This window comes from Acetivibrio cellulolyticus CD2 (assembly GCF_000179595.2).
GTDB classification, from domain to species: Bacteria; Bacillota; Clostridia; order Acetivibrionales; family Acetivibrionaceae; genus Acetivibrio; species Acetivibrio cellulolyticus.
Genome location: NZ_JH556658.1, coordinates 728569 through 786239, shown reverse-complemented (window position 1 = coordinate 786239; position 57671 = coordinate 728569). Strand labels below are relative to the sequence as shown.

At 36.5% G+C, this 57671-nt stretch carries 30 protein-coding genes (1 of these 30 running past the window's edge); 5 read left to right on the top strand and 25 right to left on the bottom strand.

Annotation, left to right across the window (positions count from 1 at the left end):
- The 19 genes from ACECE_RS0218880 to ACECE_RS0218795 form a co-directional block, all read right to left on the bottom strand.
- Positions 1-5253 carry the 5' portion of a non-ribosomal peptide synthetase gene (locus ACECE_RS0218880; protein ID WP_051033578.1) on the bottom strand. 693 nt of this gene lie to the left of the window's left edge, so 5253 of the gene's 5946 nt are visible here — the first part of the coding sequence; the start codon lies at positions 5251-5253; its stop codon lies off the left edge, out of view.
- 197 nt (positions 5254-5450) lie between these two features.
- Complete coding sequence (locus ACECE_RS32670; RefSeq protein WP_010250077.1) at positions 5451-13376, bottom strand: non-ribosomal peptide synthetase; 7926 nt, start codon at positions 13374-13376, stop codon at positions 5451-5453.
- 43 nt (positions 13377-13419) lie between these two features.
- Positions 13420-17097 carry a condensation domain-containing protein gene (locus ACECE_RS0218870; RefSeq protein WP_010250075.1) on the bottom strand — a complete coding sequence of 1226 codons (3678 nt, stop codon included), beginning with the start codon at positions 17095-17097 and terminating at the stop codon, positions 13420-13422.
- A 45-nt stretch (positions 17098-17142) separates the two neighbouring features.
- Positions 17143-17982, bottom strand: coding sequence for a CPBP family intramembrane glutamic endopeptidase (locus ACECE_RS0218865; protein WP_010250073.1), 840 nt, complete (start codon positions 17980-17982; stop codon positions 17143-17145).
- Positions 17983-18033: 51 nt separating this feature from the next.
- Entirely contained in the window at positions 18034-18843 is an 810-nt protein-coding gene (locus ACECE_RS0218860; protein ID WP_026073913.1) for a CPBP family intramembrane glutamic endopeptidase, read from the bottom strand.
- 35 nt (positions 18844-18878) lie between these two features.
- On the bottom strand, positions 18879-21053 hold the full coding sequence (locus ACECE_RS28175; protein ID WP_010250069.1) for a glycoside hydrolase family 3 N-terminal domain-containing protein: 2175 nt from the start codon (positions 21051-21053) through the stop codon (positions 18879-18881).
- Between the two features lie 19 nt (positions 21054-21072).
- A complete protein-coding gene (locus ACECE_RS0218850) occupies positions 21073-22062 on the bottom strand; it encodes a Gfo/Idh/MocA family protein (RefSeq protein ID WP_010250067.1) in 990 nt (329 codons plus the stop codon).
- A 54-nt stretch (positions 22063-22116) separates the two neighbouring features.
- A complete protein-coding gene (locus ACECE_RS0218845; protein WP_010250065.1) occupies positions 22117-32424 on the bottom strand; it encodes a non-ribosomal peptide synthetase in 10308 nt (3435 codons plus the stop codon).
- Between the two features lie 18 nt (positions 32425-32442).
- Positions 32443-39069, bottom strand: coding sequence for a non-ribosomal peptide synthetase (locus tag ACECE_RS0218840; protein WP_010250063.1), 6627 nt, complete (start codon positions 39067-39069; stop codon positions 32443-32445).
- Positions 39070-39087: 18 nt separating this feature from the next.
- The gene (locus ACECE_RS28170; protein ID WP_010250061.1) at positions 39088-40242 is read right to left on the bottom strand and encodes a 2-deoxy-scyllo-inosose synthase; all 1155 of its coding nucleotides are present in this window, start codon (positions 40240-40242) and stop codon (positions 39088-39090) included.
- Positions 40243-40643: 401 nt separating this feature from the next.
- Positions 40644-40922, bottom strand: a complete 279-nt coding sequence (locus tag ACECE_RS0218830) for a hypothetical protein (protein WP_010250059.1) — start codon at positions 40920-40922, stop codon at positions 40644-40646.
- Between the two features lie 15 nt (positions 40923-40937).
- On the bottom strand, positions 40938-41633 hold the full coding sequence (locus tag ACECE_RS29640) for an HAD family hydrolase (RefSeq protein ID WP_010250057.1): 696 nt from the start codon (positions 41631-41633) through the stop codon (positions 40938-40940).
- A gap of 144 nt (positions 41634-41777) precedes the next feature.
- Positions 41778-42794 carry an AAA family ATPase gene (locus tag ACECE_RS0218820; RefSeq protein WP_010250055.1) on the bottom strand — a complete coding sequence of 339 codons (1017 nt, stop codon included), beginning with the start codon at positions 42792-42794 and terminating at the stop codon, positions 41778-41780.
- Entirely contained in the window at positions 42787-43491 is a 705-nt protein-coding gene (gene pnuC / locus ACECE_RS0218815) for a nicotinamide riboside transporter PnuC (protein ID WP_010250053.1), read from the bottom strand. The genes ACECE_RS0218820 and pnuC overlap by 8 nt, the downstream gene beginning before the upstream one ends.
- A 66-nt stretch (positions 43492-43557) precedes the next feature.
- Positions 43558-43845 carry a type I restriction endonuclease gene (locus tag ACECE_RS32395; RefSeq protein WP_205410209.1) on the bottom strand — a complete coding sequence of 96 codons (288 nt, stop codon included), beginning with the start codon at positions 43843-43845 and terminating at the stop codon, positions 43558-43560.
- Between the two features lie 179 nt (positions 43846-44024).
- On the bottom strand, positions 44025-45302 hold the full coding sequence (rhuM, locus tag ACECE_RS0218810; RefSeq protein ID WP_010250051.1) for a RhuM family protein: 1278 nt from the start codon (positions 45300-45302) through the stop codon (positions 44025-44027).
- A 179-nt stretch (positions 45303-45481) separates the two neighbouring features.
- Complete coding sequence (locus ACECE_RS0218805) at positions 45482-45892, bottom strand: hypothetical protein (RefSeq protein WP_010250049.1); 411 nt, start codon at positions 45890-45892, stop codon at positions 45482-45484.
- A gap of 73 nt (positions 45893-45965) precedes the next feature.
- Complete coding sequence (locus tag ACECE_RS0218800) at positions 45966-46466, bottom strand: hypothetical protein (RefSeq protein WP_010250048.1); 501 nt, start codon at positions 46464-46466, stop codon at positions 45966-45968.
- A gap of 72 nt (positions 46467-46538) precedes the next feature.
- Positions 46539-47306 (bottom strand): CPBP family intramembrane glutamic endopeptidase, encoded by a 768-nt coding sequence (locus tag ACECE_RS0218795; RefSeq protein ID WP_010250046.1) that lies wholly within the window; start codon positions 47304-47306, stop codon positions 46539-46541.
- 317 nt (positions 47307-47623) lie between these two features.
- On the opposite strand from ACECE_RS0218795, the gene ACECE_RS0218790 reads away from it, so the two are divergent.
- From ACECE_RS0218790 to ACECE_RS28160, 3 genes are all read left to right on the top strand, one after another.
- Positions 47624-48538, top strand: a complete 915-nt coding sequence (locus tag ACECE_RS0218790) for a DUF4180 domain-containing protein (RefSeq protein WP_010250043.1) — start codon at positions 47624-47626, stop codon at positions 48536-48538.
- Positions 48539-48594: 56 nt separating this feature from the next.
- A complete protein-coding gene (locus ACECE_RS0218785) occupies positions 48595-49812 on the top strand; it encodes a glycosyltransferase (protein WP_010250041.1) in 1218 nt (405 codons plus the stop codon).
- Between the two features lie 83 nt (positions 49813-49895).
- Positions 49896-50210 (top strand): hypothetical protein, encoded by a 315-nt coding sequence (locus ACECE_RS28160; protein ID WP_010250039.1) that lies wholly within the window; start codon positions 49896-49898, stop codon positions 50208-50210.
- Positions 50211-50312: 102 nt separating this feature from the next.
- Here ACECE_RS28160 and ACECE_RS29635 read toward each other — a convergent pair whose 3' ends face one another.
- The 3 genes from ACECE_RS29635 to ACECE_RS0218765 all read right to left on the bottom strand — a co-directional run bounded on the left by ACECE_RS29635 (position 50313) and on the right by ACECE_RS0218765 (position 52448).
- Positions 50313-51131, bottom strand: a complete 819-nt coding sequence (locus ACECE_RS29635) for a hypothetical protein (RefSeq protein ID WP_010250038.1) — start codon at positions 51129-51131, stop codon at positions 50313-50315.
- Positions 51132-51351: 220 nt separating this feature from the next.
- Positions 51352-51543: a hypothetical protein gene (locus ACECE_RS0218770; protein ID WP_010250035.1), complete on the bottom strand. Its 192-nt coding sequence runs from the start codon at positions 51541-51543 to the stop codon at positions 51352-51354.
- 14 nt (positions 51544-51557) lie between these two features.
- Positions 51558-52448: an SPFH domain-containing protein gene (locus ACECE_RS0218765; protein WP_010250033.1), complete on the bottom strand. Its 891-nt coding sequence runs from the start codon at positions 52446-52448 to the stop codon at positions 51558-51560.
- A gap of 546 nt (positions 52449-52994) precedes the next feature.
- Here ACECE_RS0218765 and ACECE_RS0218755 point away from each other — a divergent pair.
- Entirely contained in the window at positions 52995-53693 is a 699-nt protein-coding gene (locus ACECE_RS0218755) for a hypothetical protein (protein ID WP_010250031.1), read from the top strand.
- Positions 53694-53825: 132 nt separating this feature from the next.
- Here ACECE_RS0218755 and ACECE_RS0218750 read toward each other — a convergent pair whose 3' ends face one another.
- The 3 genes from ACECE_RS0218750 to ACECE_RS29625 all read right to left on the bottom strand — a co-directional run bounded on the left by ACECE_RS0218750 (position 53826) and on the right by ACECE_RS29625 (position 56974).
- On the bottom strand, positions 53826-55244 hold the full coding sequence (locus ACECE_RS0218750) for an esterase/lipase family protein (protein WP_010250029.1): 1419 nt from the start codon (positions 55242-55244) through the stop codon (positions 53826-53828).
- 162 nt (positions 55245-55406) lie between these two features.
- A complete protein-coding gene (locus tag ACECE_RS29630) occupies positions 55407-56405 on the bottom strand; it encodes an RDD family protein (protein WP_010250027.1) in 999 nt (332 codons plus the stop codon).
- A gap of 167 nt (positions 56406-56572) precedes the next feature.
- Entirely contained in the window at positions 56573-56974 is a 402-nt protein-coding gene (locus ACECE_RS29625; RefSeq protein WP_010250025.1) for a zinc ribbon domain-containing protein, read from the bottom strand.
- Between the two features lie 160 nt (positions 56975-57134).
- Between ACECE_RS29625 and ACECE_RS28140 the strand changes: the two genes are divergently transcribed.
- On the top strand, positions 57135-57671 hold a 537-nt coding region (locus ACECE_RS28140; RefSeq protein WP_040428735.1), incomplete at its 3' end, for a transposase.

The window sequence follows — 57671 nt, the reverse complement described above, 5'->3', positions numbered from 1 at the left end:
AAGAGAGTGGTGCACATAATGTTTCTTTTTATAGGCCAGTTTTTCAGGAATATAGTATTCATCCACATTAATAATGACATAATACCCTGAGTTTATTTTATCTATCACATAGGCGGTAATGTCTGTTACATCCTTTAGAAGTTCGTAACCTAAATAGACCTCCTGAATTACTTCATTGTAGGGTGCTCTCTCCTCAAGGAAATCCATGATAAGCATACCGTTTGCCTGTTCTTCAGTATATAATTTGGTATAGTGCTCATAGTACCATGGGTGAAGCCTTTCGTCAGCTAATATTACACATATCGCCAGCGAGTGGCAAAGATAAGTAATAATATCGTTGTGAAGTATTACTTTTAATTCCTTTGCATCCGGTTTATTAACCTGATATCGTTTTTGATTCTTCACTTCGCAAATATTCATTATCTTTTCGCTACAATAGGTCACTATATCAACAAGTACCTTTTTATAGTTTTGAACTGTGTTTTGTGCCTTCTCTTCTTCTATATAGTTCTTGTTGTAACTCACAATAAACTGAAGCTTTCCATTCACCACCATGCCGTTAAAATCCACCAGATAATCATGCCTGTTATTCTGGTTTATACTTCCTCCGTAATCCTCATTACAAGGCAACAGTAGACTGTTTTTCCCACTGTCCATGTTATCAAACTGTCCTAAATAGTTGAATGAAATTTCAGGTCTTAATGCTTTAAGCGCTTCATTACCGTTTATATAATTTGCAATACCATAATTTATACCTTTTGATGATATTTCCTTCAGCTTTTGTTTAATTTCAACAAGGGTATTCTCTATGCTATCCTTTTTTTCCAGATAAACAGGATAGATACTTGTAAACCAACCTATAGTCCTCGAAAGGTTTACTCCTTCAATTATTTCTTCCCTGCCATAACTCTCAAGCATAACCAGTAAATTATCAAGCTTAAATGCCTCACCCAAGGACATAGTCAGAGCGGTCAGAAATATATCGGTAATTTCAGTTCCAAAGGTTTTATTGACTTCAGTTAAAAGTATTTTTGTCTGATCCTTATCCAGTTCAAACAATATCTTACTATGATCCTTGAGATAATTATCTTCTACTTTTTGGTTTACGATCGGCTTTATCTTATCACAGTCTATACTTTCCCAATAATCTAAATCTAAAGGCTTTTGGAGTGCAAAATCATTTAACTTCTCACTCCATTCTTTAAACGATGTTGTTTTTGAAGGAAGCATATCTTCCATCCCGGATTTGTAAAGCCTTACTAAATCTTCAATAAGTATTCTCCAGGAAACCCCATCAATTACAAGGTGATGTACAGGAATTAAAAGCCTTCTGCCATTATTACCAAGTTCAAAAACAAAAGCCTTTATAGGAAGGTCTTTTTCAAGATCAAATCCCTCCTGAATCTGCTGACCCATCTCCTTTATCTTTTGCTTTTGAGTTTCATAATCATACTCTGACAAATCTATAACTTCTAAATTAAACTGAACATCAGCCATTCCTCTGTTAAACTGGATAATTTCTTCTCCATTCAGTTTGTATCCCATTCTTAAGGCGTCGTGGTGTTCAATTATTTTTCTGAAACAGTTTTCAAGCAGCACCAAATCAGTTTCCTTATCAATACTGAAAAGGTTTGTCTGGTTCCAATAGTGCTTGTACCCTCTATCCTTCTCAAAAAACCATTTTTGTATAGGAGTCAAAGGCACATTACCACTGACTTCATCCTGCGAAATTGCTTCCTTCTTTTTCTTATAATCAACGTTCTTTAGTATTTCAGATATTGTTTTATGCTTTAAAACGTCAGATACAGCTAAATTTATACCCTGTTGCTCTGCTAAAGATGTAACCTGTATAGCTTTTATAGAATCACCGCCCAGATCGAAAAAGTCATCATTTATTCCGACCTTCTCAACTCCAAGGACATCACTGTAAATTTGGGCCATTATTTTCTCAACATCGTTTTCCGGTGCTATATACTCTACTCCTGTATTAACATTGTTATATGGCTCCGGCAATCCATTCCTGTCCAGCTTTCCGTTAGATGTCATAGGCATTTTGGGCAGCCGTACAAAGAATGAGGGTACCATATAAGCTGGTAATTCTCTTAAGAGATACTCTCTTAGCTCAGATACTGTCAGTTCTCTATCGGAAACTACGTAGGCGCAAATATAATTATTTCCTTCGGTATCTTTTCTCACCATAGCAACAACATCTTTAACCTCTTCATGCTTTAAAAGCTGGCTCTCTATCTCTCCGAGCTCTATCCTGTATCCCCTTATCTTAACCTGGAAATCCTTTCTGCCCATAAATTCCATATTACCATCTTCGAACCATCTTGCAGTATCACCTGTCTTGTACATACGTCCGCCCATTTGCTTATTGAACGGATCTGGAATAAATTTATCCTTAGTAAGCTTTTCATCATTCATATATCCTGCTGCAAGACATTCCCCACCTATATATAAATCTCCGGTAACGCCTATTGGGCTGGGCTTTAGATTGGAATCTAAAATATAATACAAGGCATTCTGTATAGGCTTTCCATATGGAATGCTTGCCCACAGAGGGTCAACCTCTCCGATAGGGTAATAGTTTGACCATACTGTAGCTTCCGTTGCACCCCCTAAGGATATAACTTCTGCTCCCGGGAAAGCTGATCTCACTTTATCCGGTAAAGTTACAGGTATCCAGTCACCGCTCTGGAACACAAGTCTTAAGTCAGACCTTTGCTTCTGTGTAGAACTGTTTAAAAAAGGTACAAGCTGCATAAGTGCCGCAGGTGCAGAATCCCAAAAAGTTATCGGTTCGTTTTTTAATATATTTACAAGTCCCTCCGGGTTTCTCAATTCACTTCTTGTCGCTACACGAATTGAGCCTCCGGAAGCCAATATACCGAAAATATCATATACCGACAAGTCAAAACAAAGTGATGTTACAAACAATATCCTGTCATGAGGCCCGACCTTAAACGAATGATTTACCCATTCAATAAGGTTTATGACCGGTTTGTGCTGGACAGCCACACCCTTTGGTGTCCCCGTAGAACCTGATGTGTATATGACATATGCCAGTTCGTCCGATTTAATATCAAGTCCAAGGTTTTCCCCGGAGTAGCTGTTCAAATGCCAGAGTGTCCAATCATTTTTTTCGTTTACAGTGCAGTTTAGAGATTCATTCTTATCACTGCATACAATTCTTCCCGAAAGATTAGTTTTCTCAATAAACTTTTCAGAAGATATTGTTTCACTGTTTGCCTCAGCGGAATTACTACTTTGATTGCAGCTTCCGTTGTTGCATGTTTTGTTTATGATAACATCATAGCGGTAGCGAAGTTCGTTACTGAATTCATCCTTTCTATAAAGAACACTTACCTTTTCAATTTCATCTTTCTTTTTCTCTATTTCACAGAAGAACTGACCATCAACATAAAGTTCTCCATCAAGATCGGTTTTAGTTTTGATTCCAGTCTGGCAGCCTTCCTTAGCTTTAAAATCCTCGAGAGTTTTTCTGAAATCTTCTTTTCTTCCGGCATCCATAACATCTGCTACTAAGATTGTGCCTCCAGGGTTTAGCGCTTTTAGAGCACTTTCCAATACTCTTTCCAGATAGATGAATCCTGGAAAAAACTGAACTGTACTGGCAATAATTATGAGGTCAAAGGAGTCTTCCTCAATCAATTCAAACTCATGGGCAAATCCATTTAACAGCTTAACATTTGTAATTCCACCTGCTTCAATTTGTTCCATATTACGCTTCTGTGTAGTCTCCGATGGATCAAGACCTGTATACTGTTTAACGTATGGTGCTAACGAGAACATTATTGTTCCCGAGCCACAGCCTATTTCTAGCACCTTTTTTTCTTTTCCAAGATAGGGCTTTGCAAGGGAAACAATATGTTCCTTATATTGATCTACTTCCTCTTTTGAAAACGGCATTCCTGTGTAGCTGTTTACAAAACCTCCAGCTGTCACGTCATCCACTGATCTTTCAGAAACATGATCCCAGAGTGCTTTAACAGCCTTCTGATCCATTTCTTCTATTGGAAGTTCCTTATCTTCTATATCCATGCAAATAACATCTGTAACATTAGGCAGCTCCCACTGCATTTCGCGTACTGTTTTAAGCAGAGAATGCTGGGTAACTATGCATTGGATATTGAGATCTTCAAGTATTTTTTGTATACGCATTTTAGGGAATGTCGGCTCAAAGGGCACATAAATTCCACCGGCCTTCAGAATTCCCATAACTGCTGTTATCATTTCGCTGGATCTTTCCATAAGAACTGCTGTAAAAACTCCCGGTTTTATGCCTCTATCCTTTAAAAGTCCAGCTAGACGGTTGGCCTTGATGTTCAATTCTCTATATGTAGTCTCCCTGCCATCAAATACAACTGCTATATTATCAGGAGTTTTTTCAACTTGTTCCTCAAACAGCCCATGCATTGTCTTGTCACAGTTGTATAATTTTTTTGTATCGTTAAACCCATATAAAATTTTATGTTTTTCATCTTCTGATAAAATATCAATTTCCGATAAAACCAAATTAGGATTTGAAACAACAGAAGCAATAATATTTATGAGATGTTCCAGCACTTGAGCTGCAAAACTCTCTTTATATATTTCCTTTCTATATTCCAAAGCAATTTTTATAGATTTCCTATCCATAGCAAAGTGGAGTATAGTATCAGGATTTGCACCTTCAATACAGCCTTTATCCTGTATATTCTCCAACATAACAATGGTTTTGTACAAAGGAGTTTCTGAACCCGGTTCAAAGTTTAGCAGTTCTGCAATAATCTCCATGGGCAGATTTTTGTTCTCGTCTGCTTCGCTTATAGCATTCTTTACTTTTATCAGCAAATCTTTAAAGGTTTCATTGTTTTCTATTTTTACTATCAACGGGAGTATATTCTGGGTTTGAATATCTTCACCCTCCTGCTTGAATTCGGGCATACCAAGCATTATGTTATTGTTCCCTGTATATCTGTAAACAAGATATTTTACACATGACAGAAGTATCATGTATAGGGCATAGGGTGAGCCGTTGCTCATTGATATGAGTTTATCCGAAATATTTTCAGGAAGTATAGAACTCTTACATTCATTTATAATTTGCACATTTTTAGTTCGGGGAAAACTTAGCGGTATACCGCTAGATAACAAATCTCCCTGAAGCTTATCTGTCCAGTATTTTTTTTCTGCTTCAAATTCTCCGGCAGACATTATAATATTCTTTGAATATTTATCAATTTTCATTATAATCCCCCAATTTCCGGGGCATTTAGCCCCTTCACTTTTGTCTCTTTCATTTTTAAATAAAAACTCCGCCACTTCGAGTCCTTCCCTTTTAGCTTCTTTAACTTCGTTCGAAAGAGGCTAAACAAAAACTCTGGGGGCATATAGCCCCGCTCTATTTCAGGACATTTGCTTATCAAATTCCTTAGATCAGATTTTTAAAAACTAAACTCTACATCTTTTACCAAAACCTTTTCACGCTTTACATATCTATTTCCGAGCTTTATGTCCTTAATTTTAATTTCTGCATCTTTGACGATACATTCCAATATTCTGAGATAATCCTGTGACATTCTTTCGATAGTTTCTTTTTTAAAGAGGCTTGTACAGTACTCCATTATGAACTCTATATCACCCTGCGCTTCTCCGCACCAAAGAGTTAAATCGAATTTTGATACACTGCTTTCAAACTTATAGGGTTCAAATTTCAGACCTTCTACATCTATCACGTCTATGTCAAGGTTCTGTAAGGTAAAGGATACATCAAACAGTGGATTTCTGCTCATATCCCTTTTGACACTCAACTTTTCTACCAGTTCTTCATACTGGTATTCCTGATTTTCATAGGCTTTCAGACAATCCTCCCTGACTTCTTCAAGAAGCTCCGCAAAAGTTTTATCACCTGCCGGAAAACTTCTTATTGAGATCATATTTACAAACATCCCAATGATATTCTCAAGATCTGCATGAGGTCTTCCTGCAATAGGAGAGCCTACTATCAGATCTTCCTGACCGGAATATCTTGATAAAAGAACCTTGTAAGCAGATAAAAGCACCATATAAAGTGTAGTTCCTGTTTCCAAAGCAAGTTGCTTTAACTCCAATGCCAGATCGTTTCCTGCTTTAAAACTTATATTATTGCCGCTAAAGCCCTTAATATCGGGTCTCTTGAAATCAGTTGGCAAATTTATTACCGGAATATCTCCTTTGAACTTTTCCAGCCAGTATTTTTCCTGTAGCTTAATTTCTTCTGATTCAAACAACTCGTTTTGCCATGCTGCAAAATCTTTATATTGCAGCCTTAACGGTTCAAGATGTTTCCCCTGGTATAATGAAAAGAATTCATCTATAAGGATTTTTCTTGATACCCCATCAGATATGATGTGATGCATATCGTACATTAAAATATATCTGTCTTCCTGACTTATGCCTTCATCCAGTACTTTCACGAGTTCCACCCTGAATAACTGCGGTTCTCTCAAGTTGAACGGTCTTATAAAGCCTTTAATTTTTTCATTGACTTGGCTTTCATAAACTTCTGTGTATCCTATATTGAAGTCCACTTTTTCATGAACAATCTGGACAGGTTGTTCATTAACCAATTCAAAGCTCGTACGCAAAGATTCATGTCTTCTGACCAGCTCGTTAAACGCCTTTTCAAAACGTTCCCTGCATAGTTTTCCTCTGACCTCTATTACTCCCGGGAGATTGTATGCCACACCCGACTCTTCAATTCTGCTGAGCACAAACATCCTTCTCTGAGCTGATGAAATGGCATAATAGCTTTCTTGCTTTATCGGAGTTATAGATGAATAAATACTGTTTTTAGAACTTCTGATAAATTTCGCAAGATTCTTTATTGTTCCAAGAGTAAATATATTCTTTAGCTGTATCTCCACATTAAAAGTCTTATGAATTCTGTTAACCATAGTGGCAGCTTTTAAAGAATGTCCTCCCACTTCAAAGAAATTATCATTTACGCCTATCTGTTTTGTATTTAAGATTTCCTGCCATATCCGGACAAGTTTAATCTCTATTTCATCAGAAGGCATTTCACAATTAAAATCTTTGTTCCTTTGCGGCTCAGGAAGTGCTCTTGTGTCTACTTTACCGTTTAAAGTTAGGGGCATCTTTTCAATTCTCACAAAGTACGAAGGTATCATATAGTTTGGAAGATGCATCGCCATGAACTCCCTGATTTCCATATCATTAGGTTCTTCACTGCAAACCATATAAGCCACAATATGTTTATCCAGATTTCCATCTTCATTAATAGTTACAAATGCCTCGTTTACAGACTTATACCTTAATAGACGTTCTTCAATTTCTCCAAGCTCAATCCTGTAACCGCGGATTTTCACCTGGTTATCAGCTCTGGCTATAAACTCTATGCTTCCATCGGCTAAATACTTACCCATATCTCCGGTCCTATACATTGTAGCGAACTTATCATTCTTAGAGTCAGCAGCTTCATCTACAAAAGGATTTTGAACAAATCTCTCTTGAGTAAGATCAGGCCTGTTTAGATACCCTCTTGCCACGCCTGCTCCCGAAATATATATTTCGCCCCTTACTCCTACAGGCACAGGTCTTAAGTTTTTATCAAGAATATACACTCTCATATTGTCAATAGGTTTACCTATGACTGGATGCTGCTTGTAAAGGTCAAATTCTTCAAAATCAATAACCTGGGCTATTGCACCTATAGTTGTCTCAGTTGGACCGTAGTGATTCACAAGGATAGTACCGGGATATAATTTATTAAACATTTCTACATCATTTAAGTTTATTTTTTCGCCACCTAACACAACCAGCCTAAGGTTACTGCAAACTTCCGGAGTCGCAAATGCGCCGGAGTTCACCATTATATTAAACAAAGACGGAGTTGACTTTATGTATGTTATTTTGTTCTCTTTAAGGTATGGAATCAGCATTTGCGGATCTGAGTATACATCCTTGGAAATCAAATGTATTTCACTTCCACACATCAAAGCTGAATAAAAAGCAGTATATGACAGATCGAAACACAATGAGGAAACTATTGCTGTTTTGTCCTCAGTACCTATGCTGAACTTATTTTCAAACCAGTTGACGTAGTTAACCAGATTTTGATCTTCAATCATTACACCTTTAGGTTTTCCTGTAGTTCCGGAGGTATAAATGACATATGCTGTATCTGTATTTTTTCTTATATCCGGAAGGTCCGAACTGTGCTCTTTGTATTCATTTTCACAATCCAAATCAATTACTTCGCCTTTGAAAGAAATCCTTTTCGAGAATTTCTCTTGGCTTATCAGTATCTTTGCTCCACAGTCTTCAAGCATGTATTCGATTCTTTCTTTTGGGAACTCAGAATCTAATGGCAGATATGCTCCTCCAGCTTTCAAGACACCAAGAATGCTTATTACCATTATGTGTGATTGCTCTGTTAAAATGCCTATTATATCACCGGGGTTGATTCCTTTGCTTACAAGCAGCCAGGCCAAACTATTTGCCATATCGTTTAACTGTCTGAAAGTCAGTTTTACATTCCCACAAACCAATGCAATTTTATCTGGTGTCCTTGCTGCCTGATCCTCGAAAATTTGTTTTATATCCCTTGTATCTTCTATATCTGCCGTGCTTTGATTAAAGTTCCAAACTACCTCTTTTTCTTCTTCGTCATCCATTAAGCTTATTTCCGAAATGTAAGCTTCAGGATTATTGACAATGGATCTAAGGATATAAATATAATGCTTAGCCAAATTTTCCATTGTTATTTTTTCAAACAGCTTTGTTTTGTATTCTATACCCATCCGTATTCCATCATCCCATTCCATCGCCTCAAGCTTAAGATCAAACTTGGAGGTCTTATAATCAATGTCAAGGGACGTAAATTTCAGTTCCTTAATGCTTATTTCACTATTACTTATGTTTTGCATAACAAACATTGCATCAAACAATGGGTTTCTGCTCAAATCCCTGTGTACATTTAGCTTTTCAACCAATTGTTCGTACTGGTAATCCTGATTATCGAAAGCTGCGAGAGTGTTATCCTTTACTTCTTTCATAAACTCTATAAACTTTTTGCTTTGCTTCGGATAGTTCCTTAAAGCAAGGGTGTTTATGAAGAAACCAATTATACTTTCAAGATCTGTGTGGTGTCTTCCCGCTGTAGGCGAGCCTACAACTATATCCTCCTGCCCGGTATACTTTGAAAGCAGAACATTAAATCCAGCGAGCATTACCATATACAATGTAGTTCCCGTTTTTGAAGCAAGTTCATTTAGCCCTGCTGTAAGCTCCCTGTCAAGTCTGAAGTTTATTCTGTCCCCTTCAAAGCTTTGTACCGTCGGCCTTGCAAAATCATACGGCATATCAAGAACCGGTATATCACCTTCAAATTTGCTAATCCAGTATTCTTCCTGTTTTTTGATTGTTTCGCCTGTAAACAACTTGTTCTGCCATACTGCATAATCCTTGTATTGTATTCTTAAATCAGGAAGCTCCTGACCGCAATAAAGATATGCAAACTCCTTTACCAGAACATTCATTGACATACCGTCAGAAATAATATGGTGCATATCAAACATTAAGACATATTTATCAATACCTGTCTGAACTACCCCTACCCTAAGAAGGGGAACATTACTCAAATCAAAGGGCCTTATAAATTCCTTGATAATTTTCTTCAAGCTTTCATTTTCAAAAGTTACATTTTCTTCAGTGCAATCATCTATGTTTATGTACTCAATATTTAAGTTTGTGTCACTATGAATTTTCTGATAAATTTCACCCTCAATACATTCAAAGGAAGTCCTCAGAGACTCATGTCTCTCTATAAGCATACTAAAGGTTTTCTCCAGCCGTTCTTTTTCAAGCTTTCCCTCTACTGCAACAGCCGCAGGCATATTGTAGCCTGTACCTATGCCCTCATATTGGTTTACAAAGTAAAGTCTCCTTTGAGCAGATGAAACCGGGTAACATCCTTCTGGATAGCTTTCCAGAACCTCAGCTAGCTCTATAGACGTATGAACACTCTTTTTCGCCTTTTGTAAAAGCACTGCAAGTCCTCTTATAGTAGAGAATTCAAATACTTCCTTAAGCATAATTTCAACATTAAATACTTTGTGTATATTTGTTACCAAAGCTGTAGCTTTCAGAGAATGGCCTCCCAGCTCAAAAAAGTCGTCATCAATACCGATTCTTTCCACGCCTAAAATGTCTCGCCATATTTTAACCAATTCCTCTTCTACATCATTCTGAGGCTCTACATATTGAGTTCCCGTATCCTTTCTGCCTTCTGGATGCGGCAATGCTTTAATGTCTATTTTACTGTTTGAGGTCAGTGGCATAGTGTCTAATTGTATAAAATACGATGGCACCATATAATCCGGCAATCCTTTTGCCAGAAAATCCTTCAGATCCGCTACAGCAATCTTCTCATCAGTAGTAAAATAAGCACAAAGATATTTATCTTCATCTCCTCTGGCAACAACTACACTTTCCTTAATTCCGCCATACTGGAGAAGTTGAAATTCTATTTCCCCTGTCTCAATACGGAATCCCCTTATCTTTACCTGATCATCTTTCCTTCCCAAAAATTCAATATTCCCGTCAGGCAGCCACCTTGCGAGGTCTCCTGATTTATACATCCTTTCTCCTTGTAAAAAAGGACTTTCAATAAACTTTTCTAAGTTAAGTTCTGGTCTTTTCATATATCCTCTGGCAAGGGATACTCCTGCTACGCACAACTCACCTTCTATACCTATAGGCTGGAGGTTGTTGTTCTTATCAACTATATACGCTCTGATATTATTTGCAGGCCTTCCTATTGGAACAGAATTGGCAATCTTGTATTCCTTGTCATACTTCCAAAGAGTAGTACATACAGTTGATTCTGTTGGTCCGTACCCGTTTCTGTATTCCACTCTGTCTTTCCATTTTATAAACATATCCATACCGGAAGCCGAACCAGCTGTTATGAGTTTCTTTAACGAATTTACCTTCTCAGGGTCTAGATTCACAACATAAGTTGGCGGCAAAGTCGCAAAGGTTATACCGTTTTTATTCAGGAAATCTTCAAATTTGGTGTAGCTGCCAATTACATCCTCCGGCATTATATAAAGTGCTGCACCGGTCAACAGACCGGAAAATATATCCCATACTGAAGCATCAAAAGATATGTTTGCAAAATGTACTACCCGATCCTTTTCACTTAAACCGATTACATCTTTCCATATCGATTTAAGATTTGCCACACCTTTGTGCTCTATCATTACACCTTTAGGCTTTCCTGTAGTACCTGAGGTATAAATTATATAGGCAAGATTTTTATTTGTCACAGAAGTTTCAGGACAAGTATCATCAAATCCCTCTAACGCTCTTAAATCATACTGGTAACGGTTCTTCTTGAAACTTACGAATTCTCCGTTCTCCTTATCAATTTGCATGACGGCATCATAACGATACCTTGTAAGCTCATTTTCTATAGTGTGTATCTTGGTAGAAAAATGTACTCCCTTTATTTCTTTCATTTCTACCGGCATATCTTCTAAAAATCTCCTGGAGACAAATAATTCTTCGCTAATATTAGTCTTGGTGTCATATTCTGGGTTTTGCTTCTTAAACTCCAGCAGTGAATCAAGCAAATCGTACTTTTTGTCCTGATCCATTATATCCCCGATAAACAAAATTCCTTTTTGTCCTAAAAGGTTTACGGATTTTTTAATTACCTGCCTTAAGTAGTTATGTCCGCTGAAAGCCTGAATAACACTGTTGATTATAACAATATCAAAATCCTTTTCATCAACCTTATCTATTTCATGAGCAGGAAGACACTTCAGCTTAATATTCCTATGGTTTTCACTATTCGCCCTTTCTCTGTCCTTCTCTATGATAACGCCGGACAGGTCAGTGCCATAATACATGCCTACATGAGGAGCAATTCTGAACATACTTATACCTGATGCACAGCCAATTTCAAGTATTCTTGTGTTCGGGTTCAGATAAGGCTTAAGCTTCTTAAAAACATTATCCGCGTATTCCTCCATCTCTCTTTTTGACAATGCTTCACCAGTGTAGCTGCTTGCCCAGCCGCCTCCGGTGATTTCATCCGTTGAACTCTCACCTATGTATTCCCATAGTTTTCTATCCATCAATCCACTTTCTTCTGCCTCATGCTCAGCATAAATATCTTTAGTATCGATACACAGGAAAGACTCCAAGGTCTTGCACTCCCACTGAAGCTTGTTTAACATCTTTATATTTTTCGCGGTTGATATCATAAGACAGATTTCCGAGTCATTGATTATTGTTTTAATGCGATCCTCAGGCAGACCTGTCGATATGGGAACGTATGCCCCCCCTGCTTTTAAAATACCTAAAATGGCTATAATCTGTTCAATGCTGTTTTCAACAAACAGCCCCACAAGGGTATCAGGTCTGATACAATGCTCTGCAATCAGATAGTTTGCAAGTCTGTTTGCTTCTTTGTTCAGTTCCATATAGGTCAATTTATTGTCTTTAAAAACAACAGCAATATTGTCAGGTGTCTTTGCTGCTTGTTCTTCAAATAACTGATGAATGGTTTTGTCGTGAGGATAGTCTGCTGTAGTGTTATTGAAATCAAATAATATCTTTCTCTTTTCTTCTTCTGTTATTATTGAAAAGTCCTTGAGTTTTCTATTCAAGTCTCCTATAGCTTGTTTTAGAACATTCTCAAATCTTGTACAAAGAACCTTTATTGAATCCTCTTTAAAAAGGCAGGAATTGTATGTTGTCCTGACACTTATTTTGTTTTCTTCCTTAATGACTGAGAAATTGAAGTAATTCAATGAAGAACTCAAAATATCTTCATGTGATTCTTTCTTGTGAATACCTTCCATACTCAAAGCAACTTTAATCATAAGCAAGCTGCCGCTATTATCCTCAATCTGCTCTATCAGCTTTTCAACAGGATAATGCTGATTCTTGTAGCCTTCAGAAACTGTCTGTTTTACATTCATAAGCAAATCTTTAAAGGGCATTTCCTCCTTAAGGGAGTCCCTAAGAACTATATACTTGTTAAGTTTTTCTATCTCCTCTTCATTATAAACCGGAGATGCCACTATTATATCTTCCTGTCCGGTATACTTGTAGAGTAAAACCTTTAATCCTGCCATCATAATTATATATAACAGCAAGCCCTGATTTTTACTAAAAGCCAACAGTTTTCCAGATAATTCTCCATCAAAGTCCATTTTAAAATGTGCTCTTATGCAATCGTTTGTTTTTGGGTAATCTGTCGGGATTTTTAATTCATTGATGTCTCCTTCAAGCTTGGACTCCCAATATTTTCTTGCATTTTCAAACTCTCTGTATGAATTCAGAATATTTGTATTCATGTGTTGTCTCCCCCTTTAAGCGAGTACTTTGTAATCATGCTTTTCATATAACCCCGAAATCCTCATCTAAAAGCTTTTCGAAAATTTCTCCCACATTTTGAATTTTAGAAATCATCTTGTTCTTTTCAACCTTATCTAAAAGCTCAATATCCCCAATCTTGATTTCTCGTTCCGAGGTCACTATTTTTAATATCTTCAAATAGTCTTTTGACATTCGTTCTATAGTCTCTTTCTTAAATAAGACTGTACAGTACTCGAAAACAAGACTTATAACCTCTCCTTCTTCTGTTGCAAGAATTGTCAGATCAGCTTTGGAGATTTTGGATTCGTCCCTGTAGGGTATAAATCTCAATCCACTGACATTCATCTCCGGCATTTTCATATTCTGAAGAACAAACCCTACATCGTATAACGGATTTCTTCCAGGCTTTACATCAATATTCAGCTTCTCTACAAGCATTTCAAACTGATAATCCTGATTTTCATAAGCCTTCAAGGAATTTTCCCTGACACTTGCGATGAACTCTAAAAAGGATTTATCCGATTGAACATGGCTTCTCATTGGCAGTGCATTTACAAACATGCCTATTATATTTTCAAGGTCTGAATGAGATCTTCCAGCTATTGGAGAACCGACAACAATATCATCCTGGTTCGAATATTTTGAAAGAAGAATGTTGTATGCGGCCAAAAGCACCATATAAAGAGTTGATCCAGAGTCTTCGGCGAGTTTGTTAACTTCTTTTGTAAGCTCCTTTTCGATAAAGATATTCAGCCTGTCTCCATCAAAAGTCTTAATTGCCGGCCTTGGATAATCATAAGGCATATCCAGCAGCGGAATTTCTCCCTCATATCTTTTTAGCCAATACTCCTCCTGTTTCTTTAATTCGCCGGAACTTTGCACCTTGTTCTGCCAATCGGAAAAATCCTTATACTGAATCTTAAGTTCAGGTAAAGCTTTTCCATCATATAAATCAATAATCTCTCTGACCAATATAGCCATAGAAGTTCCGTCCGATATTATATGGTGCATATCAAACATCATTACGTGTCTTTCACTATCCAGCTTTACAAGCCCTACCCTAAGAAGCGGAGCTTTTTCCAAATCAAATGGTCTTACAAAGGTTTGCATCAAATTTCTGATAGCCACCTCTTCATCCCCTGATAAATTCTTCATTTCGGAATAATCAAGCCTGAAACCTGTATCCTCATGTACCATTTGAACAATTTCGCCATTTATAGTCTTAAAAGATGTCCTTAAAGTTTCATGCCTTTTTATAAGCTTTTGGAAGGCTTGCTCTAACCGATCTTTGTCCAGATTACCTTCAATCATCATAACCCCAGGCATGTTGTAACAAGCTTCTATTCCTTTTAGCTGTCCTATTACGTAAAGTCTTTTTTGTGCTGAAGAAGCAGGATAGTAATCTGCCTTTTCTACAGGTTGAATATTTATCCAGTTCTTCTTCCCTTGAGCTTGAATGCAGGAAGTTTTATCGATATAATTCGCTAACTCCTCAATTGTTGTATATTCCATTATTAAAGCAGGTTTAATAATGGTCCCCAATTGTTTACTCATTCTGTTTGCTATTGTTCCTGCAATTATGGAATCTCCGCCAAGTTCGTAAAAGTCTTCGTGGATATCTATCTCACTGTATCCCAAAGCTTCACCCCAAACCTGCGCAGCAACTACTTCAGTATTAGTGTAACTGCCATTTTCCTTTCCTTTTAGCACGACACTTTCATAAGTGTTTGCATTTTCACTGCTATTGCCATCAACTTGTATTTTCTCTTCTTCAGAGCACATCAAATCAGCTTGTTTTTCAGTCATTGCTGGAAGCTCAGGTACTTCAAGCCAGCACCTTGTTCTTTCAAATTGGTAAACAGGAATACATGCCTTTTTTCTTCGTTCTTCCCTGTAGAGCTCTTCCCATTCTAATTCTGCACCTTCTATATAAAGCTTTAATATTTCAGCCAATAAAGCTGTATCTTTCTTCCCCTCAATAGCAAACTGTTTAAGTTTCGTATTGGCAATTCTGCTTTTATCACCAGCTTCATGTTCTACAGCCTTTGATACTTTATATTCTCCGTAAAAAAGCCATTCATTACTGATTTTGGTTATATCCGAAGCTGTTATTTTATTAATTTTATCTTTGAAATCTTCTTTGTTTTTGAGCATTAATGCAAGCCTGTACTCATAATGTCCTCTACCTGTATTGGCTGTATAACAGATATCCTCTAATAACTGTCCATCTTCATTTTTAGCCATTTGCGCGTATTTTTCAATTAGCGTTCTCAAGGCCTCAACGCTTCTTGCTGAAAGAGCCAATACCTTTATAGCTTCGTTTTGCGTCCCTGCTGTTTCGATTTCTGCAGGAGCCTCTTCCAATACGATATGGCAGTTTGTACCGCTAAGACCGAAAGCACTAACTCCACATCTTCTTGGATATCCAGCTTCCCAGTTTTTAAGCTCCTTGTTTATATATACCGGAGACTGTTCGAAGTCTATTTTACTGTTTGGTTTATTAAAGTGAAGGATAGGAGGTATCTCTCTTCTTTCAAGTGCCAGAGCTGCCCTTACCATACCTGCTATTCCAGCTGCATTGTCCAGATGCCCGATATTGGTTTTCAAAGCTCCGATAGCACAGAATTGTCTTTTGTCAGTGTATCTCCGGAATGCTCTTCCAATTCCGTCTATCTCTATTGGATCACCAAGCTTTGTTCCTGTACCGTGAGTTTCTATATACGTAATTGTCTCAGGGTCAATACCTGCATCCTTCCAGGCTTTCAGCAGCACCTTCTCCTGTGCCGCAGCATTAGGAGCTGTAAGGCCAATGGACCTTCCATCCTGATTTACTGCACTTCCCTTTATAACAGCATATATTCTGTCCCCATCTCTTAACGCCTTACTTAAGGGCTTTAGTAATACAGCCAGTACCCCTTCACCCATGCCTGTACCATCCGAGCTATCATCAAAAGCTCTTGTTTTGCCATCCCCAGATTCTATTCCTAACTTATCACTGGACTTAAGAGGCAATAGGTTTAGCTTGACACTGCCAGCAAGAGCCATTTCACAATCTCCGTTTCTTAAACCCATACATGCCATGTGAACTGCAACAAGTGCTGAGGAACACGCTGTATCTACCATTACAGCGGGCCCGTTAAGATCCATCATATAGGCTATTCTTCCGGCTATCACCGCTGAAATATTGCCGGGAACTGCTGCCATTGCAGAGGAAGGTTCGACATCAGTTACAAATTTTTTGTATTCAAGTCCTGAGACATAACCTACGTAAACCCCGGTTTCACTACCTTCAAGCTTTTTACTTCCGTATCCCGAATCCTCAACCGCCTCCCAGGCAGTTTGCAAAAACAACCTCTGGTTAGGATCCATAAGGCTTGCCTCTTTAGGAGAGATGTTAAAAAATTTATAGTCAAATTTGTCTATCTCGTCAAGGTAAGCACCATTAATATATTTTATTTCCTTTATTTGAGGATTTTTGTATTTTAAATAGCACTCTGCATCATTTCTTCTGCTTTCAGGATATTCTGTGACACAATCAACACCATTTCTCATGTTATCCCAGAACTGTTCAATGTCTTGTGCTTTGGGAAGTCTTGCTGCCATGCCTATTATAGCTATATCTTTTGATGATAATTCTTCTATCTCCCCAATAGATTGATCCAATGTGCTATCCATTTTAACTAAATTTAAATCCAGCATTTTAACCTCCTTTTTGCCCTTTCTACTTGATGTATTTAATAATTTCTACTTTAATTCAGGCATGATATTTGCAGGAATCTTTACTCCTTCATTATGTTGTTTATTGCAGCTTTTCCAAACGAAGTATGCAGAAATAACTATTCCGGCTATCCCAATTAACGTTAATAATATGAGGCCTGTATCACCGGTACTCAATATAAGCTCCTTGATACCGGACCTTCTTAATATAAACAGACTCATAATGCACGTATCCTGAACAAGTATTGACCCCCACAGAGATCTGCTCCAGATATATGGAAGCACATAAACAATCGAGCCCACTGCAGCATAAGTTCCTAAAACCGGGTTGAATTGAAGTATTCCATATATTGCTGCCTGTATAATAACCGCTGCAACAATCGGGATGTTTGGCCTTAATTCATTAAAAATCATTCCCCTGAATATTATTTCTTCAAACATTGGCAAAACAACCAGCATAATTATCAGTATGAAAACGCTTCCCTTTGACTCAAAAAAGCCTTTCATATAGGTTTCAAACTGTGGAAATGCCCTGTTAACAGCACTTATACCTGTAAAACATGTAGTAAATATGCTCATTGAGAAACCCATCCCGGCTATGCCTAATACAGTTTTGGTACTTATTTTTGAAAAGCTGCACACTTTAAACAAGCTTTTTTTTCTGAGTTTGAAAATCAAATAATAAATTGAAACCGAAATAATTGAAATTGAAAAACTGAACAGCGTTTTATTACTCCAAAGGAAATCACTAAGTGTCTTGTTTTTTGAGCAAATGTTAAAAACAAACCACTGTACTCCGGTTAGAGCTCCATATAAAATTACAATATATAAAGCGATGTATCCTATCATTTTTAAATATCTTTTCATCGAATCTCTCCCCCTGGTATTCATCCTTTATCTTAAACTGCAAGCCTTCTTTTAAACGGAAATTGAATTTAATTCTTTACGTGTCTTCTTTGTCATATAAACGGTCCCTGCTACTATAATAATCATGCTTATAACAATCAAAGGGATAACAGTATTCTTATTTACAAATACATCTCCTGTAATCATCAGAATGTACATACTCCCCTGGCAAGTAGCCTGTGCAATTATCGGTGCCCAAAGTGAATCAACTAATACATACAAAATAGTAAACAATACTGCACCTATAAAACCATATACCATTAATGGCGGACTAAAGCTAAAGAATAAAATGCCATACATAAGACCTTGAAGCAATACCGCTAAAGCAAGCGGAAAAGCGTTTCTGAATTCATTAAAGATCAAACCTCGGAACAATATTTCCTTAAACACTGAACCTACAAGAAGGAAACACGTGAAAACTACAACATTTCCGCCATCTACAAACATAAATTTCATTATAGCTACCAAATCTGGGTATTTCTCTGTAATATAGGGAAGCTTGAACACCGCTGAAGTAAAGAATCCTGCGCTTATTCCAATAATCGAAATAATTGCCAGATTACCTGCACTGATTTTTTTTGTCAGCTTAACATGTTCAAACAGGCTTTTTCCCTTTAACTTCTTAAACATGAAGTAAAAAATGGTGAACTGTATCAAATCACTTGTAACAGTTACAACAAGAGAGTTTTTATTAAGCCAAGGTCCAATACCCGGTTGAGGTAAAACATAATTCCTTCCTACAAAAACCAGAGACTTGATGATCAAAAAATACGTACCTATGTAGAGCAATAAATTACCTAACATAATCAAATACTTTTTCATTTCCTGCTTACCCCCAATTATAATATTTTTTTTAACTAACCTTTTTGACAAGAATTGCATATCTGTATTTTGCCTGTTTTATCAGCTATTTGAAGCTGAATTACTCTTGGTTCGGATACCAATTCCAAACTCTCATTTAATACACAAAGCTGTTGCGGAAGTATATTAAAACTTACTTTCTTTTCTTCCCCTTGCTCTAAGAAAACTTTATCAAATGCCAGTAATTGTTTTGCAGGTCTGGTAACCGATATATATGAATCATGAATATATAATTGCACGCTCACTTCACCGGATACACGCCCTATATTTTTTACATTTACACTAACCTCAAATTCTTGATTTTCTGATACACTGTCCGGAAGTACTAGATCGGAATATTCAAACTCAGTGTAACTAAGACCATATCCAAAAGGATACAAAGGTTCGTACCTGGTGTTTATCCTTGAATTATAGACGCATGGCAACTGAGAATCGTCTTTTGGAAACGAAACCGGCAAGCATCCGGAAGGATTGTACTCTCCGAATATAACATCACCTATTGCACTTCCGCCTTCTGTTCCCGGGAAACATGACCATAGCAGAGAGTTTACATTCTGAGCAGCCCAGGACATTTTTAAAGGTCTTCCGCTTATCAACACTGTTATAATAGGTATATCAGCAGCATGAAGGAATTTTAACGCTTCAAATTGTTCTTCCGGCAGCTGTAAATCCTGAACATCTCCAAACCACTCTGCATAAGGTTGTTCGCTGATAACAAATATACAAACTTCTGATTTTTCAGCAGCCTTTTTAATTTTCCCTTTATCAGAATAATCTTCGATAAATTCCACCTTTGCTTCAGAAGATACTCTGGACTTAACAGCATCTAAAATAGTTTCTCCGCTTATTAATTGTTCCTCTTTAGCTCCCTGCCATACCATTGTCCATCCGCTGCAAAGATGTCTTCGACAGTTCGCAGCTTCACCTACAATTAAAATAGAATCTATGTCCTTTGAAAGTGGAAGAATAGAATCTTCATTTTTCAAAAGTACAATCGACTCCCGAGCAGCTATTAATGCTGCGTTTTTGGCTTCTTCGGATAGTATCGTTTTCCTCGCCTGTACAATATCACTAGGCTCTTTATTGAACATATTGAATTTGAATTTTGCTTTCAAAATCCTTCTAACTGCATCATCTATTCGGCTTAAAGGTATTCTGCCGTTATTAACGTTTTGTTCAATTAAATCAACATAGTTTAAATCTACAGGTGCCATTATCATATCCACACCGTTATTGATAGTCTTAACTAAAGCCTCCCCGATTGTTGGACACACTTTATGATAATCGTATAGTTTAATTACATCGCCCCAGTCTGAAGTAATAATTCCTTCAAATCCAAGCTCACCTCGAAGTATATCGTTAACCAGCCATTTTGAAATCAGAACCGGAGTCCCGTTCACTTCAACACTGCTTATCATTATCATCTCTAAACCAGCATCTATTGCAGCTTTAAAAGGTGGAATATGAACTTCCTTCAAACTTCTCTCAGAAATATCAACAGGGCCTCGATCTTTTCCATTAACGGAACTGCTGCATGCAATAAAATGCTTTGCACAAGCCATTACCTGGGAAGTGCTTTGAGTTCCTTCAACAAAACTTTTTCCAATAACTGAGGCAAGGTATGGGTCCTCACCCAAGGTTTCATATGTTCTTCCCCATCTTGGATCTCTTGCAACGTCCAGACAAGGTGCATAATTTAAATCAACTCCTACAGCAGAAATCTGTTTAGCAGTTATTTCTGCCTGCATTCTTGCAATATGCGGATTCCATGTTGCAGCAACAGCAAGATTGTGAGGAAAAATAGTTCCCCCGATTATATAGTTAAAGCCATGGACAGCATCTAAGCCATACATTATTGGTATTTTGAGCCTTGTTTTTGAACCGCGTTCTTTAACTGTGCCTATAAGCTCAACCCATCCTTCAACGGTATTTCTTGGTGCAGCAGAACCACCGCTCATAATTGAGCCAATATTGTATTCAATCAAAACTTTGTTTATCGCATTATAATTTAAGTTGTTTTCGATTCTCAGCCATTCCTCTTCAGACAACCGATCATCCCATGGTTCCTGCATAAGTCTATGTGTCTCAATCTGAACAATTTGTCCAATCTTTTCCCTTAGAGACATTTTTGACATAAGTTCATCAACTTGTATATTTAAGCTATTCTTCATTATTATCATTCCTTTCGTTTCACTCGACAGGATATTTTAGTCCCCATTCTGCACGCAACCTATCTAAAGTCTCCATTATTTCAAGCGTTTCATCTAACGGCATAATTTCACTCTCCAGCTTTCCTTCCCTCAAGCAGCGGTTGACCTCTTCTGCTTGATAATTTAACCCATTAGATACAAAGGGTATTTCAATCTCCTTCTCCTCCTGATCGGTCAATTTTACAAAAAATCTTGTTGGCCGGGAAAAGTTTGGAATTCTTATATAACCCTTTGTACCGCATATCAAGCCATCATGGGGCATATCAACAATAAAGGAGGAAGATAACACTGCCATTTTGCCATCACCGTATTCAAATATATATGCAGCCTGCTCATCTACGTTTGTATCCCCTATATATCCATAAGTTTTTACTTTCTCAGGGGATTTTTTAAACACCATCCGAGAAAAGGAAACAGGATAAACCCCTATGTCAAGCAATGCCCCTCCAGCTAAGTAAGGATCAAAGTAGTATTTAGGGCAACTTTCACGGTTTTTAGCTCCAATCCCAAAATCACCTTTAAAGATCTTAATATCTCCGATTGTGCCCTCTGAGATCGTGCGGTCAATTTCCATAACACAAGGCAAAAACCTTGTCCACATTGCCTCCATTAAAAACACTTTGTTTTGTCTTGCAATTGCAATTAACTGTTCAGCTTGTTTTGAATTAACAGTAAAAGGCTTTTCACACAATACAGGTTTTTTGTTTTCTATACAAAGAACACATGTTTCGTAGTGATAATTGTGTGTGGTTGCTACATATACAACATCAACAGATTGGTTTTTAATTAAATCAAGATAGTTATCATAGCAATATTCAACGCTAAAAGTTTTGGCAAACTCCAATGCTTTGCTTTTTGTTTTTGATGCTACAGCTATTAATTCTGCATCAGCCACATATTTTAAACTCTCTGCAAAGCTCTCTGCAATCCTTCCACATCCTAATATTCCCCACCTTATTTTTTTCTGCATAACCTTTTTACCCCCCGTTGTAATACCTTCAAAATTTTAGTTCTTTGCCTCGCACTATTTAGAACTTCCGATAAACTGAACCACTTTTATATACTGATTAATCATTTCCTTAACCTTATCGCTTTTAAGTCTTGCTCCATTGTATTCACAAACCAGACAAAGCCGCCCATTTTCATTACTTAACTCAAGTACAAAGTCATAAATATCGGCGAGATCTCTTGTCCTGTTTAAATCTTTTTTGTTATAGAATAAAGGTAGTATTTCATTATCACCTTTAAATGCCGCTGTTTCTTTGTTGAGATCGTATAAGTTATAGCGCCCATCAAAAGCCTCAATATTCTTTTTATTAATCTGCCTGCCCAATTCTCCGAAACTATCAACGTTACTCAGATTTATGTCCAATGGTAACACCACGCCATCATCGACCAAAACTTGTACAGTAATTTCATGTTTATTAGATATCTGAGCAAATAAGTATATGTATGCCGAAAGCAATATATCGTTTATCTCGATTTTTTCCCTATTAGCCATTTCTTTAAGGCTGTCCAGTACTTCATCAGCTAAACTGAACCTGAAAACAGAGCCATTAATATCAACGCTGTTACCGGTAAAATATTGGCCAGGTATTTCCACATACTTTAAACTCACAATTTTCTTTTCTGTTCCAGCTTTTTCAATAAACTCCGCAAGTTTTGATATAGTTGGATTAGAGAAAATATCAGTAACCTTGACCTTGTCGGCATATTGGGTTTCAATCTTTGAATGCATCCTTATAAGCAACAGTGAATTGCCACCTAAATCAAAGAAATTATCTTTTACGCCTACATTTTCAACACCTAATACTTCTCGCCAGATTTGAGCCAAATTTGTTTCAATTACTCCTGTTGGCTCTATATACTCTACACCAGTATTCACATTCCCTTCAGGCTCAGGAAGTGCTTTTCTGTCAGCTTTTCCATTTGGAGAAAGAGGCATTTTTTCAAGCCGTATAAAGTATGACGGAACCATGTATTCAGGCAGGTTCTTTGTCAGATGCTCTCTTAGCTCTGACGGTGTAAGCTCCCTGTCAGATACCAGATATGCACAAAGGTAGCTGCTGCCGTCTTTATCCATTTTTGCTGTTACCACTACTTCTTTTATACTTTCATGTTTTAATAGCTCTTCTTCTATTTCCCCAAGTTCAATTCGGAAACCTCTTACCTTTACCTGGTGATCCAATCTTCCAAGGTACTCTATATTACCGTCAGGAAGCCATCTTGCAAGGTCTCCTGTTCTGTACATCCGTTTCGAATTGATTAAGTTATCTCCCTCATTAAATGGGTTTTGAACAAACTTTTCTGCCGTAAGTTCCGGTCTGTTGAGATACCCTCTTGCCAGTCCGTCACCTGCAATACAAAGTTCTCCCGGTATTCCAACCGGTTGAAGGTTGTTATGTTTGTCTACTATATAAAGCTTAATATTATCTATTGGCTTGCCTATCGGAACTAGTTCGATATCACCTTCAGAAGGGCAGTCATAGTACGATACATCCACCGTTGCCTCGGTTGGGCCATAGAGGTTTATAAGCTTTGTTCCGAACTTAAGTCCAGCCTGCCTGTTAAACCTTTGCACCTGTTTTGTTCCTAGTGCCTCTCCACTGGCAAATACCTGCCTCAGGCTTGAAATCCTGTTCAGATTCTTTTCATTTTCCATATATTCAAGGAACATGTTAAGCATCGACGGAACAAAGTGCATTGTAGTTATTTTATTCTTTTCTATTGCCTCGGTTATTGCACCAGGGTCCTTCTCTCCTCCCGGTACCAGGAAGCAGACCTTTGCTCCTGCAAAAAACCACCAGAACAGTTCCCACACAGACACGTCAAAGGTATAAGGTGTTTTTTGAAGTATTACGTCCTGTTCTCCTATTGGATATTTTTTATGCATCCAGTTGATTCTGTTTATCACGGAATAATGCTCTATCATAGCTCCTTTTGGCTTTCCGGTAGAGCCTGATGTATATATTACATATGCAAGATTTCTTGATGTATTTATCTCATCTAAGTTTGAACCTACACCACTATATAGAGACTCATCATCCAGGTCTAAAACAGTAGTCTTGCAAGTAACTTCGCCTTCATCTGCCAACTGTACAGCATAAGCATTGTTCTTTGTCAAAAGTATATTGGCTCCACTGTCCTCAAGTATAAACCTGACTCTTTCGTCAGGATATTCCGGACTTATCGGAAGATAGGCTCCGCCTGCCTTTAGAACTGCGAGTATTCCTACCATCATTTCTATTGAGCGCTCAAGCATTATTGCAACTATGCTGTCACCCTTAACGCCGTGCTCTCCCAACACTCTAGCGAGCGAGTTAGCTCTTTTGTTCAGTTCACTGTATGTCAGCTTCTCATTTTCAAAGATTACCGCAGTGCTGTCAGGAGTCTTTTCAACCTGTTCTTCAAATACCCTGCTGATAGTCTTATCCATTGGATACTCACACTTTGTGTCGTTAAAATTTGACAGTATCTGTTCCTGTTCATCTTCTGCCATCATTTCTATTCTGGAAATCTCTATATCAGGATTCTTTACAATCTGCTCAAGTATCTTTTCAAAGTGTTTTGTAAACCTTTCCATTGTTTCTCTTTTAAATATAGCTGTACAATATTCGAGGTTAAATCTGATACTTTCACTCATTTCAACTGCTTCCAAAGTGATATCAAACTTTGAAACCCCATTCTTAAACTCAAAAGGTATAAACTTCAGCCCATTAACATCTGTTTCAGGTATCCCCATATTCTGAAGTACAAACAGAGTATCAAATAAAGGATTTCTACTTAAGTCCCTCTTTAATTCCAGATCATCTATTAATTTTTCAAACTGATAATCCTGATTTTCCAGTGCACTTAATACATTATTCTTTACTTCATCGAGGAAACAACTAAAATTCTTACCTCCTGAAATGTAATTTCTCAATGCAAGTGTGTTAACGAACATTCCTGCAAGATTTTCCAGATCGGCATGGGGTCTGCCTGCTGTTGGTGATCCTACTATAATATCTTCCTGACCCGTGTATCTGTGAAGCAGGATATTATATGCAGCAAGAAGCACCATATACATTGTTGCACCTGTGTTTGCAGCTACAGTCCTCAAGTTTTCTGCCAATTCACCGGATATGGAGAAGGTTATTTTGTCACCTTTGTAGCTCTGCGTTGTTGGTCTTGGATAATCTTGCGGCATGTTGAGCACAGGTATCTCTCCTGTAAAAACTTCTTTCCAGTATTCCTGCTGCCCTCTGATAAGCTCAGTCTCAAACAGCTTATTTTGCCATGCTGCATAATCTCTATACTGGACATTAAGTTCCGGCAAATCAGCTCCCCTATATAGTTCAATAAACTCTTTAACCAGTATAACCGTAGAAACCCCATCCGATATGATATGGTGCATATCAAACATAAGCAGATGTTTTTCCTCACTGATTTTAACAAGTTTTGCCCTAAACAGAGGGGCCATACCAAGGTCAAATTCTTTTATAAATCCTTTTATTATTTCCTCTGTATAATCCTGTGGCACTTCATCAAAACTCATGCTGAACTCTACATTCTTGTATACCTTTTGTACAGGCTCACCATTTATAAAATCAAAAGAAGTCCGTAAAGTTTCATGCCTCTTAACTAATTGTACAAACGCATTTTCAAATGCATCTTTGTTTATTCTTCCCTCAATGGTCATTATACCCGGCAGATTATATGCAGTACCAAGGCTGCCCATACGTTCAAGAATAAATATACGTTTTTGTGCCGATGACACCGGATATACGCAGAACTCCCCGCTTAAATCCATGTAATCTTTTTCCGCTAAAGGCATAATGGAAGAATATATATCTCTTTCAGATTTTCTGATATTTTCTATAATCCCCTTAACAGTAGGAGCTTTAAATATTTCACCTAAGGAAATCTGAACATTAAACTCCTTATGTATCTTAGATACAAGTGCAGCCGCCTTTAGTGAATGTCCTCCAAGTTCAAAGAAATTATCATTAAGACCTACTCTGTCGCATTCAAGTACATTCTGTAATATATGAGCCAGCTTCTTTTCATCTTCACTTACAGGTTCTACATACTCTACACCGGTATTTACATTACCTGCAGGCTCTGGAAGTGCTTTTCTGTCAGCTTTTCCATTTGGAGAAAGTGGCATCTTTTCAAGTCTTATAAAGTATGACGGAACCATGTATTCAGGCAGGTTCTTCGTTAGATGCTCTCTCAGCTCTGCCGGTGTGAGCTCCCTGTCAGATACCAGATATGCGCAAAGGTAGCTGCTGCCGTCTTTATCCTTTCTTGCTGTTACCACTACTTCTTTTATACTTTCGTGTTTTAATAGCTCATCTTCTATCTCTCCAAGTTCAATTCTGAAACCTCTTACCTTTACCTGGTGATCCAATCTTCCAAGGTACTCTATATTACCGTCAGGAAGCCATCTTGCAAGGTCTCCTGTTCTGTACATCCTTTTCGAATTGATTAAGTTATCTCCCTCATTAAACGGGTTTGGAACAAACTTTTCTGCCGTAAGTTCCGGCCTGTTGAGATATCCTCTTGCCAATCCGTCACCTGCAATACAAAGTTCACCCGGTATTCCAACTGGTTGAAGGTTGTTATGTTTGTCCACTATATAAAGGTTTATATTATCTATTGGCTTGCCTATTGGTACTAGTTCGATATCACCTTCGGAAGGGCAATCATAGTACGATACATCCACTGTTGCCTCCGTTGGACCATAGAGGTTTATAAGCTTTGTTCCGAATTTATGTCCTGCCTGCCTGTTAAACCTTTGCACCTGTTTAGTTCCTAATGCTTCTCCACTGGCAAATACCTGCCTCAGGCTTGAAATCCTGTTCAGATTCTTTTCATTTTCCATATATTCTAAGAACATGTTAAGCATTGACGGAACAAAGTGCATCGTCGTTATTTTATTCTTTTCTATTGCCTCAGTTATTGCACCTGTGTCCTTCTCTCCTCCCGGTATCAGGAAGCAAACCTTTGCTCCTGCAAAAAACCACCAAAACAGTTCCCACACAGACACGTCAAAGGTATAAGGTGTTTTTTGAAGTATTACGTCCTGTTCTCCTATTGGATATTTTTTATGCATCCAGTTTATTCTGTTTATCACGGAATAATGCTCTATCATAGCTCCTTTTGGCTTTCCTGTAGAGCCTGATGTATATATTACGTATGCAATGTTCCTTGATGTATTTATCTCATCCAAGTTTGAACCTACACTACTATACAGAGCTTTATCATCCAGGTCTAAAACAGTAACTTTACAAACCTCACAGCCTTCATCTGCAAACTGTACACCATAAGCATTGTTCTTTGTCAAAAGTATATTGGCACCGCTGTCGTCGATCATATACCTGACTCTTTCGTCAGGATATTCAGGGCTTATCGGAAGATAGGCGCCGCCTGCCTTGAGAACCGCCAGTATTCCTACCATCATTTCTATTGAGCGTTCAAGCATTATAGCAACTATGCTGTCACCCTTAACACCATGCTCTCTCAATACTCTGGCAAGCGAGTTCGCTTTTTTGTTAAGTTCACTGTATGTCAGCTTCTCATTTTCAAAGATTACCGCTATGCTGTCAGGGGTCTTTTCAACCTGTTCTTCAAATACCCGGCCTATAGTCTTATTCATTGGATATTCACACTTCGTGTTGTTGAAATCTGACAGTATCTGTTCCTGTTCATCTTCTGATATCATTTCTATCGTTGAAACTTGCTTATCAGAGTTTTCAATTATTTTAGATACTATATTTGAAAAATGTTTTGAAAACCTTTCTATCGTTTCTTTTCTGAATAGTCCTGTATTATACTCAATTATGCATTCCAGTTCACCTGACTTACCGGTATATACATCAAGTTTAAAATCCAGCTTGGAAGTATTGGAAACAGTCTTATGGAGATTAAAATTAAGCCCCTCTATACCAAGCTTGATATCTTTTTCAAGCTCGTTATGGAAAATCAGCATTGTATCAAAAAGTGGGTTTCTTGAACGTTCTGTCCTGTATGCGAATTTTTCTACCATCATGTCATAGGGATAATCCTGATTCTCATAAGCTCCGAACACCGAGCCATTTACTATATTTACAAGTTCTTTAAAGGTATTGTCAGGTTTTAATCTGTTTCTTACAGGAATGAAGTTATTAAACATTCCTATCATATTCTCCACATCAGGATGTCTTCTTCCGGCTACAAGTGAACCGATTATAATATCTTCCTGACCTGTATACCTGTATAAAAGAACTGTATAAGCCGATATAAGCAGGGTATTTAAAGTCACCCCATATTCTTTAGCCATACTGTTTAATGATGACGAAACTTTTGTATCAAGCTTAAACTCTACAATATCCCCTTCGAAGGTTCTGCTATCTGATCTGTTAAAATCACAAGGCATATTAAGAACAGGAATTTCACCTGCTAAATTGTTCATCCAATATTCCTGCTGTTTTTTAATTTCAGGACTTTCAAGAAAAATATTGTGCCAGTATGAAAAATCCTTGTATTGTATTTTTAATTCCGGAAGGCAAATATCATTATAAATCTCTCCAAATTCTCTCATAAGTACAGTAGCTGAAATACCGTCGGATACTATATGATGCATGTCAAGCAAAAGTAAATGCTTGCTGTCATGTATCTTAACTAATGCAGCACGAAGCAATGGAGCGTTACTTAAATCAAACGGAAGTATAAGCTTTTTAAGTACACTGTCAATACTTTCTTGTGAAGACTCCATGCAAATGAGCTTAAATTCAACTTCTTTATGCACCCTTTGAACTATTTCTCCGTTATAAATCTCAAAAGATGTTCTTAAAGGCTCGTGCCTTTTTATAAGAGCCTCAAAAGTCGTACCTACCTTTTCGGGATCAATTCTGCCTTCGACAGTCATAGCCAGAGGAATGTTGTAACTTGTACCTATTCCATCAAACTGCTGTTGTACAAACATTCTCTTCTGTGAAGACGATGCCGGATAAACTCCTTCCGGATATTTTACTTTTAAATAATTCTCATCTTTCTCTACAGGCTTTACCTGTGAATATATGCTCGTTTCTGCACCATCCATTAACTGTGCAAGTTCTCTGAGATTTTTAGCATTGAGTATCTGTCCTAAAGGAACTGACTTATCAAATTCCTTATGTATACGCGCAGCAAGAACTGTGGCCTTCAATGAATGACCACCCAATTCAAAGAAATTGTCCTTTGTCCCTACCCTTTCAACTCCTAATACTTCCTGCCACAATACAGCCAGCTTTTTCTCTGTTGCACTTTCAGGAGCAACATAATCCGTTCCTCCTTCATGCGTTTGAGGCTCAGGCAATGCCTTTTTTTCAATCTTACCGTTTGAATTTAACGGCATAATTTCAAGCCTTATAAAGTCAGCCGGCACCATATAAACGGGCAGTTTTTCCAGTAAGTGCTCACGAAGGAATGATAAATCAATGTCTTTTTGTGCAGTAAAATATGCACACAGATACTTGTTACTCTTTTTATCCTCTCTGGCAAGCACCACAGCTTCCTTTATGCCTTCAAATTCCAAAAGCTTTGACTCAATTTCCCCAAGTTCTATTCTGAAACCCCTTAGCTTCACCTGAGTATCTATTCTGTCTAAAAACTCTATACTGCCATCTGAAAGCCATTTTGCCAGATCACCGGTTCTGTACATTATTTCGCAGTTATTTTTTCCAACCTCGATACTCTGGTTATTGTCTTCTCCAAATAAAGGTCTTTGAACAAACTTTTCTTTTGTAAGTTCATCACGGTGCAAGTATCCTTTTGCCAGTCCGTCTCCTGCTATGCATAATTCGCCCGGTGCTCCAAAAGGCTGTAAATTATTATTCTTATCTACAATATAGATTTTAGTATTTGATAAAGGTTTTCCAATAGGTATAGTCCCTGCGTCGCTCTCAATTTTATCTACAAAATGATATGACGCAAAAACAGTGCTTTCAGTAGGTCCATAAACATGAATCAGTCTTCCCGGGCCTACATATTCCAATACTTTTCTGACATGTGGCACCGATACCCTTTCGCCACCGAAAAGCACCTTTCTAACGTTTTTAAAACACTCAACATTAAGGTCTGCCAGAGTATTAAATAGAGCCGTCGTTACAAAGAAAACACTTATTTTTTCATCTTCGATAATGCCAGACAGCTTAATAATATCCAGCACAGTTTGCCTGCTTACCAGGACAAGCTTTGCTCCATTCAAAAGAGACCCGAAAATATCAAAAGTAGAGCCGTCAAACGCATAGTTTGACAACTGTAGCAAGGTATCCTTGTGTGTAATATCTATATAGTTGGTATTCTTCACTACTCTGCTGATGTTGTAATGTGTAGTAACAGTACCCTTCGGCGTGCCGGTTGAGCCTGATGTATACATAACGTAGGCAGGGCTTGAAGAATTGTTTATACACTCAATATTTCCGCCATCTTCATTTTCAAAACCACTACCTGGTTCATCAATTATAAGACCCTCTATTGCAGAACCTTCCAATATACCTGTACTCAAAAGTTTTTGTTTCAATTCCATACCCGTAACCAGAAAGCGTGTACCTGAGTCACTGATAATTGAAGCAATTCTTTCTTGCGGATAGTCAGGATCTATAGGAAGATATGCCCCACCTGCCTTCAAAATTCCCATTATACCAACCATCATATCTATGGATCTCTCGAGTAAAACGCCTACAATACTTTCAGACTTAACCCCTTTTTTTCTTAAGTATCTTGCAAAACGGTTAGCTCTTTCATTCAACTCTCTATAGGTGATTTCCCTACCTTCATAGGAAAGTGCAATATTCTCCGGCGCATTTTCAACCTGCTGCTCAAACAGCTGGCTTAAAGTCAAATCACAAGGATATTTTGAAGAGGTGTCGTTTAAACTCTCCAGAATCATATACTTTTCTGCTTTTGACAGAATATCTATTTTTGAAACTTCAAGGTTTGAGTTGGCAACCATACTCTCAATTATATTTGCAAAATGACCTGCCATTCTTTCAATTGTTTCCTTATAGAACAAATCTCCGTTATATATGAACTTTATTTCTATTTCTTCAAATAACGAGATTGCAACAGCTATATCAAAATTTGTCATCTCGAAGGTTGAATAGGATTCCAATTTTAAAATGCCATCCCTGCTTTTCAATTCTTTATCGAGAGGATAATTTTCAATTACTATTATTGAATCAAACAGTGATTCTTTACTATCCATGCTGCTGCATGATTTTATATCTATAAGCGGAGTATTTTCAAATTGTCCTCTTTCCCGGATATTTGTTTCAATTCCATCGAGCATCTCATTTACGCACTCACCGGGATTTAATTTTAACCTTAAAGGTGGGGTGTTTATAAAAAGCCCTGCCATATTTTCAATTCCCTTGATTTTTGCTGTCCTTCCCGATATAGTCGTACCAAAGATTACATCGTCGGTATTGTTATATCTTTGAAGCAAAATTCCCCAAGCTGCATACAGAATTGATGCCGGAGCTACTTTTCTATCCCTGGCAAAACCATTGAGCTTTCGGGCAGTATTTTCAGGAAATTGATATGTGTAAACATCAGCCTTTACAATATCTCCATGCTTTCTTCTATCCCATGGCAGCAAGGTCCTATCGTAGAACCCTTCAAGGTACTTTTTCCAATAGTCTTTTGGTACATTTACATCCTGGCTGGTCGTTTCGCTGCCGCTACACTGCTCGCCTATGCGTCCTAGGCTGGTCGTTTCGCTGCCGCTGCACTGCTCACCTATGCGTCCAAGACTTTGATGCCATTTAATAAACTCCCTGTACTTGTTCTTTACATTCCTTACAGGCTCCTGTCCTTCATAAAATGCCTGGTAAGCCTCAAAGAACTCCTTGATAAGGATAGCATTGCTCCAGCCGTCATATAGTATGTGGTGGCTTGATATTATCATCTCACACTGCTGATTTCCCAGTATGCCTAAAGTTATCCTGAAGGGTTCACTAGCAATATCGATATTTTCTTTTCTATCCATCTTCCTTAATTCTTCAATCCGTTCTAAAAGCACATCTTTACTGAGGTCTGAAAAATCATATACCCTGACTGGAATTTCATAATCCTTTAGTACAACTTGAACAGGCTTTTCAAGCTTCTCCCACCTGAAAACCGTCCTTAGTATTTCATTGTTTTGAGCAACAAAATTCCATGCCTTTTTTATTAGTTCTATACTCACCATTCCGGTGATCCTCATGCTCAGCTGTTCAAAATATTGACTGCTGCCGGGATTGCTTAAATAGTGAAAGAGAATCCCTTCCTGCATTGCAGTCAGAGCCAGCATATCTTCAACGTTTTTCTTATCAAGCTTTTTAGTAATCATATGTAAATGCCCCCTCCCCTAATCAAATAGGGCGTCCAGATCATCCTGTCTAATATCGAGTGTTTCAAAGTCTGATGGTGTAAAAAATACATTTTCGGTAGTAGTAGTAAAACAAATTATATCTTTCAGATTCTTGAAGTATTTATCTCTAAAATCCAATATCGTCTCTTCCTTAAACATTTTATTGCTGAAATTTATATCCAATTCAAAGGAACCATTTACAACCATACAGTTTATCTCCAGCTTTGCTGTGATAGTATTTGCAGAAGATATATCACTGCCGCTTTTCAGTAGTGAATAAGCAAAAATATCATTATCTGCTTCCTTGTCAAAACGTCCCAAATAGTTGAATCTTATTTCTGCCAACTTAGGTTGCATAGGCGAGCAGTGCAGCGCTAGCGGAACAGCCTGTTTAGGTTGCATAGATGAGCAAACCAGGCTGTCACTTTCAGGTATAGCTCCACTAAGATATTTAAGTATTCCATATCCTATACCGTTTTCAGGAACTGACCTTATTTGCTCCTTTATCTCCATTATCTGTTCGCCCAAACTACCCTTGATAAGCTCAAGCTTTAAAGGATATATGGCTGTAAACCATCCAACCGTTCTTAAAACATCTACGCCGTCAACATTTCTTCCGTGGTTTTCCATTTCAATTACCATCTTGCTTTGATCAGTCCACTCATTTATTGTTTTCGCCAGTGCTGTAAGAAGGAGTTCCTCAACACTTGTGTTATAAGCTTTATTAGTTTCTTTCAGAAGTTTTGCTGTCTCACCCTTATCCAAACTTCCTTTTACCGTTGATACCAGACCTAAATTAAAGTTCTGTATTTCAAAATCAGCCGGAAGTTCAAATTTCACTTCATCAACTCCAAGCCAGTATTCTTTTTCCCCAAGTACTTTTTGACTCTTGCTTAAATCAACTAACTTTTCATACCATTCCTTCATGGAGGCTGTTTTAGCCGGCAAAGGTATCTCCTTGCCTTCTTCCAAGGCTTTATACGTGCTATATAAATCCTCCAGTATTATTCTCCATGAAATACCGTCAACCGCCAGATGGTGAATCGTGATAAGCAGCTTTACATTGTTTTCTCCGAAGTCTATAAGTGCAGCTTTAATCAACAATCCTCCCGCTATGTCAAATCCTGATTTTAGTTGCGCACCTAAACTTTCCAGTTCACGCTCCTGATCTTTTGGACTTAACCCTGAAATATCAAAGCTATCCACTTTGAATTTCATATTTAAGTGCGCATTATTGAAGAAAAGTTCTTTGCTCTCAACTGAGTAATTTATTCTTAAACTATCATGATGTTCTATTATCTTTTCAAAAGTTCTTTCTAATTTTTCAATGCTAACATTCTTTTTAAGGTCAAGCAAAACGGATTGATTGTAATAATCCGGAACACAAAATTCCTTACTGAAGAACCAACTAATTACCGGAGTTTTACCGAAACTTCCCTTTACTATCCCCTGTTCATATCCTATTGAGGCACTTTTACAGTCCGAATTAAGACAGATTTGTGAGACTGTCCGATATACCAGAATGTCTTTTACTTCTATATCTATACCTTCCCTCGACAGTAATGATGTAACCTGTATTGCTTTTATAGAATCACCGCCGAGTTCAAAAAAGTCATCATTAATGCCTACCTTCGGAACTTCCAGTACATTTCCCCATACCATTGCTATTTTATTTTCTATTTCATTACGTGGAGGAATATATTCAACACCCGAAGTCACATTGCCAACCGGTTCCGGAAGCGCTTTTCTGTCAGCTTTTCCATTTGGAGAAAGAGGCATCTTTTCAAGCCGTATAAAATATGACGGAACCATGTATTCAGGCAGGTTCTTTGTCAGATGCTCTCTTAGCTCTGCCGGTGTAAGCTCCCTGTCAGATACCAGATATGCACAAAGGTAGCTGCTGCCGTCTTTATCCTTTCTTGCTGTTACCACTGCCTCTTTTATACTTTCGTGTTTTAATAGTTCTTCTTCTATCTCCCCAAGTTCAATTCGGAAACCTCTTACCTTTACCTGGTGATCGAATCTCCCAAGGTACTCTATATTACCGTCAGGAAGCCACCTTGCAAGGTCTCCTGTTCTATACATCATTTTCGAATCGATTAAGTTATCGCCCTCATTAAATGGGTTTGGAACAAACTTTTCTGCCGTAAGTTCCGGCCTGTTGAGATAGCCTCTTGCCAATCCATCACCTGCAATACAAAGTTCACCCGGTATTCCAACGGGTTGAAGGTTGTTATGTTTGTCCACTATATAAAGCTTTATATTATCTATTGGCTTGCCTATTGGTACTAGTTCGATATCACCTTCAGAAGGGCAATCATAGTACGATACATCCACCGTTGCCTCGGTTGGACCATAGAGGTTTATAAGCTTTGTTCCAAACTTAAGTCCCGCATGCCTGTTAAACCTTTGCACCTGCTTAGTTCCTAATGCCTCTCCACTTGCAAACACCTGCCTCAGGCTTGAAATCCTGTTCAAATTCTTTTCATTTTCCATATATTCTAAGAACATGTTAAGCATTGACGGAACAAAGTGCATTGTCGTTATTTTATTCTTTTCTATTGCCTCAGTTATTGCACCTGGGTCCTTCTCTCCTCCCGGTACGAGGAAACAGACCTTTGCTCCTGCAAAAAACCACCAGAACAGTTCCCACACCGACACATCAAAGGTATAAGGTGTTTTTTGAAGTATTACGTCTTTTTCTCCTATTGGATACTTTTTATGCATCCAGTTGATTCTGTTTATCACGGAATAATGCTCTATCATAGCTCCTTTTGGCTTTCCTGTAGAGCCTGATGTGTATATCACGTATGCCAGGTTTCTTGATGTATTTATCTCCTCTAAGTTTGAAGTCTCTGCACTATATAGAGCCTCATCATAAAGGTCTAAAACAGTGACTTTGCAAGCAATTTCACCTTCATCTGCCAACTGTACGCCATAAGCATTGTTCTTTGTCAAAAGTATATTGGCACCGCTGTCCTCTAGCATAAACCTGACTCTTTCGTCAGGATATTCAGGGCTTATCGGAAGATAGGCCCCGCCTGCCTTTAGGACTGCGAGTATTCCAACCATCATTTCTATTGAGCGCTCAAGCATTATTGCAACTATGCTGTCACCCTTAACGCCATGCTCTCTCAATACTCTGGCAAGTGAGTTCGCTCTTTTGTTCAGTTCACTGTATGTCAGTTTCTCATTTTCAAAGATTATCGCAGTACTGTCAGGAGTCTTTTCAACCTGTTCTTCAAACACCCGGCCTATAGTCTTATTCATTGGATATTCACACTTTGTGTTATTGAAATCTGATAGAATCTGTTTTTTCTCGTCTTTTGTCAGTATTTCAATTAATGAAATTTCTATTTCCGGATTTTCAACAACCTGTTTAATGATACTTTCAAAATGCCGTGCAAACCTTTCCATTGTCTCTCTCTTAAAAATCATCGTACAATATTCAAGGTTAAACTCTATACCCTCCTGATTTTCCGTAGCTTCAAGTGTAATATCAAATTTTGCTGCTTTGTTGTTTACTTCATAATTTGTAAAACGTAAGCCTTCGATTGTGAATTCAGGTATTTCCATGTTCTGAAGCACAAACATAGTATCAAAAAGCGGATTTCTGCTCATATCCCTTTTAATATTCAGTTTTTCCAAAAGCCAGTCGAACTGGTAGTCTTGATTTTCAAATACCTTTAATGTTTCTTTTCCTACTTCTTCAAGAAAACAAGCGAAAGTTTTACTAGCTGTTGGAAAATTTCTAAAAGGGATTGTATTTACAAACATACCAATAATGTTTTCCAAATCAGGGTGGCTTCTTCCCGCTACAGGAGAGCCGACAACGATATCATCCTGTCCGCAATATTTTGACAACAGAACATTGTATGCAGCCAAAAGCAGCGTATAAAGGCTTATACCTTTTGATGATGCAAATTTTTTAAGCTTATCTTTTAGCACTTTGTCAAAACCGAATCTTATTCTATCGCCCTCAAAGCTTCTCACAGCTGGCCTTTGAAAATCCAAAGGCATAGAAAGTACCGGAATTTCACCAGAGAACTTACTTAACCAGTATTCTTCCGCTTTCTTTGAGCTTCCCTTGATTAGGCTATCTTGTTTCCATTGCGCATAGTCCTTGTACTGCACACTTAATTTTTGTAGTTTTTCTCCCCTAAATAAGCTCACAAATTCATTTACCATAATACCCATTGACGTTCCATCCGATATGATATGGTGCATATCAAGCATCAACATATGCTTTTTCTCAGATATCCTGACAAGTCCAACTCTTATCAGTGGTGCTTTTGACAAATCAAAGGGCTTTATGAAATTTCCGGCTAGCTCGTCTATTTTTTCTCTTAAATCAGCTTCACTGACTTCCGGCTCGTTTATATAAAGCATTTCCATATTAAAATCCACCTGTTCGTGTACCCTTTGAACAGGCTGTCCATCTATCACCTCAAAGGAAGTACGGAGAGTCTCATGTCTCTGTACCAAGGCCCTAAAAACATCCTCAACCTTCAGAACATCAAGAGGGCCTTCTATCATCATTGCTACCGGAATGTTATAGCTTGTTCCGGAACCCTCAATCCTATCTAGGGCATAAACTCTCTTCTGCGCGGGAGATACTGCATAATATGTATTCTCTTTTGCAGGCAGAATCTCAATATATTCACTTTTTTCTGCCGTATCCACAAATTCTGCAAGTTCCCTGATCGTTGGAAACATGAACAGGTCTTCTAAAGCAATCTCTACACTAAAATGTTTATGAATTTTAGAAGCTAGTATTGAAGCCTTTAGCGAGTCCCCACCTTGCTCAAATAGATTATCATTCCTACCGATATTATTAACATGCAATACCTCTCGGCAAATCCCAGCAAGTTTTTCTTCAGTGCCATTGTGCGGAGTATCTGTAACCTGACTGGCTTCGTACTCATTTAAAAGCATTTCAAGTTCTTTAATTGATAAGTCATACTCACCCTTTTTATACAACTCCGCCATCTTATATCTTTGAATCTTTCCGCTTGTCGTTTTCGGAATATCCCTTACGGGGATTATATGTGCAACCTCTAGCCCCATCTTGCTAAATATATGCTTTTTTAAACTAACTGCCAATTCAACAAAATTTATAAGCTTCTTTTTATATAAAACTAAAATTATTATGTCATCTTTTTGTGCAACAGAATTAAACACACCACAAGCAACCACCCTGCCAAGTTCTATACCTTCAACCTGCTCCGATACTCTTTCCACGTCATGTGCATAATAGTTCTGTCCGTTTACAAATATTACATCCTTAGCCCTTCCTGTAACTATCAACCTTCCGTTTCTCAAAAATCCAAGATCCCCAGTATTCAGCCAGCCATCAGCCCTGATAGTGTTTAATGTAGCTTCCGGGTTATTATAGTAACCTGAAGTCACATTCTCGCCATATATTTCAATATTACCTACCTTGTTTTCACCCAATACACAGCCTTGATCAGCACAAATCCTTACGGAGCAACCCTTTACCGGGCAGCCAAGGTCAGCAAACTCTACCCAATTTGTGTCACAGCTATTGTTCACTTCTTTTATGCTGTCTCCAATAAACAGGAATTCACGTTCAAGCTTTATGGATGCAATTTCCTCATTAATCGGTGGAAATGTCACTGCCAGGCTTGCTTCCGCCATTCCAAAAACATTGAACATTACGTTGGATTTGACGCCAGGGTCTTTCATCTGATTTAAGAACCTTTTGCATAAGTCCACTGATATAGGTTCAGCTCCATTAACTATCAACCTTACACAAGAAAGATCCCAATCACTTGCTATTTCAGGTTTGTAAAATTCGAGGAAGTATTTGAACCCGAAATTAGGTGATGAGAGAAGATTTATTCTGTGTTCATTAGCCTTTTTTAACCATAGAACCGGATGGCGGATAAACAGAGCTGTTGGCATTATGTATTGGTTTATACCGGCTGCCAAAGGTGACAAGTGAAATCCTATTAGTCCCATATCATGAGTTAACGGCATCCAGCTGAGAGCACTATCTTCTATAGTTACAGCCATCCCTGAAATGATCCCGTCAATATTGGTTAACAGGTTGTGATGAGTAAGTACTACACCCTTCGGATCACCGGTTGAACCTGATGAAAATTGTATAAAGGCAATATCCTCCCGTAAGGGTTTGTAAACAACTCCAGTACCATGAACTTCCATCATGTCTTCTACTAAAACTAATCTTTGAGCGACTACTGTGATTTTGTCCTCGCTCAAGCCATCCTCCAACAACTTCTGAAGAACTTTTGACCCCTTATCATCGGTAAGAAGATAAGGATTATTTAATATATCCAATATTTTTAATAATTTTTGTCTGTGCTCATGGTTGTTCCCAACTGTTACTGGAACAGGAATTATCCCTCCAAGTATACATGCCCAGAAACACAAAACAAACTCGAAGTTATTCTCAATTTGAAAAACCAGCTCGTTGCCTCTCTGAATGCCTTTAGCCTGCAAATTGTACAGAACTTCCAATGATTTTTCATACACTTCTTTATATGAGACGTATACCTCATCGTGTTCTCCACCAATGAATGTAATACCCTTATTGCCATCCTTATTTAAAATTAAATCAGTCAAATTACTATACTGTTCCATTTGCCTACATCCCCTAATTTAGTCTATCTTGCTGAATATCCTGCTTGAATTCCGCAGCCTATCGGCTACTTTCTTTATACTCTTCTCAAAAACAGGTTTTGGAACAAGTTTGATATAGTTGGTGTCCTCTCCGCAGCACTTTCCGAGTGATTTTAGCAGGACCATAGGAACAGAACCATCATTTTCAGTTATGTACCCCCGTTTATTATCATGTCTCATAACATTCCAGATCTCATCTTTTGTGTATGCTTCTACATTAGAAAGCTGGTTTATGATACCAATCTTTTCTAAAAGTTTGTAGTGAATATCTACTTCATTTTCTTTAAGATATCCCAATTCATGGCTTATCTCACTTTCAACCATCAAGCCGAAAGCAACTCCCTCTCCATGCTTAATTTCACCCTTTGAAAGGAATTCAACAGCATGTCCGACTGTATGTCCATATTCAAATACAAGAGCCTCTTTCTTCTCGTACATGTCTCTTTTTAAAAGGCTGCACTTAGCTTTAATTGATAAATCCAGGAACAGGTTAAATTCATCAAATGTATACTCGACCCTATCATTGAGGATTTCATATAATTCAGGTATTTGCTGCGGAATAACCGAAACAAGATTTTTTACCAATTCAGCCAGACCTGCATTATAATCACGTTTCGAAAGGCTCAAAAGACTTGTATGATCTGTAAAAATCATTTCAGGTTTATAAAACATACCTAAAAGATTTTTGCCAAGGCGAGTATTAACTGCCTGCTTTAATGATAATACGGAGTCTGTTGCTGCCATCACCGTAGTAGGAATATGGATAAGTTTTATTCCTCTGAACAATAATCCTGCCACAAGTCCTGCAATATTCCCAAGAACCCCACCGCCAACTGCAACTATGCATGACTTTCTATTAATGCCAAGCTCCAGTAAACGCTCCGAGATTAATTCAACTTCTTTAAGACTTTTATACTTCTCACTGACTTTTACACTTACAACCTCACAACTAATTTCTTTTTGCACCAGCTTTTTTAATCCGGTTACATAATCCACATTTATCGCATCGTCAAATACTATAAAAGCTGAGTTAATTCCAATCTTTTTTAACTTTTCAATAAAGTCTTCGGTATTATCAGAAAGATAGTACGGATATTCCAACTCTCCTATTATTATGCGGTATTCATAAAGCATAGTATTTCCTTCTTTCGTAAATTGTTTATCATATGTAAGGCAACTAACACTTTTAAATCCCTAGTGACAACGAACTTTAAAGATAACAAATTCGCTCCCTATTACATGATTATATAGGGTTATTACTACATTAAGTGGAATAGAACTTGAATTTTTATTGAATTTTTATTGAATATAAATTGAATTTAACTTGAATTTTTATTGAATTTTTGTTGAATTGATTTATAATTTTGAACTTTTTATATATTCCTTTACACTATACTAACATTTTACCACTTTGAGGTATATTGTAAATATAAAAAAGAGACAAATTAACCAAACCAAATTTGTCCCTTTCTATATTTAGTTCACACAATAGGACAGCCACTTTGTTTATTGGCAGCAATAATTATCTACCAATCCTAATCATCTGATCCGCAATCACAATCGCAATCGCAATCACTACCGCAGTCATTATCACAACTACAGTCATCGCCACAATCGCAGTCGTTTCCATCATTGCCATCATTTGAATCATTGTCAAAATTAGAATTGTCACCAGTATTATTATCAATTCCGAAAAATGTCGAATTGTTATCACTATAACCATTAAATCCGCTGCTTCTTGAACTGTTTTTTGAAAATATCACTGCAAATATAACAGCCAACGCAATAACAATAATTACTAAACTTGTTCCCATAATAACCCTCCTGCATTAAATTATTTCTAATAATTCTTTTATACTTTGCACCTTTCTGTCTGCGTTTTTATTAACATTTTCCTTATCCAATAAAACCGCATTAAACCCATAACTCGTCGTTCCTACATAATCACATACATAATCGTCTCCTACGAATAGAATCTGTTCCTTCGGTACTCTTGCCAATGCTAATGTTGCATCATATATTTCCTTACACGGTTTTCTCCATCCAATGTTTACCGATGTTACAACGAAATCAAAATATTTATCTATACCATGAATTTCAAGCAATTCTTCAATACCACCGACCACCATGAAGTTAGATACTATGCCACACTTAAACTTTGAGTGCAAGTCTGCCAAAGCAGCTTTAACATCGTCAGCTACATAGCAATTAGCCTTATAATTTTTCCAGTAGTTAGCAGAAATTGCATCTACAGCTTTTTCTATCTGATTTTCATCAGTAAGTTTTTGATTGACCATAAGTCTGAATCTATCAAAAAGATTATATTCTTCATACTTTTGTCTGGCTTTCTCCATTTCGGATTTTACTCTTGCAAAATCACTCACAAAGGAATCAAAATCATTCCACAAATCTTCATATCCGCTTCCATGATACGCAAACGCGGAATACATCCTTACGTCAGGTAGTTTTAAAACATCTACGATAGTTTCCATACAATCAAATAGTATAAACTTGATTTCTGACATAGAGTTCCTCCCCAACTGCCAAATTGCATATTCAATTGTAATCATATTTTCCCATGATAGTCAACTTGCTAATCTCCAAAGTTTAACTTATCTTCATCAAAAGCATTTCTAGTTCTTCAAATTCTTATGAAAAAGTTTTTTAGTTCACTTTAATCCATTGAGCAATTTATCGACCTCTGAGGTCACACTAATAAAACGTTCCTGGTAATTTCCACGAACACTGATATACTCTATACCTCGCTCATCAAATAAATGCTTTATCTGATTTCCATACTTTTCTCTGTCGGAAGCTATCACTTCACTTCTATCACCATCTTGAACAAATTCCACATCAGGCTCTAAATAAAAGACCAGATCATAATGGTTTAAATCTGAAATTGCATCAGCTAGTGACTTATTCTTCTGTTTTTCATTTTGCGGATCATCCAGGAAATCAATATAGAACCTTGTAATCAAACAATCCGTGTCAACAAATAAAACTTTGTTACTATGTTTAATTGCCTCTATTTCATTCATTTTGTGAGTCAACAGGATATCCGTAAAATCACTCGAAATCATCAGTAAATCTGTCCCTGAACGCTCAGAAATTTCTCTTCCAGCTTCGTCAATATAATTAGTATTATAATAATTTGCCAAATTAATAGTAAGCGTTGATTTTCCAGTGCTTTCCCCGCCAATAAGCAGTACCTTTTTAGTGAAGTACGGTTTCACAACGTTTGGAATACTATCCCAATGAGCGTAAGGATTCTTTCGAACCTCTGTCGAACTAATTCCGTTCCGTTCGATGATATAAAGCTCACTCTCTTCATAGCACTGCTTCCAATAACTATTTTCATCATAGTCACTTCCACAAAAAACCACATCAATTGGTTTCCCTATCATACTTTTTACTTTCTTAGCATCGCGATGCCAATACTCTTTAGTATAAGCAACTTTTGCTGTTGCATCATCCTCAAGAAAGTGTATGCTTACATTCCCAATATGTTTTGTCACCTGGTAAATCCACCGATACCTTATTCTCGGCTCAATCTCATTCCGGTTTATACCGCAGCTGATAATAACGTGCAGCTCCCTGCACTGATTTGCGGCTTCAATTATACACCTGATATGTCCTTGATGCAGAGGATTAAAAGATCCTCCGTATATCCCTACGTTATACATTTGCTTCAACCCTCCTGCTTTCCCTATTCCACTTAACAAACATGAACACAGCATTTAATAGATAAACGCTCCACATAATTAATGTTGCAACGCTCTCTCCACCGGTAAAAAACGCCATAATCCACATGATTACCGTAACTACATCAATAATAATCCAGAGCACCCACTGTTCCATAAATCTCTTTACACATAGAATTTGTGCAACAATAGAAAGTACTGCAGTTAAACTATCGGTAAAAGGAAGATTTCCACCCATTCTCTTTAAAACCAGTCCATAAAAGTAAACACCTATAGCAGACCCTGCAAAGGCGATAATCCTCCATTTGCCTGACATTTGCTTCTTTTCAACTTCTTTTGTCTCTGCACTAATATGCTTATTCCACATCACCCAACCAACTACATTCATCGGAACATAGTATAAAAGATTGAGCATTACTTCCCCATAATACTTTGCTCCATAAGCAATATAAGCATATAGCACTGTATTAACCATACCAAATATGTAAGATGAAACTTTCCCTTTTCCGGTCATTACAACACAGACCACCCCGGTAATTGCGGAAATTATTCCAACCAGACCTTCCTTCCAGTATATAGAAAGTGCTAGAATTGTAACGGTAGATATAGCAATCCATAGAATCTCCCATAGCTTCCAGCCTGACAATTCATTTTTTACAAACTCATTAATTTTCTCCATGTCTATATCTCCATTTCTATGTCGAAATTGCCTTATTAGCTAACACCTCTAAGTCGGTTGGTTTAGTTAGCAAAAATTCTCCTTGGTTAATACCTCGAGATAATACGTCAAATTCTTATCATATGCGGTTTTTACCAATATGTTTGAATTTTTCAGTTCGATGAAAACAAGGGGCAGGCCATTTATAAATATAATCAAATCCGGTCTTCGCCAATGAACCTCTCCTTTGATCCACATTTGTGAAGCAAGGGTAAAATCATTATTACACGCATTTTTATAATCAATGATATTAAGAAGGTTACTTTCTTTTTTGCCGTTCAGCTCATAGTCAACCTTTATGCCTGTTCTGAGCAGTTAATAATTCCTAAAAGTATGTCATAAAGCACCAGCTTTTTATTTTCCCTGCCTATACCGTCGGGAAGTATCCCCTTTTCAGCAGTAAAACATTTAATATTTCAACAAGTTGCTTGATGGCTGCCTGCTCAATCATGTTCTCTGTGATGATTCTTGGCATATGCATATAACCCCGAAGTCTAGTTTTCTCCTTTTAAATACCTTTCCATTTCTTTATCAAACTGAGAAACATATTCTTGATCCTGTCTTACTCTGAATTTATCATACTCTTCGCTTGCCTTGGCTAAAGCTTCCTCGTGGCTGATGCATCCTTTTCCGTCAAGCACTTTCCTGCGGTTGTTTTCAAGAAACCTGTTAGTTTCGCCCACCCAATCCTGCATACTCATCAATATTCCATCTTCCGCCTGCATTTCAGCATAATCAATAAACATTGTTACAATCCTGTTCATTTTGGACAGTTCTTTTTCGTTAAGATAGTTCTTGGCAATTGAAATATCACTTTTAAGTATTTTTCCATCGGGAGAGTTTTTCCAGGTAGTCAATCCCATTGTTGGAAGCTCACTGTTTGCCCTTTCCATTATAAGTTCTGCCGCTGTTTTTCCCGTTATTGCATAATGAAGTTTATTTTGTACAAAGGCATAAAAGGCTTTGGTAGTCTCACTTTTTTTATCATAATCATAGCTGCATTGTTCAAAAACATCTGCAATTTTCTGATAAGCTCTCCGTTCGCTGGCACGAATTTCCCGGATTTTTTCCAGTAATTCATCAAAGTAATCCTTGCCAAAAGCTCTGCCGTTTTTCATCAGGTCATCGTTAATGGCAAAACCTTTCACTATGTATTCCTTCAAGGTTTGTGTTGCCCATTTCCTAAAGCGTGTGGCTTCCTTTGAGTTCACCCTGTAACCTACAGCAATGATTGCATCAAGGTTGTAATGGAGTGTATTGTATGTTTTTCCGTCTTCAGCAGTATGTGCAATTTTTGCACATACTGCTTTTTCATCCAATTCATCTTCGGAAAAAATATTCCTTAAATGTTTGGTAATTACGCTTCTATCTACTCCAAAAAGTTCACCTAAAGCTTTTTGTGTTAGCCAGAAGGTTTCATCCTTAAATATTACATTTATGCAAACATTCACGTTGTCTGAGGTATATAAAATAATTTTATTTCCCATCTCACACCTCCAGTTTCCGCTCATCAGACGCGGAAGCAGCAAGTCACGCTGTTTGATGAGGTTTTGGTTTTTTGACTGCAATATTTGAATTTGTTCAAGGTTAATACTATTTATATTGCCAAAATAATTTCTAATTTGTGGTTCTGGTAAAAAAGTTTTAATTCTTTTTAACACACCTTGAGTTATAAGCGGTTGTGCTAAACCTCTTGCATACAAATTCAAGTTCATACTCTTTGACTGCCAATTAACCATTTCAGCCAAAATAGCATATTTAATTGTAATCATATTTTCCCCTGATAGTCAACTTACCGTTTCTCAAAATGTAACTTTTCTTCATCGAAAGCATTTTTAGTTCTTCAAATTCTTATAAAAAAATGGTGTTTTGAACAGCATAGTTTAATATGAGAATTTTATTGTAAAATACGCAACAGGACCAATATAAAACAATCCCCACCAAAATCACCTTATTCCGTGAATATTAGTTCATCTTTTTCGCTAACCAAAACGTCAACATCACAGGTTTCTTTATTAACAATTATTCTCCATCCAAGGTTATCTACTTTAAATAAACCAAATATACGATGTTTACTAGGCTCATAACTCTCAAGATCAATATAGTCTAACTTATCAAGGTTAAAAATAATGTCACCAACACTTTTTGTCGACTTCCCATCAAACGTCAAATCATAATCTTCTGTATCAACAATATAAGAGGAAATTGCTGTCTTTAATCCCCCAGATATTGTATTATTAATACCTATATCAGCTTCTTTTGTTGAAATATCATTTATAAATACCCACGGGATAAAAACATAAATTGATATAACAAAAATAGCAGTCAATATGATGATTTTTAGTACCTTTTTTATTTTCATATTGTATCCTTCGTAATCATAAATGGGGGTTATATTAATCTTTAGAAAGTCAAACAATTTTATACAAAAATGCTTAACTCCGAATAAAAATTGTTACATTACCATTCTGAGGTTTGCAATATATAATTTCCGTTGATGTTTGCCCTACCCGTGAATAAAACTCCACCTCTTCAAATTTGAAATCCCACCAACTAAACTTTTTTTTAACTTGCATAAAAAATTCAAAAGTTTCTTCATCTATTGGATACTGTGATATTCGACTATTGTTATTTATCTTAAACTCATCTAATTTGCTTTCAGGTATCACAATCTTAGAATAATAAGATATTGAAGGTCCATCAGGCGAGAAACCTGATAATTTCGTCATACCCATATTAAGTATCGAAGAACCTTCTACTAATTCAACATAAAATTCTTTTTCAAAGGTCTGAATTATGTTTTCATCTTTTATATTAATATTTTTTATGCTTTCAGAAGGTATAAACGCTGCAATTAAAATTCCAAATAGAATAATAATTGCTAAAAGACCCGAACCTCCAATAACCACTATAGGACTTAATTTTTTCCCTTTCATCATTCCCCATCCTTTATTTCATCTCAAAAGATAAATCTCTCCTATTTTATCTTCAAAATCACACGATCCCAACTAAATCCCCATTATACCTATTAAAATAATAACCCATACCATCATGTTTGGAACTACATGAATAAGATAAGAAACAGTAGTATTTTTTGTTTTCAGTGCCATAAATGGGGTAATTAACATACTTGGTAGCATACTTATGAAATTCCATTTCAAACAACAATGCATTAGCCAAGCCCACAATATGCCGTTTATTACCCAAGCCCAATTACCATATTTCTTTTCCTGACGAGGCAATAAATAACCTCGCCAGATTACTTCTTCCCCAAGCATTGCAATTAAATGCAAAGGTATGAAAACAATCAGAAATAACCAATTACCCTTCAGTGGTACCCCCATAAACACCTCGATGGGCAGAGTGAATTCTTTAAGAGGATTAAACGGCGGAGACAAATATTGGGGTGGTGCTAATATAGGAGATTTTGCAAAGAATATGCCTAATGGTTCTAACGCAGCTTCTGATACAATACAAACCAATATTCCTATTACAATGTACTTTATATCACTTTTCTTAATTTTCTTAAAACTAAAAAATTGAAAATATCCTCTAAAGCTAATGCTATCACACTCACGTTTGTATAAGAGTAAACCTACAAATATTAGTGGTATGGTTATAATCCACATGGAGCCTAATACTCCAAGCGCTTCATTGATTCCGTAACTTATAATTGATGGTACAAGATAATACATTGATAGATATAACAATATGCCCGGTATCCCGAAAAAAACTATAGACTTCAATAATCCAACTGGCTTTATTTGTTGATTCATATTTTCACCTCGACTTATAAAATAACATTTGCAGCCCACTCTAGCCTATTATATTCTTATACTTTCTAATTGTGTAATCAACCAGTCAAACAACTTTTAAATTTCATCTTGTGTAAATACGTTAAATTGAGTCATTTATACTTACAGTAAATCCTTATACTTTAACAATAATTCTATCACAATTTCCAATTAAATCAATAAACCTTACTGGCTTATAATGCTCAAGAAACGTTTAACTTTTCTTCACAAAAGTATTTACCATTTCATTAACATATGTTACAATTAACATATGTTAATGAAATACGGAGGTGTTTTAAATGTCTATCAAATTTGCAATACTTGGAATACTTAGCTGGAAACCATCTACGGGATATGAATTAAAAAAATTCTTTGAGGAATCATCAAGCATGTATTGGTCCGGTAATAACAACCAGATCTATAAAACTCTGATTCAGTTACAGGATGAAGGTTTGGTTGTCAATGAAGTTATTCATCAGGAAAGCTCGCCATCAAAAAAGATATATACTATAACAACAGAAGGAATTTCTGAATTAAAAGAATGGGTTAAGTCAACACCGGAAGCTCCTGAGTTCAAAAAGACTTTTTTAATCCAACTTGCCTGGTCCGATCTGCTCAACGACAAGGAACTAAATGAGCTGCTGTCCAATTACGAAAACGAATTAAAGCTTCAATTAGTTTTAAATCAGGAAAAAAGCAAACGAAATCTTAATTCACCCGACAGAAGCCCTCGTGAAATTCTTCTATGGAATATGATCTCAAAAAATATCATATCATCCTATAAAAATGAATTGGAATGGGTTGAGCAGCTGCGTCATGACCTTTTTGAAAATGCAATTAATGAGGAGGGTAAAATGAACTATAATATTATAAAAAACGGAGACAAAAAATATTTAGAACTTCTTTCTGCTTCCGATCCATTAAGCACAGAACAAGATGCGGTTGACCTAATTGCTTTATGTGGCGAAGCTGATACAAACATGTTATTGGTAAATTATTCCGCATTATCGGAAGACTTTTTCAAGCTCAAAACCGGAATAGCCGGAAAAATACTGCAAAAGTTTGCAAACTACCGTGTAAAAGCAGCTATTCTAATTCAGGATAGTTCAATTTTAAAGGGCCGGTTTAAAGAAATGGCCTATGAAGCTAATAAAAATAATAATTTCAGGATATTCGAAACAAGAGAAGCTGCAGAAAAGTGGCTTGTTGGTTAAGTGATAGAATAGTTGAATTCCTTAAATTAAAATAAGAAGATAGGATGTGATGTTTAATGAAAATAATCCTTATAACATTAGGTAGTGTCGGTGATATCAATCCATTCATTTGGATGGGAAGAATATTCTCTAAAGCTGGTCATACTGTAGTATTTCTAACAAACCCATATTATGAAGAAATGGTTACAGCGGAAGGGTTTGAATTCCATCCTATAGGTACAGTTGATGATTACACCATCGCAACTACCCCACCTATAAAAACCGGAAACAAATTTAAGGATAAAGGTGAAGGTGTTAAAACTGTAAGAAGGCTTTTTGATTACTTGTATTTGAAGCCTTCAAAAGATATATACAATATTGTAGACAGGTTAAAAACCTCTGACACAATAATATTGAATCATTTTTGTGTGTATGGTGCAAAAATTGCAGCAGAAAAACTAAAAATCAAAAATATAAATATTAATCTTTCTCCTCACTGGCTAAGGACCTTCAAGGCAGTAGACAGTTTTTCAACACTAATTGAGAACAAGGTTGTAAAAGTAATAAATAAATTTATAGACAATCAACTTCTTGGAAAACCGATAAATAATATCAGAAGTGAATTTGAACTGCAGTCATTAAAAAAGAGCAGTGCTGAGTGGATGTTTGACGGTATAAATTGGAACCTATTTCCCGACTGGCTTTTAAATTTCAAATTATCAGGAGATTTGAAGGTTGACTTTGTTGGCTTTCCGAAATCGCTTAAAGAAGATAATAAGCTTCCGGATAATATTGTAACTTTTCTTGAAAAGCATGAAAAACCGATTTTATTTACTCCTGGCACAGCGTTTCAAGACAATAAAAACTTCTTTAGCGAAGCGGTACTGGCTCTCGAAAAGTTATCAAAGCCAGGAATATTTCTCACAAAGTTCAAAGATGCGCTACCTGAGAATCTGCCCGACAATATTATCCACGCCCAATACCTACCGCTTGAACTTTTGCTGGATAAATGCTGTGCTATTGTACATCATGGTGGTATAGGAACCTGTTATGAAGCCTTAAAGGCAGGTATTCCGCAGTTGATTTGTTATAGGATGGCAGAACAAACAGAAAACGCTAATGCAATAAAAGCTTTAGGTGTAAGCACTCAAATCCCCTTCAAACGTGTTAACAGCAAACTACTTTTTGAAAAACTTCAGATAATACATAATAGAGATGTTCTGATAAAATGTACTGCAATAAAACAAAAGCTTCAAGCAGAATCACCGGAACATAATTTATTGTCATTATTATAAAGAGGTTGACTATTTACAAGGTAAATGTAGTATAATATTATTTAGTAGTGAGTTGTGTTTAGTTATTTTGGAAGGGTGGTATTATGGAACAGGTTTTAAATCAAATACTTACAGAATTAAAGGTACTCAATAATAAAGTCAGCGATCTTGAAAAAAATCAAGAGCTACTCGTTAAAAATCAAGAGCAGTTTGCTAAAAATCAAGAGCAGTTTGCAGAAGGTCAAGCACGAATAGAAAAAAAATTAGATGCAGTATATGATCAAACTGCAGAATTAACTGAGTTTCGAACTGAAACCAGACAAAATTTAAATGCTATAAGTGACAATATTCGTTTTCTTCTTCATAAAGAAATGGAAACTGAGAAGGAAATATTCTTGTTAAAAGAGAAAAAGGCATAATAGCCAAATATTGTTATATCAATATTTGGCTGAAGAAATTTCCTTATTTATAAAAACGGATAGTTTATCATTCCAAGAGGATGTGAACCATCTTTTTTTCTCTTATTCATAAGTTTTACTTCCAATTTGAAGCTTTTTTAAATAAAACACTTCACAACCACCATCATAGGAATTATCATTTCTAACTAAACTGGTTTCCCATGTAAAATAACCGTTATTTCCACTTCCCTTCCTGAACGCATTTACCAGGTATCCTTCCATATAAACAATATCTTCTTTTTTGATATTCCTTACACCTCTGAGAACACCATTATTGGCTGCAATTATATGATTATTTGCAGAATGGGTTGATATATAATCCATATTTAATGGGCAGTCACTAGAACTAGTTACCGTATAGCGTCTTCCCGCCTGAAAATACTTAATATATTCATCATACTCAGGCTTAACAAGTTCACCCCATGCTAACGCCAAATCGTATTTACCCAGCAAAGACGCATCATCCTGAAAGAAATTAATATGATGCTTGCTTTTAACCTTTGCAACAATCTTATAATCAGCAACAGGAGTTATGTACCACTTTTTCCATAAGGTCGTAACAGAAAAACTGCGTCCTGTAGTATCAGTCTGTGTCGGATCATTCTGTGCACTAAAACTATTATAGGAGGTTTGAGTTACTGGCATCCTAAGTCCGCTAAAGAAATTAACAGCAAATACCACACAAATAAAAATTAAAACAATAGAAATAATTTTAGGTAAAAGCTTGTTAGTATTTTTCACTTTAATAACACAATCTGGGCTTTGGTTTTCATTCATAAGTTCAGCTTTTCTCTGCTGCATCTCACTATAAGTTCTTACTTGTCCCTTTTTCATTTCATCAAATAATTGATCCATGACTTGCTTTTCGTGCTTCTTATCCAAGCTATCACCTCTTTATCCCAAAAATACATTTTCCAAATAATGCCCCTATACATAATTATAATATAATAATGCTATAAATTCACCCCCTATAGAAAGCTTTTCCTTAGTTATTTGTACACGCTTCAAAACTTCCCCAAATAATTAAGGTTCGGAAATCTCTATCTATTCCCGAACCTTAATATTGGAATGCAATTTTTTTAAATCATGCTCAAAGTATATTTCACACGTTATCAGGGTTATCGTTTGACTCATCCTTTTGAGAAGGCTTAGCCTTTTTTCTTTTTTGTATTGCATCGTGTAAAATGTACTCAATTTGACCGTTTATTGATCTAAATTCATCTTCAGCCCAACAGCTAAGCTCTTCCCATGTTTTAGGGTTTAGTCTTAATAGAACAGTTTTTTTCTCTGCCATTATCACTCACACCTTTAATTATGAAGTGTGCCTGTATTTATAACCGGCTGTGTTGATCTTTCACCGCATAACACTACCAATAAGTTGCTTACCATTGCTGCTTTTCTCTCTTCATCAAGTTCTACTATTCCATCTTCACTTAACTTGGTAAGAGCCATTTGAACCATTCCTACTGCACCTTCAACAATTTTCTGTCTTGCAGATATTATTGCTGAAGCCTGCTGTCGTTGGAGCATTGCAGCTGCAATTTCAGGTGAGTATGCAAGGTGGCTTAGTCTTGCTTCCTCAACTACAACACCAGCTTTCCCCAATCTTTCCTGGAGCTCTATTTTTAACGCCTCTGCTATCTCTTCGCTGCTGCCTCTTAATGAAATGTTATGTTCCTGATCCGTTATGTCATATGGATACATACCTGCTAAGTGTCTTATGGCAGATTCACTCTGTACCTTTACATAGTCAATATAGTTTTCAACATCAAACACTGCCTGAAATGTGTTTTCTACCCGCCAAACTATTACTGCCGCAATTTCGATAGGATTTCCAGCTTCATCATTTACCTTGAGTTTTTCACCATTTATGTTTCTTGAACGGAGAGAAATTTTCTTTTTTGTGTAGAATGGATTTGTAAAGTACCATCCGGACTTTTTTACCGTTCCCTTGTATTCACCAAACAAAATAAGAACTGCTGCTTCGTTTGGCTGCAAAGTAAAAAATCCGTTTATAAAGATAAACCATATAATTAATAAAATCGATCCCGAAATTATTGATGCAACTGGTATTACAGATGGATGATTTGCTGTTTCGATAATGCCCCATATTATCAAAAATAGAGATATTGCAAGCATAAGCATATTTGCAATAAACAATGTAAACCCTGGCTTAACTTCTTTAATTTTTTCTTTCATATTACCCGCCTCTTTTCAATAATGATATTATTTTGATATCACTTCTATATATTCATTATAGCACTTTTATATTATATATCAATTCGGATTTCAAGTCATTTCAGCTCAAAAACTACCAAAACAGCTGAAAAGTCTGGAATTTTCACATTTAAATTATGAAACTGCGGAAATTCAGTTTTTTCCATAGTGAGTTATACCCAATTGATGCTAACAGCGACAATGTGCACTGACTATAAAAGTATCTGCACAAACAACTTATTGACAAAATTGTTTTGTCAAGTGAAAAACGTCATTGATTGTAATGACTTTAGTAATCGCAATTAATGACGTTTCTCATCTTGAAACTAAGTTCATAAAATGTTAAATTGTTTTAGTATTAATTACCAGCTGTAGATATATACCGCTATAGCATTAGCTCTTTATTAATGAAAAATTCAAGAATAACTCCGAACCTGAAAACATCAACAAAGCTATTTAACTCAAAAGGATCATTTGTTTTAACAATTTACGAAATACAATACTTAATAATTGGAAGGGGTAAAAATTATGTTTAAACGAAAAATAGGTGCTGTTGCAATAATTGGTGTATTATTTGTTGCAAGTTTTGCAGGATGTAGCGGTAATAAAGAGACTGTCAAAATTAATGCTGATGGAACAAAGGTTAGTGTAGGAACAGATGGCGTTAATATCAATTCATATGGAACAAAGGTTGACGTTGGAACAGATGGTGTTAATATTGATTCAGATGGAACGAAGGTTAATGTAGGAACAGATGGTGTTAGTGTTGATTCAAACGGTAAAAAGTTTGATTTAGATGTAGAAAGTGAATCTGATGATTCCGATTCGTTAGGTTCAATACTTTCATCTGCCTTGGACACGGTTGGTCAAGTTGTTGAAGCTGACATCAAAAATACAAAAGGTACACCTGAATCGAGCATGAAAGACGGTTTGGACCTAAGTCAAATATCTCAGTACTATAGGAAAGACATAGTTCCGCTGTATGAAGGGTCAAAAATACTTCAATCGGAATGTGATAAAAGCTCATGCGATGTAACGCTAGTAACAGAAAAAAGTATAAAAGATGTTAAAAATTATTATTCAAATGCATTAAAATCCGTAGAAGGTGTTTATATGGAATCTACAGAAAATCTATTTACTGCTTTAGGTAAGAAAGATAAGTTAAGTTTTATACTTAAAGTAGAGAAAATTAATAATGGTACCTTAATTAATATATCTATAGAATAAATAGGCTGTTTTGTACTTTAGCTTGAATATAAAAAACCAAAATGACAATAGCCACTAAATCAAATGGTTATTGTCATTTTCATAAAACGTTAGTTTTGAAGATTTCAGTGCAATTTTTTCTACAATCAATTATTAAAACCCCATATTTTTCAGTCCCGACACAATTTCAATATATTTTTCTCTTGCATCAAATCCTTCGTAGTCATTTCTTCGCAGATCTATAAGATCCCCATGTGAAATGCCTCGGTTGTGTTTGGTTGACAATACACCTTTAAATTCTCCCCATTTTGAAGATTCTATTGATACAAATCCGTCATTCTCGCCTTCTACCAGCCTTAGTATGAGATTTGGAATTGTGAGAATATAATCGCTGAATATATTATTCATTACAGCTGCAAAGCTTTGATAATATACTTTTTCGGAATCTCGTACGCTTTTATTGAATTCTTCGCAATAGCTAATCGTAAGCTGTCGGCTCGAAACAAATATATCTGGTTTTTTATCTCCCATTAATCTCGCATTTTTGTTGAAGCGATTTCCAATCAAATTGATGAGAGGTTCAGGAAGTTTATATATAATATCAATTATTTTTGCTCCATGATGCGGTGTAGAAATAGTGGTAAGAGACGCAACGTGATCGGACATTCCGAGCATACTTATCATATAACGGGCATCTAGTCCTCCCCTTGAGTGTGCAATAATATTTACTTTTTCACACCCTTCAGTTTTAATGATCTCCAAAATTCTTTGCTTGAGGAACTCTCCATTATCTTCTATTGTAGCCCATGCTTCATGATTGCCGTAATATATGGTTGCGCCATGCCGTTTCAACTCACCGGGGATTCTTCCCCAATAGTTAAAATATTTAAAATCCTTAAAACCTATACCATGAAGCATAATTAGCGGATACTTGGTTTTACATATTTCGGAGTCTATTCTCACATTTCTATTTAAAATTCTATATAACTCACGTTCATACTCAGCTTTCACTATGTTGCCTAGATACACTATAAAAAATAAATTTACAATTGGAATCCACATATAAATTATAATGAGAATTTTCTTTATGATACTTAGTTGTTTGGAAGTAATAATAATTCGGAGTATACCATTTAGATACAAACTAGATATAAATATTACTGTCAATATAATATCTGTCACAAAAACCTGAGGAGGTATTGAACTTTTTACAAACCGGTTTAAGAGCATATAAAACGGAATTTGTGCAATCCCAGAGTATAAACTATATAATATAAGTCTTCGTCCACCCACCAAAACATGTACTCGAAAATCGTCTATCTGCTTTTTAGAATAAGGTGAAATACTAACCTTTATCCATATGTAAATTGCAAATAATACATAAATAACTGTCAAGTACTTTGCAGAGATAAAACTTTGCATCTTTGATATAAAAGCTGCAGCCAGTATAGTATGGGGTACAATTATTATAAGTACACTCATAAGCAGTTTATTGGTTAGATTTATTTTTCTGATGATATCCATAAAAATTATTGCAAGAAACAGTATTGTTATCAAAATGTATGATCCCACAAGATTACATCTCCATAGCATAAGTTTAAAAACACAGTTTTCATATTATACTGATTGTTATTAAAAAAGTCTGATTATAAATATAAAGTGTGCCTAAAAGCATGCTACAACTTAAATCTTAACAAAGATATACGTTACCATGCACTTCCGCAAGATAGCACTTTACTCCTTTTTTAAATGTTCTTTATATTCCAACTGACCATTTATTGGACAGGTCATATAGGCAGTATAATAACCATCGGAAAACATGAATTTAAATTTATTTTCTCCTTCAAATATATATAGTGTATCATCGTTGTCAAACATGAACTTTAAAGCTCCATTACTTGTATTAATATACATGGTACTGTTTTTTTTATCATAATAAACAGTAAATCCTACTGTTCTTTTGTCGTTTGCCCATGCTCCCACATATTTTTCTGCTATACTTTGCTCTACCTTAACACCATTATTCTTAAATTGCGGTAATATTTTCATTTCGCTTATCATATCCGATACAAGCACTTTACTGCCTATAAAACTAAAACCAAATGAAACAACCAAAACCAGTACCCAAATAATTGAACTAGAGAGAATAGAACTTTTAGAAGATTTACTTGCTTTGCCATACATTTCTTCAGCTAAGGCTTTTTGTTCGCTAAATGTTTTTATTCCTCTGCTTTTCATTTCCTCATAAAATGCTTCAGTTTTTGTTATATCTTGCGTTAAATCCATAGCACTCTGGTTTTCTCTTTCCTGATCTATTACAAAACTACCGGCTAACAGGTCGTGTACTGCCTGCTTTTTTTCATTAAACATTGCAATAGTAAAGAAAATTAAATAAAGTCCGGTTGCTGCTGAAATAAATTTTGCCACTGATCTTATAATGACCTTCAAAAAACTTGCCTTAGCGCAAGCAACTTCCATCTCCATAATTATCTTCCCGGGTGTTGCAGATAGATTCGAACTTAAGAAACTAATTTCGTATGTTAGATATATCATTGCGTATATTAGATAAAACTTTGATAAAGAAGAAAAATTCCCTTCAATTATTTCTTCTACCGGAAAAATACTCATTCCGGACATTCTTAATACCAATAGCACTCCATACAAAATGCCAGCAATTATAGCGTTGTCAAAAAACCATGCCCAAAATCTTCTAGATATTACACTATAATTCATAATTATTCTCCTTTTAGTCCGAAAATAAAAGACATGTTAACAAAACGTTATTGTTATAATAATTTTTGAAGTATATGAATATTATATCAGATTATGTTTAAACATGCCACATTAAGAGCTAGTATTTTACAAATAACAAATCAGCTTGTTGCTTGAAACTTAATTAATTATCTTTTAAAAACATCTGTAGAAATAATTTCAGCACCACAATATATGCAATTAAGCTTGTTTTTTTGCAATATCTGACCACATTTCGGACATTTGTCCGGTAACTCAGCAGCGACCTTGCCGTCCAACTTTCCATCCTTTAAATCTATCTGACGTATTTTTTCCTTAAGTTCTTCATCTGTATGTTTAGTAGTTTCTTTTAAAATCATCCATAATGCTTCAGTTATAATCATAAGTTTTTCTACTTTGAGTTTAAGGTATGTAACCTCTGTACTTGCTTCCCTGGCTTTAGATTTAGCTTCTAAAGCATCCAATTTTGCATAGGTTACATCAGTTTTATTACAACTGTGTCGGTGTGTGTGTCTATCATCCAAAATTTCATCAAAAAGTTCATCAAACATATGCGTTACCCCCCAGATAAATAGTAAATTAGTTATTTGCGAAATGCTATAACGCTTGAATTTACTGCATTTCAAATTGATATTTTTATTGTTTTCCCCCTCTGCTTCTAGTAAAATATAGGTATCTAATCCAATTTTAAACAAGAGAAGGGGAAAACAAATGGTAAAACTTTATAAACAAATTTCTTTTGCTGACACATTCGAAGAATGTAAAGATGTTTTTCAAAATAATAAGCCAAAATTTCTTAAGCTACTCTCACAACATCTTGATTTATCTTCGCTTATACCACAGGATTTTTATTGGTCTTACCACAAAACTCTAGGGAGAGACCGTAAATATTCACTCTCTTCAATGCTTTCAGCATTAGTTCTGCAGAAAATTCTTGGCATTCCTACAGTTTCGCTACTCATTATTTTTCTTAATTTATGCCATGAAGCCCTTGAATTCTGTGGCCTTCCAGACGTCCCTCATAACTCTCAGTTTACACGGTTCAAACAAGATTTCGTTATTTACCTGGAAAACTTCTTTAACCACCTTGTAGATATTACAGAACCTATTTGCCAGGAAATTAACACTACTCTTGCATCCACTATCGCTTATGATACTTCAGGTATTGAAACCTTTGTAACTGAGAATAACCCAAAGTTCATAAATTCTATCATAAAAAAACTCAAGGCTTTCTACAAGGACAAGCCT

Bases quoted from the DNA above. Each gene is read 5' to 3' on its own strand.
- ACECE_RS0218790 (WP_010250043.1), top strand. From the start codon at position 47,624: ATGTCTATCAAATTTGCAATACTTGGAATACTTAGCTGGAAACCATCT.
- ACECE_RS0218820 (WP_010250055.1), bottom strand. From the start codon at position 42,794: ATGTATAACGTAGGGATATACGGAGGATCTTTTAATCCTCTGCATCAA.
- ACECE_RS0218770 (WP_010250035.1), bottom strand. From the start codon at position 51,543: ATGGCAGAGAAAAAAACTGTTCTATTAAGACTAAACCCTAAAACATGG.
- ACECE_RS0218795 (WP_010250046.1), bottom strand. From the start codon at position 47,306: ATGAATCAACAAATAAAGCCAGTTGGATTATTGAAGTCTATAGTTTTT.
- rhuM (WP_010250051.1), bottom strand. From the start codon at position 45,302: ATGATTACAATTAAATATGCTATTTTGGCTGAAATGGTTAATTGGCAG.
- ACECE_RS0218830 (WP_010250059.1), bottom strand. From the start codon at position 40,922: ATGGGAACAAGTTTAGTAATTATTGTTATTGCGTTGGCTGTTATATTT.
- ACECE_RS28175 (WP_010250069.1), bottom strand. From the start codon at position 21,053: ATGAAGAATAGCTTAAATATACAAGTTGATGAACTTATGTCAAAAATG.
- pnuC (WP_010250053.1), bottom strand. From the start codon at position 43,491: ATGGAGAAAATTAATGAGTTTGTAAAAAATGAATTGTCAGGCTGGAAG.
- ACECE_RS0218865 (WP_010250073.1), bottom strand. From the start codon at position 17,982: ATGAAAAGATATTTAAAAATGATAGGATACATCGCTTTATATATTGTA.
- ACECE_RS0218845 (WP_010250065.1), bottom strand. From the start codon at position 32,424: ATGATTACTAAAAAGCTTGATAAGAAAAACGTTGAAGATATGCTGGCT.
- ACECE_RS32670 (WP_010250077.1), bottom strand. From the start codon at position 13,376: ATGAATACAAATATTCTGAATTCATACAGAGAGTTTGAAAATGCAAGA.
- ACECE_RS29630 (WP_010250027.1), bottom strand. From the start codon at position 56,405: ATGAATTATAGTGTAATATCTAGAAGATTTTGGGCATGGTTTTTTGAC.
- ACECE_RS0218840 (WP_010250063.1), bottom strand. From the start codon at position 39,069: ATGGAACAGTATAGTAATTTGACTGATTTAATTTTAAATAAGGATGGC.
- ACECE_RS0218765 (WP_010250033.1), bottom strand. From the start codon at position 52,448: ATGAAAGAAAAAATTAAAGAAGTTAAGCCAGGGTTTACATTGTTTATT.
- ACECE_RS29625 (WP_010250025.1), bottom strand. From the start codon at position 56,974: ATGTTTGATGAACTTTTTGATGAAATTTTGGATGATAGACACACACAC.
- ACECE_RS0218870 (WP_010250075.1), bottom strand. From the start codon at position 17,097: ATGCTGGATTTAAATTTAGTTAAAATGGATAGCACATTGGATCAATCT.
- ACECE_RS0218850 (WP_010250067.1), bottom strand. From the start codon at position 22,062: ATGCAGAAAAAAATAAGGTGGGGAATATTAGGATGTGGAAGGATTGCA.
- ACECE_RS0218800 (WP_010250048.1), bottom strand. From the start codon at position 46,466: ATGAAAGGGAAAAAATTAAGTCCTATAGTGGTTATTGGAGGTTCGGGT.
- ACECE_RS0218805 (WP_010250049.1), bottom strand. From the start codon at position 45,892: ATGAAAATAAAAAAGGTACTAAAAATCATCATATTGACTGCTATTTTT.
- ACECE_RS28170 (WP_010250061.1), bottom strand. From the start codon at position 40,242: ATGCTTTATGAATACCGCATAATAATAGGAGAGTTGGAATATCCGTAC.
- ACECE_RS0218860 (WP_026073913.1), bottom strand. From the start codon at position 18,843: ATGAAAAAGTATTTGATTATGTTAGGTAATTTATTGCTCTACATAGGT.
- ACECE_RS0218785 (WP_010250041.1), top strand. From the start codon at position 48,595: ATGAAAATAATCCTTATAACATTAGGTAGTGTCGGTGATATCAATCCA.
- ACECE_RS28160 (WP_010250039.1), top strand. From the start codon at position 49,896: ATGGAACAGGTTTTAAATCAAATACTTACAGAATTAAAGGTACTCAAT.
- ACECE_RS0218755 (WP_010250031.1), top strand. From the start codon at position 52,995: ATGTTTAAACGAAAAATAGGTGCTGTTGCAATAATTGGTGTATTATTT.
- ACECE_RS29640 (WP_010250057.1), bottom strand. From the start codon at position 41,633: ATGTCAGAAATCAAGTTTATACTATTTGATTGTATGGAAACTATCGTA.